The sequence below is a fragment of the Deltaproteobacteria bacterium genome (assembly GCA_018668695.1).
Taxonomy (GTDB): Bacteria; Myxococcota; XYA12-FULL-58-9; order XYA12-FULL-58-9; family JABJBS01; genus JABJBS01.
Genome location: JABJBS010000308.1, coordinates 1 through 57,671, shown reverse-complemented (window position 1 = coordinate 57,671; position 57,671 = coordinate 1). Strand labels below are relative to the sequence as shown.

The following is a 57,671-nucleotide window of genomic DNA, read 5'->3' as shown; positions in this document are numbered from 1 at the left end:
TCGGAGAGGACAAGGTCTGGTGAGCTTTTGTGAATGTACTCGAGTGCTGCTTGGTGAGAAGTTGCGCAAAATATAGTGTAGTAGGGCTCGAGTTGTTCTTTTAGATAGAGTCTGAGCTCATCATTATCTTCGACGATGAGAACACGCTCACGAGACGCGTTGGTCGGTGGGTAATATGCACCGGTGTCCTTGGCTTTGCCCGCCAAGATATTTTGAGTGGTCGTCAGTGCAGTGAAATTGTCGATGGGTGAGTGGTTTGGAGCTTCCTGAACCCTTGGAAAGCTGACGATAAACTTGGTTCCCTCTCGCTTTGAACTCTCAACTTTAATGCTGCCCTGGTGTAGCCGAACCAATTCATCCGCAAGAGACAGCCCGATACCAAAGCCCCCTCCTCGTTTGGTCGATGGGTTTTCGGATTGGACAAAACGGTTGAAAATATGGGGTAGGTCTTCTTTGGTTATTCCTGTGCCGGAATCGCGGACGACAAAAACACACTGGTCTGCTCGGACACGGATATGAACATCGATTTGGCCACCGGCATCAGAGTACTTGAAAGCATTGATGATTAAGTTGTTGAGAATGGTTTGAAGGTGCTGAGGGTCGATGTCTAGAGTTGCCGGAGAGGGGCTTCCGGAAAAGAGGAGTTCAATATTTTCTTCGTCAGCGAGGGGTTGATAACCGCTTAGAAGATAGCGGGTGAATGTCGTTGCATCCACGTGCCGGATACTCGCTGGAATCGCATCATGATCTAGCTGAGCAAGCGTTAAAATATCGTTGACTAAGGTCAGTAATTGTTGGGCTTGGCGCTTGAGGATATTGAGTTTGTCACGAGTGGCGGGTTTTAAGGACGCATTGTTTTTAAGAATCCCGTCCAGTGGTAACAAAATCATGGTGAGGGGAGTTTTGAGTTCGTGCGTGATATTGGCAAAAAAACGTGTCTTCGCGGCGTCAGTTTTCTGAAGTTTAGTCACGGTCGATTGAAGCTCTGAGGAGACGAGCTCAAGCTGCTTGGTTTTTTCGCTGAGAAGGTAACGTGAGTGAAACTCCTCTTTACGAAGTTTATATTCGTAGTGGCATGTCATTGTCGCAAGCGCACCCGCGAGAGCGATGAGGTAGGTGTGCTGAATCATCGTATCGTAGTCAATGTTTTCAAATAAGATGATACCCGGCACGCAATAAATAAACGGAGTAATGGCCCCGAGCGCAATCATGGCTTTGGGGGGCCAGCAGCTTAGGAATCCCGTGGTCAGTAAGACAATGATCGGTCCAAAATAAAGCTGATTGGAAAAAGAGCCAGTCGTGATGATGCCAACTTCGTTCATGAAGAGGATGCAGAGTGCCGCTGCCAAAATGGAATGATGGGCAAGGTGCTTTCTCGATGGCTCGAAAAAGAAGAAGAAGAGTAAGATTGCGATGAGCGTTGTGATGATACGCAAGGTCACGGTTTCGTGAATCAGATCCGGCGTATTGATCAGGTCACGCAATGAGCCCAGGGGAACCCAGATAAAAATCACCCAGTAACCGATTTTGGCGCGGCTGCTCTGGAGGTCAGACAAATACTCTTTGTATTTTTGTTCTAAGACCTCAGAGTTCGGCTCTTCAGAGCCTGCTCCCGGTTCACTATAATCCAATGTATTCACTTTTTACGTGACTCCCCGGTTCAATTATCCTCAATTCTCGGAGAAGTGGCAAGCTTTCTATCTACCTAAAATTACTAGATTAATATTCTACATAAATGTACGTAGTTGGTTTAGCCAACTCTAGACGAGCTTTTGGCCTTGAGGATTCAGTCTTGGGGCGCTCACGTCGGTAGATTGTGGTTAAACTTGAGTCGACGTTGGCGAAGCGTGCCGATCCTTCATGTGGCTGAGCAGGTCTTGAAGGCGGTGCTGGTAAGTATGCATCGACATGACCTTTTTGTGACCCGCTTCGATGATACCAAGGCGCTCGCTCTCATGTTTTAGGTAGTAGGCCGCTTTATCGCTGAGCTCGTCCGCAGAGCTGTAAGTAATGATCTCTTTTTCATTCTCAAAGTGTTCAAGTGCATCGGATTGAGCATCTGTAAGAATGAAGCCACCGGCGGCCGGAACATCAAACACTCTTTGATTGACCGCACTGCCCATTTGGAGACTCGTGGCGTTAAGGTTGATGCATGATTGCTCATAGACTTTACTTAAGGGCTCACCGTAGAGGATGTATCCCTGGAAATTCGATTTGGGCATGATGCCGGGCCAGTGTTTATCGCCGTAGATTGTGAGAGCGTTGGTGTCGAAGGGTCTTAAGAGACCGTTGCGGTATTTGGCGGTCGCCTCCCAGGTACTTGCTCCAAGAATGTCGGCCAGCTCCTGGTTGTTCAGTGATGGTGCCATTTTTTTGATAAGCTGTGTCGAGTCGAGGTGACGATTGGTGAGCAGGGCTTCGGTGAGTTCTACGACAATCTTTTGGTGCGCCGGAGCAATACGAGCATTCCACTTCTGACGGGCCGAGGTCATACTGTCACCGACAAAGCAAAAGTCGTGTTTAGTTTGGGTTTGTCGAGGTTTGAATACAGAAATATCACTGGCAAGTGGGAGGTAGTGGATATCCTCTAGCCCCATGGCTTTGAGCTTCGGAATGAGGTCTCTTTCCCACATGAATACAGTGGTCATCGACTCTGCAGGCAGTCCTTGCTTTCCCAGGACGAACTCGGGGCTATCAACGTACCAGGCGGCCACCGGAAGCTGTATCTCGTCTAAGATTTGACCAATTGTACCGGCCGCATCAAAACCGATGTGATTGATTGTAAGAAGCATATCAGGCTTGAACTGAATAAATGTTTCAATCAGTTTCCTGACGAGCTCGCCGGCGGTTTCTGGGACTTCTAAGTAAAGAACTTTATGACCCAAGGCCTCGAGTGCACGTTGGCTTTCGCGCTGTAGATGATATTTTTTACCTGGAATAAGCACACGAAGTGACTCGGTCTTGAACTTTGAATAGCTCAATTGCTCTTTGATTTTTGATCCAGGACCGAAAATAGTTTTCATCGAGACATTTCCTTAACACGCACAGATAAACCTGAAGAGACGCTTGAGCTTTAAAAGGGTACTCGCTCAAATCCAGGATGAACCGATTTCAGTGATAATCGAGAATGTCTTAAGTTTTACAAAAAGTGAAGCTTTTTGGCAGTTCGCACCTTCGATGCCTTCAGTGGCAGGAACCCCTGATGAGTTTATTTGGGCGGAGTGTGCTGTAGAAGCTTGAGCAGTTGCTTCGTAAATCGGCGGGTCGCCACCTGAAGCGTCCGTTCATACGAATCGAGTAAAGCGGTGTTGTACCATTTTGAAGTGGAACTTGTCTCAAAGGCGACAAGCTCTTTGAGCTGGGCTTCGCTGAAATCTCGATAGGCAAAACTTGCCGTGAGGAGCATGCCTTTATGCATCGCTTTTACAACCGAGCGCATCGATTTACGCAGGTCGGAGGAACTGCTCTTGTGCGGGGTTTGTCCGGCCAATTGCTTCTGGTGCTCTAGCTCTTGGAAAATAGTTTCAATCGGAGTGATGAGAGTAATGGATGCAAATTTTGTAGAGCCAGATGCCGTGAGGAGTTTAGCCATGTATGCGAGGCGTTTTTTAGTCGGCTTCGGACCTTGGACGAAGATTTTAAATTGGGGGTCCTCAGGATCGAATTGGTGCCCGGCCTCTCCATAGAGTTTACCAAGCGGGGTTTGGTAAAACTTAAGCACTTCGGTGGCCTTAGAGTTTTGAAATCTCAGAAGAAGTTGGCTCTGAAGCATCTTTTGGAGCCGTTTGGGTTGAAGATTTCTGTCGAGTAAGCGTTGAATCTTATTTTGATAGTCTAGGCCCGCATCCTTGAAACGGTCGTTAATCATCTCTTCAATAGGCATTTTTAAGGGAAGAGAGTCGAAGAGTTGGTCGGTATGGGTTGCAGCCCAAATGTCATTTAAAAGCGCTTCGTTGGGTGTTTGCGCTTGATGTCCAACTGGTACTTGAGTTGTAGATGCACAGCTGCTCAGGGAGACCAGGAGGGCCAGTAGCACTGCGGCAGGGGACCAATAAAAAGACCGCCCAAACCTTAAAAAGGGATGGACGGCCTTATTGATCTTCAAATTCGTTGAAGAAGGGCTCAATTGAGCGCCTTATCAATCATCTTAGAGATTGCAGCAACATCTGTAGGGTTGCCCACCCGTTCTCCATTCAAGAACATAGTTGGAGTACCACTGACTGATACTTTTTCACCAAGCTTCATGTCTGCATCAACAGCTGCAGCGTAAGTTTTGTTGGCCAACGCAGCATTGAATTTCTTCATGTTGAGCTTGAGGTTCTTCGCATACTTCTTGAGTGCGTCAGGACCCGTCTTGATCTCTTCTTGATTGGCAAAAAGCATATCGTGGTATTCCCAGAACTTGCCCTGAGCGTTTGCTGCCAATGAAGCTTGAGCTGCCAAGTGAGCTTCTTTGTGAAACGAGAGTGGGAAGTGGCGGAAAACAACGCGTACTTTATCGCCATACTTCTTCTTGAGTTCAGTGGTCGCCGTTGCTGTACGTGTGCAGTAGGGGCACTGAAAGTCAGAGAATTCTACGATGGTTACTTTGGCATCTTTGGCACCAAATGAAGCAACGTCACCGGCGGCCAGCTCAGCAGCGGCTTCAGGGCTAAGAGGCTTATTTTGTGCTTCCATGCGCTGGAGCTCAGCCAGTACCTGCTTGTACTGTCCAAGCATTTGTACACAGCGGTCTGGTGGGAACTGAGCGGTCTTTTCACGAACCATTGCACAAGTTTGGGTGTCCGGACCGAGGTCGGCACAAAGCTTTTCGATAAGCTCGGTGCATTTTTCGCCCATGGCGGCAATCTTCTCTTTAGTGCCGGCCATATCGTTGAAACCTGCCCAGCAAGCGGCTGCAGGCATGATGGCTGTGGTATCCTTGGCTGCTTTACAACCGGGAGATTGAGCGCCGAGCTCAGTACATAGCTTCTCGGCGTATTGCTCGCATGCATTTTCGGGAGCGGCAGGTGCTGCTGTGCCAGCAGGTTGGCAGGCCACGAGCCATGCACCGGCAAAAAGAGCCAAGTAAAGAGGGGTGCGTTTTGCGTGAGTAGTCACAATCGTTGTCCTTTCAATATCAGGCGTTGAAAATAGGCGTGCCTGATTGGGGGAGTCTTATAACCCCAGGGCCGGGCTATGGATAGGGGCTAACGCTGAACATTTACAATCCTTTCAAGGATGTCCAAAAGCTGAACGTGATTTAGGTAATGCGGAAGATTCTTAATTAAAAATAAGGGTTTAGAGGTCATGGTGGGATGCTTGCGGGAGGAGACTGCGACCGGGAGAAGACGGGCGCGCGACATGGCTCATGAAAAAAAGACACAACATGTGAAATCTCGTCCCGATAAGTAATTGGCAGGGCCAGTCATATCGCTGGGCCTGCTAATAAAAATAACAATAAGAATAAAATTTGGAGCCTCTAAGATGTCGTCTCTTTCTGCGATTTCACCTACTACTGCGTCAAGTCAGCCTGCTGTTTCAGTTCCCCCAGCAGATTCCTTTGTTTCCTCTGTTTCAGAAGTTGCGGCTCCTACCGGCGTCTCGGCCATCGCGCCCTCGGATGCGATGGTTCGGGCACCGCAAAATTCAGAATCTCTCGAGAAAGTTGAGCCAGGCTTCGTTTACCGAATGAAGCAGAAGTTCTGGGCAAACGTCGTAGCCTACGTTTTCAAGTCGGCCACGATTCAGCGTATCGAGGCGCCGGTGAATGAGAAGCTGCCTATGATTCGGTTTTCAGATAAATTTCCAGGTATCGATATCCCCAATATTTATACAACCGATGGGGTCCCGGCGGCGGAAGAATCGAAAGCCAAGCAATATCTTTTTGCTATGATTCGATGGCTCTCAAGTAGTTTCTCTCTTCATGCAGATGGATTACCGCAAGTTTCAGCAAATCACGATGCGGTCATAGAAGAAGCATTCCCTGCTGCATACCGGGAGCTGTTGCCGGTACCCGTGGTGCCACCTGAGATCAGTGCCAGGCCAGATGATGTCTTGGGGACGTTGGCGCTCTCTGGTCCCTTTGCTGGTTACATCGAAAAAAATGATTCGAAGCCGAATGAGTATTTTATCGACATGTCTTCATTGGAGGGTGTACCGGTGCGTGAAGGGTTATCGCCCTTAGGTTGTAAGGCCTACTTTAGTTATTCCCCGTCTCAAAAGCGTATGAACACAACTCATATTGAGTACCAGGGAAGGGTTGTTACACCTCAAAGTGATGACTGGGAGCAGGTTCAGAAAATCGCACTTTGTTCGCTTTCAACCGACATGACGATGATTCGTCACTTGGCCAACACGCATCTCTTGGTGAGTGGAACGTTTGCCGGCGTGACCACAAATAATCTAGATGCTGACCATCCGATCCGTCGATTGTTGCACCCTCACTATCACCTCACTTTGTCGACGAATAACTATAAGGTGCCAAACTTAATCATGAGTGATTCATCTTCGTTGCCGAATATCTTTAGCTATGAGCGCAAAGAGATCTACAAGGTGATGAATGATTATGCGGGCTCGTTCGATATCTCACGCATGGATCCCAAGGCTGATGCAGCGCGCCGAGGCATGGCCGGTGCGATTGGAGTGGATGGTAAACCTGTAGAATATCCATACCTTGACAACGTTTCTGATATGCAAAATGTGATTGAAGACTACGTCCGTTCTTATATCGAGACTTACTACGATTCTGATGAAGCCATTGCGGCCGACCCCGAGATACAAAACTGGTTTAAGGACCTTGAGAAGTATATTCCAAATGGTGTCTCGGATTATTCTGGTGGATTGACTCGTGAGGGCGTAGCCAAACTATCTATGGTTTTGATTCAGACCGCAGCTGTTGAACACGAAAATGTTGGCAACATCACTTGGAATTACACAACGCTGCCTCAGTATATCCCGAGTGTTGTTCCTACCGATGGTAGCCGGCCCAGTGTGGATGCTTATCAGCGATATATTAATACATCGGTGCTCACCTTTGTCCCCCTAAACCGCTTGGTGGATGACCACGCGAATTTGGCTTTGGACCCAAAAGGGAAAGCATGCATGGATAATTTTAGAGCCGATTTAGGCGAGTTGCAGAAGAAGATGGATGCCAAGCCATTTAGTCATGGGGCACTTTACCCCGAAGCGATGGAGTGTTCTGTGAGCACTTAAGCAAAAATCCCCCACTGAACAGGGCATTGTTCAGTGGGGGAATCTTGGGGAGGGTATGATTGGAGGGCTTAGGCCCTCCTTTCTTGTGTCAGCTCATCAGAGCGTTGATTAGATTTCTGGTGTTTCGACTTCGGCGTCTTCAACATCGTCTTCGTCGTCGCAGTCGCCTTCATCGTCCATGAAGATAGACGCGAGTTCTTCGCAAGCATCTTCGTCACCATTGTCACAAGCATCTTCAAGTTCCTCTAAAGACTCGTCCCATTCTACGTCAGCGAAGTCATCTTCATCGGCGTCCGCTTCAGAGTGCTCAGGATGGTTTTCGTCCCATTCTCCTTCTTCCTCATCTTCGAAATCACCTTCTTCTGCTTGGTCTTCGTCGCAGGTATTTTCGTCATCGCCGAAGATCTCTGCGAGTGCGTCGCACGCTTCTTCGATGCCGTAGTCGCAGGCTTCTTCAAGTGCTTCGAGGTATTCTTCTTCATCATCGAAGTCATTGTCATTTTCATCATCGCACTCACAGGTGCAGCATGACTCTTCGTCATCCCAATCACCTTCTTCATCGTTGTCGAAGTCGTTTTCTTCATCGTCGTCGCAACCTTCTTCAGCGTCTTCGAAGTCATCCCATTCGCCTTCTTCTTCGCCGTCGAAGTCATTATCTTCGTCTTCGTCATCTACTTCTGGTGGACATGGGCACGCTTCTTCTTCCTCTGCTTCTTCTTCGCCCCATTCGTCGCCATCGAGTTCACCGTCATCATCGGAATCGGTATCCAGTGGATCCCAACCCGCATCGACTTCGTCGCCGTCAGAAATTCCGTCGTCATCGCTGTCAGCGTCATTGGGATCCGTGCCGAGTGCTTCTTCTTCTGAATCCGTGAGTCCGTCTTGGTCCGTATCCAGGGTTGAGAGGGACGCGACGTCACTGACCTGGTTGCCCAGGCCGTCCATCCCACAGGCACTGAGTGCTACTGCGAGTAAGAGTGTGGCCAAAAGGGCCAGAAATTGTTTGGTGGTATTCATGTTGTCTCCATTATGTCGGCAATACGCAAGTTATTGCGTATTTTTGTCACCTGGGTCTAAATCTGTCAATATAAAAAGTGCTTTCCGATGATCGAACTATTCAAGATGTTAAATTTGCTAACTTAATGTTGATGTTTTTGAACTTGCAGATTTTTGCGTGTCATGTGATGGTGTCCATATGCCAGATGACGGAAAGAACGGTTTTCTCAATTATAAGCACCGGGTGATTTACTCGTTGTTTAGGGCGGTGGCACGCATAGGTATGCGTTTATCCGTGCCTTTGGAGCCTATGCTGCGCCTTTTTCAGATGGCCTATTTTCACGAAGCCCGCAGTGAGAGGGGTTTGGGGCTAGGTGAGGTCGCTGACCTATTTGGCAAAAGTTTGCGTACTGTAAGCAGTCTTCATAATCGTTACCGAGGTGATTTTTTCGCTCCGGAGCAAGAGCTTGAACTCAGGCGAAAATTAGCAGGGGTTGTCGCATCTGGTCCTCGGACAGAGCTGGAATTACTGGGGGAATTCAGTGGCCACAAGCCAGTTGAATTGGCTGCGGCCATTGATGATCTGGTTCGAGAACGCCGTGTACTGCGTGATGGCGAGCTGTTGCGCCGCAACCCGGAAGATCACGATTTTTTCAGTGAGAGCGATATTGTTGCCCGAGTCGACGGTCTCAACCGTCAAATGGATATCGTGGCAGAAGCGGTGTGGCAGCGGTTTTTGGAAATTGATTCCACCAAGCCATCGATGGCCAGATCTTACGTATTTGCCGGAGATAAGGCTGAGTTTGAAGCCATGATGAATAAGGTCGCCGCGTATATCCGTGATCGAGCCATTGAAGTGGACGAAGCTGCATCGCAAACCGGTGAAACGGGCAGGCGAGCGATTACTTTTGCTGCAGCATCCTTGGAGGATAAGTCATGAGAATATTAACACAAGCACTTGGACTTTTCTTGGTGCTGAACATGGTGCTGGCTGGATGCGGCAAAGACTCGCCCTTAACCGGAACCGATTCAACGAGTATTGAGGTCACGGGATACCTAACGGAATCTTTGATTCATACAACGTCCACAGAGCCTCTCAATACTACAACACCTGTTGAAATTCGCATTGTGGGTATGCCCGGCGCGGCTACGAACATTGCGGAAGTAAAAGCGACGAACATTCGAAGCGGTGAGTCCCAAACTGCAACAGTTCAAGAGGGCGGTAGTTTCGAACTTAAGTTGATGGCGCTTAAGGCTGATACTCTCTCTCTTACACCGGTTGGCGTTGATTCCCAGGAATCCATCACGCTTGCTACCGAAGATATTCAAGAGTTTCCGTCTACCGAGGATAATGGGGTGCAGCTCGTTTATGCCATGGACTACTTTGATGAGTGTGAGCCTTTTGTTGAGGAGAATGATCCGGGTGAATGGGAAGATGAGCAAGATGAGCAGGGCGATTGGTCCCATAATACCTTCGATGAAGACTTTGACCCGGCTGAAGAAGAAGATTGTGAGTTTGTCTTAATACAAGTCACTCTTGATGAGCCTCTTGGTAACGGTCGGTTAATTATCTTAAACCTCGCTTTAGATATTATAGAACCACTTGAAAGCGAAGATGGGTTGGTTTGGTATGGCTCTATCAGGGCGTATCCTGAAGAAACTCTATGGCTGGTTCATGAGCGAGATGATGGTTCTTGGAGCACCTCTTACCTGGTCGAGGTTCCTTGATTGATTCATTAGCCAGTCCACTGGCAACCCTATTGGATTTGGACGACACGGCCGCATTGGTTATGATGTAGCTTCGGTCTTAACCTTTAGGAATCTGAGGATGGCGAGTCGTAAGCGTAAGCAACTGGAAGGCGGTGCAGTTGAAACCGTTAAGTCAGTTCATGATGTCCTTGAAATTGTCCAAACAGCGATGCTCGCTCAAGTGCGCCGAGGTGGTGTACCTCTTGGCCCGAACGAAATAGCTTCAGTGATTCGAAAACTTTGGGCCGAAGCTGAGATTCAAGAGCACGGGATAGGGCCCGCTGAGACCTATCAAGAAGTTCAAACGCGCTCTATTCAAAATTCAAAGGGCGACATTCAAAACATTGTTGAAAAGCTCCGAGTCGAGGCCAAGGCACCGGTTCCAAGTCCTGCGTCTTCCCCCGCGGCACAAGAGAACAAAAGCCGGGGGCTAGAGCTTTCGGGCTTTGCGTGGATTTTGGTCGCCCCATTCGCCGATTTAATGAGTCATGATTCGGAGCTGGTCGCCGAGACTCTGCCATGGACAATGGTTCCAGCTTGGCAAGCTGTCATGATGATGCTTTGCGGAGAGGAAACCATTGAGAAATGTCGGAGTAAATCAGAGCCCTTGGTTGCGGAGTTAGAGCAGGCAAATCTTAGCGCTATGGAATTGAAATCTCGAGTAGAGTCAGATCCGCGGGCTAAAAAGATACTGGCCTATTTGCTCTCAAAGCTTGTGATGCGTTTTGAGAAGTTTGAGCGCCGTAGGGAATGGATGGTCCGGATGCTCAACGACGAACTTGAGGATATAGATATCCCAACTTTAAAAGATACGGACGAAGATTGGGAATTCTCGGAGGAGACTTTCACACTGCTCTTTCGAAGGTATGCTGTTGACGGGAAAAGCAATACACAAAGCCCGGTGATGGACCGTGCCTACGAGCTGATTTGGAAACAACATGATGCCAAGGGAATTTCTGTGGCAGCCAAGTTTCTTAAGGGACTTGGGGCTCAGCGTAAGAGCCGTTCATAAAACTGCATGTTTCTTGTGAGCTATCTCGCTTATTTTATTACACAATTTAGATGACCTTCCCGCTCTGATTGAAGCAACCATGGGGCCGTGATAATTTTGGTGCCGCGTGGTAACCCGGGTGAGTGGCGCCCGGAACACCGACTCGATAGCTAATTAAGCGGAAAGCCCTCATCCATGACAAAAGAGAAGTTGGACCCCAAAGATATCATTGAACGGGTTCGGAATTCAGGTTCAAAAAAGGTCAAGCTGGCGATTACAGACATCGATGGTGTGATGCGAGGGAAGTATATCCATACGGATAAATTTCTCTCGGCAGTGGAAGGTGGATTCGGATTTTGCAATGTCGTCTTCGGCTGGGACTGTGCCGATGTCTGTTACGATAACGTGAGTTATACCGGATGGCATACGGGATACCCAGATGCCGAAGCTCGCATCGATCTCAATACTTATCGAACGGTTCCGTGGGATGACCATGTGCCATTTTTTCTAGCTGACTTTGAAGATGCCGAAGGCAATGGGCTCGAGGTTTGCCCTCGTCAGGTATTAAAGCGCGTCCTCAAAAAAGCCGAGGGTATGGGTTATTCACCCATGTGCTCTCTGGAGTTTGAGTTTTTTAACTTCAAAGAAACTCCCGAGTCGGCTCATGAAAAAGGTTTTCGCAATTTAAAACCTTTGACCCCAGGGATGTTTGGTTATTCTCTTCTGCGTGCTTCGCAAAACTCAGATTATTTTTCAGCGCTCATGGACGAACTCTTAGCCTTTGACGTGCCGGTTGAAGGTCTTCATACCGAGACGGGGCCTGGTGTATTTGAAGCTGCGATTATGTATTCCGATGCGCTGGAGGCAGCGGATCGGGCAGTTTTGTTTAAGGCAGCTACCAAAGAAATCGCTGGCGAGTTCGGTATTATCCCAACCTTTATGGCGAAAATTAGCCCCGACCTACCTGGTTGCAGCGGGCACGTTCATCAAAGCTTGTGGGACCTTGAGCACAAGACCAACGTTTTCTACGAAGAAGGGGCGGACCGGCGCATGTCGAAGATTTTCCGCAACTACCTTGCGGGTCAGATGAAAATGGCTCCAGATATTTTGCCGTGCTTTGCACCCACCATCAACAGCTACAAACGACTCGTTGAAGGAATGTGGGCACCCACAATGGTCACATGGGGTTCCGACAACCGCACTTCTTCTTTTCGCGTGTTACCCGGAAGCTCTAAGTCCACGAGGCTTGAAACAAGAGTTCCTGGTGCCGATGTGAACCCGTATCTCGCTTTAGCAGCAGCCATTGGAAGCGGGCTGATGGGAATTGAGAAGGGTTTAGACATTGAGAGCGAGCCTGTTTCTGGAAATGCCTATGAAGTAAAGGATGCTGTAAGGCTTCCTGGTAATCTTTACGATGCGGCACAGCAGATGGCTCAGTCCGAGCTTGCGAATGAGGTTTTTGGCGAAAAGTTTGTAGCGCATTACACACAATCTCGAATCTGGGAATGGCGTCAATTTCAAACTGCCGTCACGGATTGGGAAACTAAGCGTTATTTCGAAATCATTTAAAGAGGCACACCATGAGCATGCTCGACCTTCCGGATTCCGTTACATTTAATTTTCCAACGCCTATTCTCTTTGGGCTTGGAGTAAGGCGAGAAATTGGGCCTTACCTCAAAGAGAACGGGATGAAGCGGCCCCTAATTGTTACAGATCAAGGGATTGCACCATTACCGATGCTGCACGACCTTAAGGTTCTGCTTGAGGGTGACGGCTTAGAGCCGCAAATCTTCTCCGATATGGGCGGTAACCCGGTAAAGACTCACGTGATCAAGGGAGTCGAGGCATACAAGGCCGGTGGCTGTGATTCAGTGATTGCTGTTGGCGGCGGTGCTCCGATCGATGTGGCCAAAGTTGTTGCTCTGATGGCTCACCATCCAGGAGATCTTTACGACTATGAAGATGGCAACGCGGATGCTCCGCCCGTTGATCAGCATATCCCACTTCTTGTGGCGGTACCCACAACAGCAGGCACCGGTTCTGAGGTTGGACGCAGCAGTGTGATCAGTGAAGATGGTACTGGCGTTAAACGCATTATTTTTTCACCGCGTCTCATGCCGTCCAAGGTGTTTGCAGATCCTGAACTTACCCTTGGTTTACCAGCTAAAATCACGGCAGCTACTGGGATGGATGCACTGACCCACTTGCTGGAGGCTTACTTGGCCAAGGGTTATCACCCTATGTGTGACGGGATCGCTCTTGAAGGCATCCAGATGGTTCACGATAGCCTCAAGCAATGCGTTGATTTCGCGATGCTTGATGAGGATGAACTCGATATAGAAGGCGAGATGGGGCTTGAGGCCCACGCTAAGGCACGAAGCCAAATGCTTTTGGCCGCTCTCATGGGAGCTGTTGCCTTTCAAAAAGGCCTGGGCGTGAACCATTCATGTGCGCATGCGCTCTCCACGGTTTGCGATATGCACCACGGGCTTGCCAACGCGATGATGCTTCCGTTTTGCATGGACTTTAACGAGCGTGCAGTTCCTGAAAAGTTTCGCAAGATTGAAATGATTGCCGGGATTCCCGACGGACAATTTGCTGTATGGCTTCGTCATCTAAAAGGTGATCTCGGCATGCCTGAGGGGCTGTGTGATTTGGGTGTGACTGAAGATATGGTGGAAAAGCTTGTGGCAGTGGCCATGAAGGACCCGTGTCATCAGCTTAATCCGTGTCCGGTAACGGAAGACGATTTTCGAAATATGTTCATCTTGGCTTTAGAGTAATGACTGAGCGTCGTCTGAGAATAGGCATATCTGCATGCTTTAATCATGCGGATCCTGAGCGTCCACTTTTTAAAGGCAAGACCCTGGTCTACGTTGAAGAGTCGATGAACCAATGGGTGATGCGCCTCGGTGCAATGCCGCTTATGATTCCCCGTGCTCATGGCTCCTTGGGCGTTAAAGAAATCCTCTCTTATTTTGATGGTCTTTTGTTACACGGTGGTTCCGATGTTGCGCCGCAGAGTTACGGTGAAGAACCCATCGATGAGAAATGGCCCGGTGACCCGATTCGTGACGCCTATGAGATCGAGTTGGTAAAAGAGTGCGTTGCAGCGGATATTCCTATTTTGGGAGTTTGCCGCGGCGCTCAAGTGATAAACGTTGCTTTGGGCGGTACTCTTTATCAAGACATTGCAACTCAGGTTCCCGGAGCTTTGGTCCATCGCAATTGGGATGTTTACGAGCACAATCATCATGAAGTGAAAATCGAGAAGAACTCGACCTTAGAAACGATTTATGGTGGATCGCATCCCGGACGTATCAACAGCATTCATCATCAGGCGATTAAGGACATTGCTCCAAGTCTTCGCCCAGAGGCTCATAGCCCGTTGGATGGTATTGTAGAGGCTGTTTGTTCTAAGGAGAACGCAGGTTCCTATGTGCTTGGGGTTCAGTGGCACCCTGAATTTATCGAGGCGGGTTCGAGTGAATTACTCAGCCCGGATCTTTTGATGCAACACTTTCTCGACGCCACCCGACAAAAGTTAAAGACAAGCTAAAAGGAAATACAAAGATGTTACGAATCATTAATCCAGCCACCGAGGCAGTGATTGACGAGTTGGATACAGATACGCCCGAATCGGTCGCCGAGAAGTTCAAAGTTGCGAGGCTTGCTCAAAAGCAGTGGGCCGAGCGGCCGTTGCAGGATCGCATGGCGATGATTGAGCGTTTTGGTGTCATCTTACAAGAGCGCAAAGATGGCCTCGCAAAAACGCTGAGTTCCGAAATGGGAAAGCCAGTGGGGCAGGCTATAGGGGAAATAGGCGGTGTTGCGCCGCGTGTTCAATATTTTCTCAAACAAGTGCCGCCATTTCTTGATGAAGTTCAAGTTCACTCGAATCAAAATGGTTCCATGAGAGAGCTTCTAACCTATGAGCCGCTTGGCGTGATTGGAAATATTTCAGCGTGGAACTATCCGTTTTTTGTGGGAGCGAATGTGTTTCTACCGGCGCTTCTTACGGGCAACGCTGTAATGTACAAACCTTCTGAGTTTGCGATGCTTACGGGGCTTGGAATTGCTCAAGCGCTTTATGATGCCGGCGTGCCCGAAGAGATCTTCCCAACTTTAATTGGAGGCGGAGAGATTGGCGCGGCATTGCTGGAACAGGATTTAGGCGGCGTTTATTTTACGGGTTCCCATGCGACGGGCGTCAAAGTTGCCCAGGCGGCCAGTAAAAAACTCATGCGGGTTCAGCTTGAACTGGGGGGCAAGGATCCTGCCTACGTGTGTGATGATGTCGACCCCAAATCAGCGGCACAGAATGTGGCCAGCGGTGTCTTCTACAATACGGGGCAGAGCTGTTGTTCGATTGAGCGCGTTTACGTTCACGAAAAACTTTACGACGCTTTTGTAGAGGCATTTTTGGAAGAGGTTGCTTCGTTCAAAATGGGTGACCCAATGCAAGACGGCATTTTTATTGGCCCCCTTACGCGCGATGCACAGCGTGGTGTGATTCAAAAGCAGGTCGACGACGCGCTCGCTAAAGGGGCGACGCTGAGATGCGGCGGAGCGAAAGTTGATGGGACTGGATATTACTACCAGCCTACTGTTCTTACAGAGGTAAATGGGCAGATGGATGTGATGCGTGAAGAGAGCTTCGGTCCAATCATCGGGATTGAGAAAGTAGCGGACGATGAAGCGGCACTCGCAGCAATGAACGATAGCCGGTACGGATTAACTGCGAGCGTCTTTTGTCAGTCGGAGGACCGTGCGCGGGCAATGATGGCAAAGCTAGAAGCGGGCAGTGCGTATTGGAATTGCTGTGACCGGGTAAGTTCGAACTTACCTTGGACGGGTTGGAAAGACTCGGGAATTGGGTCAACGCTTGGCCACGATGGTATCCGCGCGTTTTTGCAACCTAAGGGCTGGCACCTGCGCCGACCTTAGCCGGTTCAGTGTAATTGCTGCGTCGGTTCCTGAGCTTCTTCAAAATCCTCTGTGATTTGAAGAATAGGGCTGACGTGGTGGTGAACAAGTTTCCAACCCTGAGTAGATTCCTCAAATATATTCGTTGCAACAAGGCTTGGTTCCGCGCCTTCGACCGATTCTCCACAGACTACAAATGCATAACCGCCTTGTTGAAAAACGGTTTCACCTACGGGACGAATACCTGGGGTTGAGGGATTTTCAAAAATACCTTCCCAGCTGCTCATAACATCTTTCCAGCCCTCAAGGAGGCCCCAGCCGGGGTGGACACAAGCGATGTTTTCGTTTGGAGCCCAGAGATCTCTCATGGCATCCAAATCTTTTGAGCAGAAGACCTCATAGAAGTGGTGGTTCGCTGCGAGAATGTCTTCTTTGATTTTATTCATGGGAGCTTCTCCAGTGCGGCAAATCGGATCAGCGATTAAGCCAAAGGGTGCGACCTTTGAGCACTTGATGATTCATTCGGCTGGCTTTGTCCAGTAGCTTGAGGTGATCGGGAAGGTCTACTGGGATTTTCCAGGTTTGGCTTTTACCGCCCTGGGCTTCAAATGCTTCGGCCCAGCCTTGCCACCACGGGACGGGTGTCGTTGCAATAGGCTCGACGATGAGGATCTTTGCCCCGTTGGAGCCAGCTTTAAGGAGCTTTGTGAGCATTTCCTCACGGGCCCCATCGGAGAGTTCGTTGATAGCGTAGGCTGCCACCACTGCACCACCGGCCCCAGGTAGCTTGGCTCCCATGAGATTGCCGGTTCGGGTTTGCCCTTTGAGCCCGAATGCATGGTAAGTCATGCGGCATTCGTCCGTCGCCCATTTATTGAGGTCGATGCCCTCGACAGTGGCCTTGCCGCCTCCGAGAAGGCTCCAGGCGGCAGATCCGACACCCGTTCCGCACCCAAGATCCACAATGTTTTTAATCGAGCCTGGGTTACTGTCTAGCTCTTGGAGAACTGCCTGCATAAAAAGGTAGTGCAATGGACCGTAGAATACTGCAAATGCAGCTCTTTTTCCGGCTGTATCCAGAGCGGCGCCCTTTTTAAGCTTGTCTCTACGTTGAACGTAGACGCTTGAAAGAGCCTGAAGGGCTTTGCGAATCTCCTGAAAGGTCAGGTTTCGCTCTTGGCGCTCCACTAGTTTTTCAAACCATCGATTAAAAGTAGCGTCGTCACTCACGGTTTTCTCCTGCCCGGAGCATATACGATTGACGCCGGACTTTGCCAAGCCTCCAGACTTTCTATAGATCTATAAGGAACCATCGAGAGGGGAATTTCATGAAAATTAACGGCGAACATTACCGTGCGATTTGGCTAGGCGAAGACCAGCGTACAGTGCGTGTGATTAATCAGAAATTACTCCCACATGCTTTTGAAATTGTGGACTTAAAAAGCATTGAGGATGCCGCGCTTGCCATTGAGTCGATGTTGGTGCGGGGAGCTCCCCTGATTGGTGCCACGGGTGCATACGGAATGGCCCTGGCGATGCTTCAAGACCCATCGGACCAGATGCTCGAAAAGGCACACGCGCGGCTTATTAAAACCCGTCCAACGGCGGTGAATTTGAGATGGGCGCTGGATAAAGTGTTTGGTCACCTAAAGCCCCTCGAGCCGCAAGAGCGGGTGGCTATTGCCTACAAGCGGGCGGGCGAGATTTGTGATCAAGACGTTGCGATATGCGAATCAATTGGCCGAAATGGTTTACAAGTGATTAAAAAAATTGTCGAAAGTAAGGATGCGGGTAAGCCGATTAACATCTTAACACACTGCAATGCTGGTTGGGTGGCGACCGTTGACTGGGGAACGGCACTTGCGCCGATTTACATGGCTCATGACCTTGGGATTTCGGTTCACGTCTGGGTGGATGAAACCCGTCCTCGCAACCAGGGCGCTAATTTAACAGCATGGGAGTTGGGGCAACACGGTGTGCCACATACTGTCATCGTGGATAATGTCGGCGGCCATCTCATGCAGCACGGAATGGTGGATTTTTGTATCGTCGGTACAGACCGTACCACTGCCACGGGTGATGTGTGCAATAAGATAGGTACTTACTTAAAAGCACTGGCTGCGTTCGATAACAACGTCCCATTTTATGTGGCGTTGCCTCACACCACGATTGATTGGCGAATGCGTGATGGGTTTAAAATTCCCATTGAGGAACGCGATCCCAATGAGGTTCATGAAATCCAAGGCATTGATAAAGAAGGGAACATTACCCGGGTGAGGGTAACTCCTAAAGAAAGTGATGCCGCCAATTTTGGCTTTGATGTAACTCCTGCAAGGCTGGTGACTGGCTTGATTACAGAGCGGGGCATTTGTGAGGCAAGCGAGGAAGGACTTTTGGGTCTCTACCCGGAAGAGAAAACAAAAGCACAACATGACTTCACATGAGCCTTTAGATGGCGTGATTAAATTTGGTGCAGAGCATCAAAGACGGTCATTGGGCAGCCGTCAGTTTGCCGAGATGGTGGCAAGTCTGCAGGCGTGGCGTCACATCTTCTTTCGCTTGAATTTCATTGGGCAAGATCCTGGCCGTTATGATGGCGCGGGTTTTGGAAATGTGAGTGCTCGAATTCCTCCACATACAGCCACAAAGGGTAAGCGTAAGTTTATCGTCACAGGAACACAGACTGGAGCGAGGCCCCATCTTGGGCTCGGTGATTACTGCGTGGTGGAATCCTACGATATGCGTTTGAACCGGGTCCAGAGTTACGGCGACACGATGCCCTCATCAGAGTCGATGACCCATGGTGCGATTTACGATTTAAACCCCTCCATACGGTTTGTATTTCACGGGCATATCCCTGTGATTTGGAGACAAGCTGGGGCACTGCGGCTTCCTACTTCGCGTCCGGAAGTTGCTTATGGCACCCCGGATATGGCTTACGAAGTCTCACGGCTTTACCGAGAGTCCAGCTTATCGGACCGTAAGGTCTTAGCCATGGGAGGGCATGAGGACGGTATTATCTCGTTCGGGAAAAATGCGGATGAGGCGGGAAGTGCGCTGGTCTCGACTCTGAGCCAGGCACTTCAGCTAGAAAGCATGCCTTCGGTTTTATAGCTTAACTTGAACTTTTGCCGCGGCTTCGGTGGCCTTCTTACGAGCCTCTTCTAGGGATTCACCCAGGGCAAGAGCCACGCCAAGTCTACGTTCACCATTGACTTCGGGCTTACCAAACAAGCGAACGGCTGTATCTGGGGCGCAGAGTGCATCCGCAACGCCTTCAAAGGATGGCCCTGTGGATTCACCTTCGCCGAGAATAACGGCAGAGGCAGCTGGTCCGTATTGGCGCAGATTCGGAATTGGAAGTCCTAATATGGCACGAGCGTGAAGTGCAAATTCCGAGAGGTTTTGGCTTATCATCGTGACCATACCGGTATCGTGCGGACGAGGGGAAACTTCGCTGAACCAGACATTGTCGCCTTTAACAAAAAGTTCAACTCCGAAGAGCCCATGACCACCCAGACCATCGGTCACTGCTTTTGCCATCCGCTGTGCTTCTGCTAACGCGGCATCGCTCATGGGTTGAGGCTGCCAAGACTCATGATAATCGCCGTCGACTTGGCGGTGTCCAATAGGATCGACAAATGTTGTTCCGTCTTTGTGGCGAACGGTGAGCAGCGTAATCTCATAATCGAAATCAACAAAACCTTCAACAATCACCCGACCCGCACCTCCGCGCCCACCTTCCTGAGCCGTTTTCCAGCCTACAGGAACGTCGGAGTCTTTTCGTAATGTGCTTTGCCCGCGCCCTGAGGAACTCATGACGGGTTTGATGATACATGGGAAACCAATCTCAGAGCACGCCACCCAATATTCGGCTTCGGAGCCAGCAAATTTATAAGGTGAGGTTTGGAGCCCGAGTTCTTCTGCGGCAAAGCGCCGAATACCTTCACGGTCCATCGTAAGTTTGGCAGCACGCGCCGTTGGAATGACATTGTAGCCTTCGCTCTCAAGCTCCACGAGCGTGTCGGTGGCGATGGCCTCGATTTCAGGAACAATAAAAGTAGGCTTTTCCTGCTCGACGATGGCTCGCAAGGCATCCCCATCAAGCATGTGAATCACATGGCTGCGGTGAGCAATTTGCATAGCAGGCGCATTGGCATAGCGGTCAACAGCAACCACCTCGATTCCAAAGCGCTGAGCTTCGATGGCAACTTCTTTACCCAGCTCGCCGGAGCCTAAGAGTAGAATTTTTGTAGCGGTTTTCGTGGTGGCTGTACCGAAGGAAGACATAAATAACTCCAGATTATTAGTTGGTGAGAAGTGTGAGCACAACTTTCCCGATGTGCTGACTACTTCTGACGAGTTCGTGGGCCGCTTGGGCCTGTTGCAGTGGGAATACTTGGTGAATCACCGGACAAATGGCTCGCGTGTCCATCGCTTCCCCGAATTGTTTTCGAAAGGCAGAGATAATCGTTTGCTTACGTTGAGTGGACAAACTTCGAAGTGTTGAGCCTATGAGCTGAATGCGTTTGGCCAAAAGGTGCCCAAGGTGAATATCTGTTTTTGCTCCGCCCATGAGACCGATTAGGACCAAACGGCCGTCAGGTTTTAGGAGCTTGATATTCGACTTTAGATACGGAGCACCAACGCAATCAAGAATGAGATCAAACGAGTTTGCTTCGAGTGTCTCTCCGAAGTCTTTCGACTTGTAGTTGACGGCTTGCTTCGCACCAAGTGCTTCACAGCGCCGACATTTTTCGTCGCTACCCGCGGTGACAACAGTTTGAATGCCAGAAACTTTGCAGAGTTGAATGGCCATGGTTCCCACGCCGCTGCTGCCGCCATGAATGAGAACCTTGTTGCCTTTTTGAGCGTTTCCCAAAATGAAAATATTCAAGTATGCGGTGAGAGCCGTCTCCATCGTCGCCCCTGCTTCTTCCATGGAATATGATTCCGGAACCGGAAGAAGTGAGCCAGTATGAACGATGGCTTGGCTCGCATAGCCGCCGCCAGGCAAGAGGCACATGACTTTTTCACCGTTGTCAGCCCGGGTGCCCGCACACTCCAATCCTAAAATTGCAGATGCTCCAGGAGGAGGCGGATAGTGGCCTTGGGCTTGAAGGAGGTCGGCGCGGTTAATGGCAGTGGTTTGAATATTGACGAGGACATGCTCTGAATCCGGTTTGGGCGGATCGAGTTCTTGGAGCAAAAGCGCGTAATCAGGACCCAGATTATCTACGCTGATACCCTGCATCCGTTAGCCTCCAGCTCCAACCATTCGAGTGATTCGGTCGATGCCTTCTTCAAGAACTTCAATTGGGGCGCCGTAAGAAAAACGAGCGTGCTGGCGAAACCTTGATGCTCGCCCAGGTCTTCGCTTACCGGGGTTGACGTCAAAGAATTCACCGGGAACAACAATGAGTTTTTCATCGAGTCCTCGTTTGAAGAAATTCATACCGTCTGCAAGCTCGGATTTTAGGCCGCTGAGATTTCCCCAGATGTAGAACGTGCTCAGTGGGTCGCAGTCTGGAACAATCCCATTTTTGGCTAATCCTTCGAGCATAAACTTTCGTTTGGCTCCGAATCTATCAAAAATTGCCTGTGTTTCCTGCCGTACAAATGCTGGGTCGAGCAGTGGCAGTGCTGCACGTTGGAGCGGCCTCGAGCCGCCGCCGTCTAAAAAGCTACCGGCGCTGGATACGGCGCTGATCACACTTTCCGGGCCAACAACCCATCCAACTCGCCAACCAGGATAGCGAAAATTCTTGGTTAGGCCGTTGAGAATGACAACGGGATCTTCATTCACGTCGTCGACATATTCAGCCGCGCTGACCGTGTTAGGTTTGTTCTCATCGGTCCAGATGTAGTTGCTGTAGAACTCATCGAAGAGCATCGTGCAGTCTAGCTCACGTGACGTATCGACCCAGCCCTTGAGCTCTTCTCCATGGAGAAGCTTACCCGTGGGATTACAGGGGTTGGATACCAAAAGGCCTCCAAGGCCGCGGCCCAAGACTTCCCGCCGTAGCGCGTCGACCGAGAATTTATAGCCTTGCTCAGGATCTAGGAGAATCGGAATGGAGGTAAAGCTTCGAAAGATATCCAGAAGCTCTTCGTAGGCTGTGTAATCCGGGAGAAAGTGTCCCAAGTTGATTTGGCCCAGTGAGGCAACAACACGCGTTAGGGCGAGGCGACCACCGCCGCAAACAGCCACATTGGCTGCTGTGTACTTCGATTTTTTACCTTTACGATAAAGGGTATTGTAGAGGTGCGCGACAGCTTCTCGTACCTCTGGCAAGCCCGCAACGGGTGCATATTCGTGATCGTCTAAATCGATGGTAATCGCGCCGACTCGGTCAGGAGCGCCGGGGAGTTGCCCGGCTTCGGGCTGGCCTTGGCCAAGATTACACCAATCTGGATGATCGGCGACAAAGCCTCGCTTACGAGCTTCAGTAGTTACATAAATGACGCCAGTTCGTGGAACGGGGCGAAATGATGAATGTTGGCGCGTGGTTTCGGACATACGCAGACTCTTTCTTATGGTCTCAGACTGGTTCTGAGCACCACGGAACGACTTGTTGGGAGACGGTGACGGTGCTCGCACCGGTCTCGAATCACTTATAAAACCTCATAGCAGACCTACACCTTCGAGCAAGTCGATGCCAGTGGCTTGAGAAATTGCAGCAGGCCCCATAAAAGCGCGGTGCAAACGGCCGAGCTGTAGAGGAATGACATGAGTGTATGGAACGTTGATAAGCGGGTATTAGAAGAGCTGGGTTTTGCTCAGGTTGCGAGCGCTTGGTCTGAGGCGGCATTGACGCCTCGGGGACGTGCAATGACTCAAACCCCCACGTTTTTCGGTAAACATCAGCCGATGTTGGCGGCCCTGCACCGTGTGGAGGAAGCCAGAGCGCTTTTTCGTGAGGAACTTGAAATCCCGTTGGGTGGTACCTCCGAAATTAAAGATTTGATTGCCCGCGCCAGCAAGTCCTCTGTCCTGGATGGTTTAGAGGTGATGCAATGCGGAGTGGTTATGCGTGTGGCGTGTGACGCCCGTGCATTTTTGCTTGAACATGCAGCCATGGTACCCCGTCTCGTGGCGCTCGGTGGTCAGTTGCCGGTGCATGGTGCGTTGGCATCGAGCATAGAAGGTGCATTTGAAGCTGACGGTACATTACGAGACGACGCGAGTTACGCTTTAGAGGGCTTTAGAGAACGGCTCCGTGGATTGCATCGGCGGATGCGGACCCAAATTGAGACGTACCTTAAAGACGATGATTTCTCTGAGAACCTACAGGATGGATTTTTCTCCGTTCGCGGTGAGCGCTACGTCCTTCCGGTAAAAGCAAGCCACCGAGGCCGTGTGCCGGGTATCATTCATAATGCTTCGAATTCGGGCGAGACTGTTTTTGTTGAGCCTCAAGCTTTGGTCGGTTTGGGGAATGAGTTGACCATCGCCCAGTCCTTGGTTGAGGAAGAAGAGCGGCGGATTCTGGCCGAGTTTTCGCACGATATTGGTGAGGTTGCTCAGGAGCTTGAATCGGCGATGGATCTCTTAGCTGAGGTTGATACGGCTCAAGCTGGAGCGAAGCTTGCCAATCGCATGGATGCCACGGTGCCGAGCCTTGCAACGGACGCAAACTGGAAGCTCTCCGCTCTACGCCACCCACTGCTGGTTCTTCAAAATAAAACAGTTGTTCCCAACGATGTGATTATTTCACCAGAGCAGCAAGTACTGGTCGTTTCTGGCCCGAATGCTGGTGGCAAGACTGTCACGATCACTGCGGTGGGTCTAACTGTTTTGATGCTGCGAGCTGGCTTGCCCGTTCCTGTAGCAACGGGTTCGTCGCTGCCATTACCCAATGCGATTTTGTCTCTCATTGGAGACCATCAAAACCTTGAAGAAGACCTGTCCACATTTTCATCACACTTAAAGTGTTTGGCCGAAATGAATGAAGTGGCAGATAGAGGTGTTTTACTCTTGGTTGATGAAATTGCTTCGGGAACAGATCCAACCGAGGGAGCAGCATTGGCACAAGCTGTCCTAGAGCGTCTGGTAGAGAAGGGTGCTACCGTCATGTTGACCACGCACCTTGAAGCGGTGAAAGCCCTCGGCATCACGAACGATTCCTATATCAACGCGCGGGTTGGCTTTGATGGTCATTCCATGCTTCCAACCTATCAGTTAGAACTCGATGTGGCAGGGATGTCGAATGCTTTGGAAGTCGCGTCTCAAGTTGGGATGGAGACCACCATTGTCGAGCGTGCTCGGGAGTGCTTGGAGGGAAGCGGGGCTTTAACCATCGCTCTTCAAAAGCTCGCTGAACGCGAACTCTTACTGGAAAAACTTCAAGTTGAAGCCGAAGCGGAGAAAGCTTCGTTGGTGCGTGAACTCGAAGAGGCAAAGCTTGAGAAACAAGAGCTTGAGCGCGCTCGTTTAAATGCTGAAGAAATTGTTCGTGAAGAAATGGCCGCCGAGCTTACTCAAACTCAGCAGCAGCTAAAGGAAATGATTGCTGAGTTGCAGAATCAGCCGTCTATTCAAGCAACGCAAAAAGCTCAAAAGCAGGTTAAAGCGCACCAAGAGGCCCTTAAGAAGGAGCGAGAGAAGCTTCGAGCCAAGAAAGCTGAGAGTAATACTCCGAGTCCTCGGAAAAAATTTGAGATTAAAGTTGGGGCCAAAGTTCATGTGCCTCGATTTAATAAAGATGCTGAAATCGTTGCCATAGATGGAGAGACAATCCAAGTTGCGGTGGGACCGATGAAAATGCGAGTATCCAAAGACGAACTCGTCGGCGTACAAGGGGGCAAGTCGCAAAAAGCGAAAGAGCGCCGTAAAGATAAGGCCGAGAGATTGCCGTCGAGTGATGAGGAAGCCCAGCGTCGTCTCGACCTACGAGGAGTCCGCGCCGATGAAGTAGAAGCAGCCGTGGTAGCCTTATTGGATCAGGCTTATTACAAAGGGCCTCCACAGATTACGATTGTTCATGGTCATGGCAGCGGTGCGGTAAGAAAAGCTGTTCATGATGTATTGAACGCTTCACCTTACGTGAGGGATTTCCGTTATGGTGACCGACATGAGGGCGGCGAAGGTGCCACCATTGTAACGTTGGATGCGTAAGACCGGAAATTTAGTGCTCGGCGGGACCACGCACAGGTAAGTGCACTGAAAAAGTTGTTCCAACACCTGTTTGCGTTTTGAAATCCAACTTGCCTTGATGCTTATCCACAACAATGGAGTGTGCAATCGCAAGGCCTTGTCCAGTACCCTTGCCAACTTCCTTGGTGGTGTAGAAGGGTTCAAAGATTCGGTCGCGAACTTCTTCGGGAATCCCTGTTCCAGAATCAGCGATATCAATCCGTACCCAATCTTCACCGAGTTTGTGAGTGGTGATTCGAATGATCCCACGTTTGCCGGTGCCTTCGTTCGCATCGGTGATGGCATGGCTGGCGTTGACCAGTAAATTTAAAAATACCTGGTTGAGGTCGCCGAGGTTACATTGCACCTGAGGGAGCTCGTTAAATTGGCGTTCGACATCTGCAACATAGCGATATTCGTTTTGGGCGACGACCAATGTACTCTCAAGAGCGCGGTTTAAGTCTGCAGGCTCAACACCGAGTGTTGCATCTTTTCTCGAGAATTCTTTCATGGCCCGGACGATTCGCGCCACACGCGCCAGACCTTCTTGAGTTCGGCTGAAGGCCTTTGGCATTTGCTCCTGCTGGTACTCAAGATCGGCATCTTCTTTGGCATCTTCGAGGTCGTCTTCTTGCTCTTCAGATAGAGTGCCCGCAGGCAGTGACCCAACAATGGAGTCATAGGTTCCAAGAAGATTGTTGAAGTCTTGGAAGGATTGCTCGAGGTAGGTGATGCTGTCACCTACAAACTGCACTGGCGTATTGATTTCGTGGGCGATGCCCGCTGCGAGTTGTCCAACGGCCTCAAGCTTGCGAGCGTGCTGGAGTTCGATTTCGAGTCGCTTTTGCTCAGAGACATCGGTCATAAAAATACTGATGGCGTCCGGCTGGCTGTGACGAAAGTTTGCCGCCAAGCTTACGGTTGCAGTCTCCCGCATGGCGCGTTTGATGTTGAGCTGAATCCTTTGGGACCGGGCAATGGGCCCTGGCTGTGCTTCAAGGTTACGCAACATGTTGGTAACGGAAGTTTTCTCTTCGTTCGTTGGCAAAAAGTCATAGAGGCTAGCTCCGATAAGTTCTTGCTCAGGTTTGCCCAAGAGTAAGCTTGAGCGCGGGTTTGCATAGCCGATGCCACCGGTACGGTCGACGACGAGCACTGCATCACCTGCTGAATCAAGAATGGCGCGGGTTTGTGCCTCAGAGCGGGCGATGGCCTCCCAGGCTTTGAGAAGTCTCTCGGCTGCACGGAGTCTTACTCGAAGCTCGCCGCCATGAACCGGTTTGGTAATGTAGTCATCAGCTCCCGACTGAAGTCCCTCAACAATATCTTCTTTACTACCGAGTGATGTGACGAGAATGCAGTAGACGTAATCGTTCTTCATCTTCTTACGGATGAACTTCACCACTTCAGGCCCTGTTAGTCCGGGCATGACCCAATCGAGGATTGCTAACCTTGGGTGCCCAGGCATGAGCATATGTTTGAGAGCTTCTTCGCCAGAGCTGGCGAGCACGAAGTCATATCCCCATTTGCGTAACTGAGCGCTTAAGATCAGTCGCTCGGTTCTGGAGTCATCGGCTACGAGAATTTTCATAGGCTGTTTGGGTGCCGACTCGCTCGGATCTTCAGGCCGGTTCATAGATGCTCCGAATATTCAGGTCTGACGACCGCTAGATGACGCAGAGAAACGATAACCGCTACCCGTGATCACTGCAATACTACTGGAAAGCTTAGGAAATGATGAGGTGAGGGGCCATGACGTGGCCCTCGGTGCTCGGGCAATGCCCGAGGCTTCGATCGACTGAGCACATGCTCAAGGAAATGGTCTAATCTACGAAAGCAGACAGAGTTTTCGCTCGAGACGGATGACGCAACTTTCGGAGTGCTTTAGCCTCAATTTGTCGGATACGCTCACGCGTAACGTTGAAGTCTTGTCCAACTTCCTCGAGTGTGTGGTCACTCTTTTCACCTACACCAAAACGCATACGAAGAATCTTCTCTTCTCGCGGGGTGAGCGTGGAAAGTGCCGCCCGAACTTGATCGGAAAGCTCGTTGTTTACCGTAAGGTCAGCTGGATTGGCCGCATGACGGTTCTCAATCAGGTCACCCATTGATGAGTCTTCGTCTTCACCGATAGGTGCATCGAGTGAAACAGGCTCTTTGGTGATTTTGAGTACCTTCTGAACTTTTTCCAGTGGTAGGTCCATCTTCGCTGCAATTTCTTCAGGATCGGGCTCGCGACCCATTTCTTGAAGTAAGTAGCGGCTCGTACGAACAACCTTATTGATGCTTTCGATCATGTGAACCGGGATACGAATGGTCCGTGCCTGATCCGCAATGGCGCGTGTAATAGCTTGACGAATCCACCATGTTGCATACGTGGAGAACTTGTATCCGCGCTGGTATTCGAATTTCTCAACACCCTTCATCAAGCCAATGTTACCTTCCTGGATAAGGTCCAAGAAAAGTAGGCCGCGATTGGTGTATTTCTTTGCGATCGAAACAACGAGTCGAAGGTTGGCTTCTACAAGCTCTTTCTTGGCCAACTCAGTACGCCACTCTGCACGAAGTAACTGATCGTGAGTTTCACGCAAAACGTGGAGAGGAACCTGAGCTTGCTCTTCAATGCGGTTAAGCTTTCGGCTGCAGCTTTTGGCGATGGTCAGAAGCGACCGAAGCTCTTCGGTACCAAGATCAAATTTCTCAGTGAGCTTCTTGTCTTCAGCCGGGGTGCCTTCATACTCACCAATGGTGATGAGTAATTCTTCACCATTGATGTGGGCCCGAGCCGCTTCGTAAAGAAGCTCTTTTTTAGCCTTATCAGCTTGATTGATCATGGACTTCAAGATGGCCATGATGCGTTCGATATTACGCTTGTTGAGACGAAGGCCTGCGAGTTCGTTTTGGATTTCCGCACGAATCTCAACGATGTTCTCTTCCCACTTCTTAATGGTCCGTGGTGTGGCGTCGCCACCGGCAAGCTTCACATCGAGCTTCTCTACCTTGTCATGCAAAGTTCCGAGGTTGTCGATGTGCTTGAGAACACGTTCGATATCTTCTTCGCTGTCTTCTCCGATATGACCTTCAAAGTCTTCAAGGATATCAGTGAGTTGCAGCATTCCTTCTCGAAGCTTGTCACCAAGTTCAAGGATGGTTTGAAGGGCAATCGGTGAACCACTGACGATGGCCAGCATTTCCTTTTGTCCCGACTCAATCCGCTTCGCGATTTCTACTTCGCCTTCGCGGTCGAGGAGTGGAGCTGAGCCCATTTTACGCAGATACATACGGACAGGGTCGGTGGAGAGCTCACGTTCGGAGCGCTTCATCGGTACCTTTTTAGGTCCTTTAGCATCGGCTGCGCTTCGCTGGATCACTTCGATTTGAAGTGCTTCGCAATAATCGAGAGTTTGTTCTAATTGAGTCTCGAGCGCTTCGTTTTTGACGAGAATGTCAACGATATCATCAAGATCAACGGTTCCACGTGAGGCATACTTCTTAATTAAGCGACGCAGTTCCGGGATGGTTGGTTCTTCGATATCGGACGGCAGACGACCGCCTAGCTGGATTGGCAGCTTGGCTTCAATCGGAGCAGGTTTCTCAACCTTTTTCCGAGTGACCTTACGAGTCGGTTGCAAAAGGTCTGAAAAGTCACCAAACGAATCTCCCATTACGGAGTCGAGATTGAAATCATCTGATGAGGTCGAGTTCTTTCGCTGAGTCGTTGTCATTACTTCTCCACTTGCAGAAAACTGAATTTTGTCATCCAACTTGGCGCGCGTACCATGCGTGCTTTCACTTGGCTACACTAAAAATAGCGTTACGGTGCCGATTTATTCCTGCGAAATGGATCGGTCGACTTTGCGTTGCCAGTTCTGCACTCATTTTTCCCTCGAAACAGCTTGTGTGAACCGAGTGGACTAATTTGCGCGGTGTGTCACGGCCTTGAGCACATACGATGGCCAATTGAACGCGAAATGACAACCCGCAAATTGTCAGGGCAAGTCTACATTTGTACAAACGTGATCACGTAGGTCATCAATAACTGGGCTGAAGGGTGCCATTGGGTAGGCCTTGGCCGGTGAAACCGGTTTGCCTGGGTGGCTAATAGCTGCTTCCAACGGGTACCGGAGATGTATCAGGGATGGCTTGGCGGTGAGGGGACGCGGCGCGAATTTAATACAGTATTGATATTGTTGGTTTTTCTATGTTGATAGCTGCCCGCCTTGAGAGTTGGGCGAGCTATAGGAGGCAAATTGTACTGAAAACTCGTAGAGACTTACGCTGCTACTAGACGATGGCTTTGCCTAATGCTTTCGCAAGTTCTAGGGGAACTGAGGTTAGGTCGAATGCGACGCCCATCCCCGGTAACTCTGGCCCATCATCCCAGGCGCGAATCCAGACGACGTGCCCTTGAACGCTCATGACGTCATCGGCAAGGTCCCAGATTTCCAGTTCCATTTCACTATCAATAGGAAGTGGGTCGTAGGTAATCAAAAAGCAGCCGCCGGTACTGAGCTCCATGATGGTACCTTGGTGCCAGTGATCGGATTCCTTGAGAACGCGAGACCTTGAGCGGCATTGAACAGTTTGCCGGATAAACCGTCTCGGTGTTTGAGGACGAAGCCAAGTAGGGTCATCCGTGGCGATAGCTGAGAGTGCCTCGGCAAAAGGCTCAGTGTTTTGAGGTGACGTGGATACAATCATCACTGGTTCGTTGCGCTTGGCGGTACTTCTAAGAACAGGCCAAGTGAGCTCCAGATTATAAAGTACCAGTAAACTGGTGTTGGTCGACCCAGCTCGCATCCCTGTAATCATGTCTACGATGACTGCATAGGGAGGTTGGCGAACGCATGCTTTGAGACATTCGTCCGGGGTATTCACCAGCTCAACCGGGTATTCGGCATTGGCAATCACTTCATCGTAAGTGCCTTGCCGTTTTGCAGAGCAAAGTAGAATGAAATATTTAGATTCTTCTTCCATACTTTTAGACAACGAGCCGTTCAGTTTGAATATTGGGGACACATCAGCATCTCCGTCAATCATCGCGCGGGCAGTGGTACATAATCAATTTTTTTCTTTTTTTTTCGAGATTTAAGAGACCCCGGGTCCCATTAAATCTACTCATTGCTTGACATGTATCTCTACCCCTAAGTAGCTTTTAGTATGGGACGACCAAGAAGATCTGACTCGCAGGTGGCAACCACTGAGCGATTGTTGACTGCTGCTGAGAAACACTTCGGCGGGCAGGGTTTTGATGCCGCGAGATTAAGCGACATTGCAAAAGATGCTGGGATTACTCGGCCGTCTTTGCTTTATCATTTCGAGAGCAAAGAAAAGCTCTACGACGCGGTCGTCGCACGGGCTTTTGATAAGCTACTGGGCGTTTTTCAAGGATCCGCGGTCGAAACAGACAGCTTCGAGGCAATCGTGCTTGGACTTACCCAGGCTTATATTGATTTCGCAAAGGAACACCCAGCGGTTTCAGTATTGGTTCTTAAGGAACTCACGGGGCCAAGCACCCAGGGTGAACATATCATTCGAACGAAATTTGTTCCGGTGCTTGATTGGGTTGAGAACTTTTTTCTCAACGCAGGCAAAGACACGATGCGACCCGGGGTTCCGGTTCGATTTGTGCTGATGCAGGTTGCGGTTCAAGTGATGATTCGCTCTGCGATGGGTGACCTAGCTGTACCGATGTGGGGTAAGGGCGACCCAACTCTCGAACTCTCTAGAATTTTGTTTCTTAAAGAACCCTAAATTTCCTAGAGTTTAGGTTGCTGCAGACTGACTCTGCAGCTTGGATCGCCAACGGCTGATGGTTGGTTCGGTGACTCCCATAAGTGCAGCCGACATACTTACCTTGTCTCCAAAACGATGAAGAACATGAGTTAGTAAAATATCTCGGCTTCTGACCAGGTAATCTTCTCCGTCGGTGTTTTTCTGCCGAACGATACCATTGAAGACATCATTAAGCTCACGCCACTCTGGCGTGCGGGGCATGGGGCCAATCAACGAGCGTGCTTTGATTTGTTTCATCTTACGACGAAAAGTCGTTTCTGGAATGCCGAGCACTGCGGCGCCGCGTCTGTGGATACCACCGATGCGATCAAAGGCCGCCTGAATAAGATCTTCCTCTAACCACTTGCCAAAGGGTGGAGGTTGATGACCGCTGTTGATGTCTACTTGCTGAATGATGCTCGATAGAATGCCGCTTAGATTTTCCCAAGGATTGGACGGAGCCACTTCGGCTGCGGGCTGTGCGATACTGGGTTCTCCGGCTCGAATCGGGGGAGCATTGGTCCCGGCTTGTGCGTTGTCATCAAATCCAAGCTCATGAGGCCCAAGTAGCTCAACTTGGCTTAGAATAACTGCACGCATGACACGGTTTTGCAGTTCACGAATGTTACCGGGCCAGTTGTAACTCAAAAGAGCATGCTCAGCCGCGGCGGATAGTCCTCGCGCGGCTTTTTGGTATTGAACATTAAATCGTTCGATGAAGTGCCGGGCCAAAAGAAGAATATCATCAGGCCGTGTTCGAAGAGGTGGAAGGTCAACGCTGACGACATTGAGACGGTAGTAAAGGTCTCGGCGAAATCGTCCGGCATCCACTTCGACGGCTAAGTCTCGGTTGGTGGCCGCGATGATCCGTGCATCGACTGTTCGAGTTTTTGTCGAACCGACAGCCATCAGCTGTTTGTCCTGTACAAAAGTGAGGAGCTTAGACTGCACCTCGAGGGGGAGTTCTCCGATTTCATCGAGAAATACTGTTCCGCCGTTGGCTTCAGCGAGTCGCCCGACGGTCTTGCGGTCGGCGCCAGTAAACGCCCCACGCTCATGTCCGAAGAGTTCGCTCTCAATAAGATTGGGCGTAATGGCACTGCAGTCGACCAAAACCAGTGGCTTATCGGCGCGCTGACTTAACTTATGAAAAGTTCGGGCGAGCACACCTTTACCGGTACCGCTTTCACCTGTGACCAAAACCGTGGCGTCAGTTGGAGCAACTTGGCGAACAATGCCGAGAACCTGTTCCATCTGCGGTGAGGTGTGAACCAGCTTGGCATGACCCAGCGCTTGTCGAAGTTCATGAACCTCACCCAATAACCTGAGCCGCTTACGTTCTTGTCGGGCTGCTTCTTCTCGAGCCAGAATACCGCGGTCGATGGCTACTGCGATGTGATTACCAAACACTTTCAAGAAGTGGACATCGGAAACATCAAGTTCAAGCTTTGCACTTTCTCGGTCTAAGTAAAGACAGCCAAGGCAGTTCTCGCGTGTAACCAGAGGAATGACCAATGCCGCATGAGTGAGGTTAGGAGCACTGTCTTCTAGTCCTGGAATCGAAGAGCATAATACTTTGCCACTCTGGTGAGCTTTATCGAGCAGTGCGCGTTCGGAGGCCTCAAGTGAGAAGAGTGAACTCGAGGTGGTATGCTTTTGCACGGAGCCGCCTTGCTCTGTTTTAATCAGAACAAAACCACTGTGGAGCGCGAGCGGGTCATCTGGTTTTTCGGGGAGAAAGAGTCCGACTCTATCTGGGCGAAAGGCATTGCTGATACAGCCAAGCACTTTAGAAGAAAGCTCGTCGATATCTGAGCTTTCGGCCATCAAGCCAATGGTTTCCCAAAGCAGGACCATGTTTCGATAATCTTTACCCATGGTGCCGGTAAAGATTCCGGTGAGTTCATCGCCTTCGGTGGATGTTCCGGTGGAAGGGTCTGCTTTCCATTCAGTGATGCGACCACCGCCAGCACGTTTTGCGGCGTTTAGAGCGTGGTTGGCGCGTTGAATAAAAGCAAGTGATGCATTTTGGTGTCTGGCTTCCTCGCTGGTTGTGGCGACGACACCGCCACTGAAGCGCAATCGCACCGTCGAATCGAGGTATTCATTTTTTTCGAGCTCTGCAAGGATTGCGCTTCCGAGAGCGAAAGCGCTCTCCAGCGTGGTCTTGGGCAACAATATAGCGAAGACAACACCGCCATAGCGAACCAAGTAATCATCTTCACGCAGCTGTTTTTGGAGGACGTCAGCAACTTCTCGGATTACCTTGTCGCCGAGCTTTAAGCCCCATAATTCGTTAATCGTTGCAAAGTTATCAGGGCTCAGAATCAACATAGCCGTCGATGGTCCCTGATTGGTCTCAAGAGCTTTGTCTACGGTTTGAAAAAATTCGGCACGTCCTGGTAAACCACTGACAGGATCATTGAGAACACCGGATACCCGCATAATATCACGAGTGATTGCTTCACCCAGTTCTAAGACCCATTGCCACCAGCTTTTCATAGCGTCGGGGCCAGTGAGTGATTCTGGAGCTTGCGCGGTTTGTGGGTTGCGTAAACCAAGCCAAGCGGTTTGCTCGTCTTTACCTTGATTCAATGCGCGTAAAGGGATCAAAAGACCATCTTGCGTGCTGCTTTGAATCGTCTCGGGAATTAGCTTGGCGAGTGGCCCTTGGGCGTTTGCGTCTGGCTGAGTTCGGGCAAACTGGGTGGCACTGTCAATGCTTTGAAGTTCCGCAATGGGTTCATCACCAGCACTGAGTAAGAGTGCTCGACCTCCGTCACCGAGTGGATCGGGAACGTAAAGAGAGACTGCACTGGCCCCGCTTAAATGTTCGATGGCTTGAATGTAGTATTTGAGTATTTCTGATGGTGTTCGCATAGGTCCCCGTCAACAAAGCCTGCTGCCGCCGAAATGTGTTACGATGGCTACGACTGCATTCAGATTGATCCGTATGTCTTAGCGAGACATACTTTGCCTGTTCCACCTCTATTGGTGATCAAAATAGTGACGGATACAAGCCATTTTTTTGAATTATTTAGAATTATGAAGGTGTGAATCGTCATAATTTTCGATTTTGTATTACGGGCTGCGTCATAATCGGCCATTTTTTAAGCTAGAAAAGGACATAGGTAAGTCGGTGAAATCGATCTCTTGGAGCTGGAAATTCAAAGAATGGTCCTGCCAAACACACGTCTCGTCCGCTGGAACAAGCGCGGAGACATTGCTGATTGGACTTCACGGTTTTACGGGGTCAGGGGCTGATTTTGCGCCGTTGCTGGGTCAATTACCCGCAGGAACTCGATTGGAAGCTCCTGATTTGCCGGGCCATGGTTTATCGGCAACCTGGGCATCGGCTGAATGCGTTTCGATGGATGCCTGCGACGCGATGCTTTTAGAGCGGATTCAAAGAGCCAACAATCAGCGGGTGATTCTAGTGGGATATTCGATGGGAGGCCGCGTTGCATTGAATTTCGCCTCGAGATTTAGCCATTTGCTGGATTCAATTGTTGTGATCGGAGCCAACCCGGGCATCGTGAACAAAACGGAGCGAGAGCAGCGTTTAAGTTGGGAGCAAGAGCTTTGCGAGCGATTGTTGGATGGGGGTGTGCCTGGCTTTATGGATTACTGGCAAGAGCTGGAGATCATCCGCAGTCAACGCTTACTGCCACCGGCGCTACTTGAACCCATGCAAGCACGCCGCGCGAAGGCTTCTGTGGATGGCTTGATAGAGAGTATCCGAGGAATGGGAACGGGAAGAATGCAGCCTCTATGGAGTTTGCTGCCCAAGATTCATTGCCCACTCCTATATTGTGCCGGAGAGGACGACCGAAAGTATTGTGAATTGGGGAAAGAGGCAGTGAACCTTATTCCCAACGCACAACTCAGCATCATTCCTGGGAAAGTTGGCCATGCCGCACACCTTGAGGGCCTTGAACTGTTTGGAGAGGTTTTCAGATCTTGGCTGAATGAGCGCACGCTCTCAGCTTGAACTTCATTTTTTGATTTGGCTGAGATGGCGGCTGAGTATGTATTCGTCATTTTGAGACCAACCACTTTGAAGCTCGTCAATCATCAAGGTACGCGCTCGAGTCGTCAAAAGTGATAAACCTGGATGAAAGGCCGTGGAGTAACCCTCACCGGCGAGGCGTGCTCTAAAGTCGTCTGACATTGACGCCATATCGCGGATGAGGTCATCTCTTTGATAAAAGTTGATATCAGCGATAACTTGTTCAAAGAGGTAACTTCCCAGTTTGGGATTTCGAGCAACAAGGCTGATTAGAAATTTACCTGCCTTTTCATGTTGGTCGCCATTAACTTCTCCCACAATTAATCGGGTGAGATATTCAAGGGCGATAGCATCAACACTATTTTTCGACTTCGGAACTTGCGCTCGACTGATAATGGCGGTGGAGTCACGTATGTCCATGCGAAAATACATGTACCAGCATTCGGATTTATCCGTAAGCAGTGCCCGAATCGGACGTTTGAGCATGGACAGGACTTGTGCGGCTCTGCGATCACCAAACATGCGACTTTTAGCTTTGGTGTCTATCATTTGCTCTGGTTTGAGATCTGGTGATTCAGCTGAGTTCATTTCCTCGGCTTGGGCATCTATGCTTGCACGTTGTGTTTGTTGAACGATGTAGAGCCCAGCTATCGTGATGATACTCACAATCAAACCAGCCGATGCGAAAATTAGAAGACGATTTTTGGGTTTCGCTTTCGGTACCGTGCTCTTGTTGGGATCGAAGTCAGCCCCGGCATAAGAGCCCACGCCACCGTTTTGCGCAGAGGCCCTGCCGTATCCATAGCTTTCGAAATCTTCATTCTCGTCAAACTCTTGTGCTTGGCCGCGGCGGCCTCCCAGGGGCATACCCACGGGTGTGCGTGCACTTGGTTCAACACCTGGCTGAGGCGTAAGAATACTGGTGAGTGCCTGCGTAGCGGCCAAACGCACCATGCCTTCACGAGCAGTGGAAAGAGCAACGAGGGCTTCGGGCGATGAGTGGTCGTCAATCCCAAACAACACAAATGAAACGAGTCTTCTTACCTCGCCATGAGGGTGGTTCTTGAGTTTGTGAATCGTTGATTCAACGGTTTCTGTGTTTGCATTACCCAAGCTACGGACTGCTTCGGAAATAATCGTTTCGCTTTTATCTTCTAGAAGGGTGATCAATGCGGGAGCAGCCTGACTTCTAAAGCGGCCATTGGGGCCTCCAAGTCTACCTAGGATGCGTGCACCAAGATGGCGTTCTTCAGTGGTGTCACATTGAGTCAGAGTGATTGCTTGGTTAAACACTTGCTCGTCGTCACGCCGTTGTAAAAGCGCGATGGATTGTTCGGCCGCAATGAAGTTCTTTGAATTGAGGGCTTGGTCAACGAGTTCATCTGTCGAGCGAGAATCATCCCAGTGGCAGACGGCCAAGGCTTGGGCCATAAGCTCGGGTTGACCATCCCATCGCCAATTCGCATCCCAGAGGTATTCGTAAAGCGCGGGATCTTTGAGTTCAAGAGCAGCTTCGACAGTTTCCTCGAGGATAACCTCGTTTTTGAGTAATTCACGTAATGTATCCCGAACGTCTTTGTCTTGCTTACGGGCCAGTAAAACGATCGGCGGAGTTGTGGTGGTGCTGGGATCTTGTTGCGCTAGGCGTTTGGCAGCCAACGCTTGGACTTCCATATTCTGGCTAAATGCGAGTTGGCGAAGGTGATGAAGTCCCCAGAGTCTCGCATCACCATGATCTTCGCGGCTCAGTCCAATCAGAGCCCGGGTGGCGGGAATTGAATCCAGGCTGGCTAAGCGCTTGGCGACGGCTTGTCGAACACGGGCAGACTCGTGGCTGGCGAGGGCAATAAAGTGCTTCTCCATCCCTTGCGGTTCTTGACGTGTTAGAATCTCGAGCGCTTTGAGAACTAGATTTTCTTTGCCTTGCTCCAGCGTTTCGATGAGGCAGACAAGGCCCGCACGGGCATCGGGATGTTCTGGAGGAATGTAAGCCAACGCCTCAATGGCGAGCTCTTGAATCTCGCTGTTTTCCTCACTAAGATAATCCTCAACTATTTCAGTTACATGTAGGGGTTCGCAAGAGCTAAGCCCTCGTAGAACCTCACCACGAGAGATGGCGTGTTTGGACAAACGGGCTCGTTGAAGAATCTGAGCTACTCTTTCAAGCGAGCTCTCTGTCTCTTCGGTCGGTTCATCATTTTGAGGTTCTTCTGTCATGAGCCGTCTCTTCGTAAAGCAGCATCGACGATATTACGTAAGACTTGACCCAGTGGTTAACGCATTGTCCAGACAGGCCAAGGTTGGAATCAGCGCCTGTTTCTAGAGGCTTTTTTCTTACCCTTACGCTTTTTATTACGACTGCGCCCTTCGTTGACACTATCGAGCATGTTCTCGATTTGTTCGACTGCTCCCTCAATACGTTCTTGGCGCTTCTGTGCTTGCTTGATTTCGCGCTTCATGAGGTCAAGTTGCCCGAAAATCGCTCTAAGGCCGTCATCTGACAGATTGGAAATGGCGCTTTTCTCAAACATTTCCTCTTCTTGTTGGCTAGGCGGAACCAGAGGATCACGAACTTCCTCTTCTTCAGGTGTTTTACCCTGAAAGTGATCTGTCAGACCTTTCGGGACCCTCAGTTTACTCTTCTTGGAGTCTTCGACGGCCACTTCTTCGGGACTTTCTGCCGTTCCAAAGCGTTTGTCATAAATATCATAGGTCACCAAGACCAACATGGCCAAGATCCCCACTCCGAGGACAGAGACTCCAAAACCAATCAAAAATGTCTTGGCAGTCATGGGTCCGCGGTTGCGGCCATTTTTTCCATTCTGCCAATCTTGTTGATTGATGTAGTCACGTTTGGGTTTGGGACCGGGTGGCGCCGCCTCTCGCGCTGGAGCTTGTGCTTGTCGTCTCTCGGGCTTTTGGCGCCTTTGCCTGCTTCTGGGCTCTTTGGGTGCACCCATTTCTTGCATGGCAAGCTTTTTAAGCCGGTTGCGTTCAGCGCGTGCCCTGGCTCGGGCTCGGGCGTCTTCTTCTTCGTTTGAGCGTTGTCGTGGCTCGGGTGCGGCTCGGCTTTCTTCTTCGTCGTACTCATCGTCGCCGCCGATATGAACCTCGGGGCCTTTGAGTAGAATCCCAGACTCTTCTGGGTCCTCATCTTCGATATCCTCGATGTCGTCCGCTGATTGTCCGGGAGGAGAGAGGTCCTCAAGACTATCTAGGTCGTCCAGATCATCAAGGTCATCGAGATCGTCGAGATCGTCTAAATCATCAACGGGATCAAGGTTATCCATTGATTCGTCGATTCCGTAATCGTCATCTTGCAGTTCTTCGCCCGCCATACTTAAAGGGTCGTAGATCAGAGGGGGTCTGTAAAGTTTTTTCCATAATTTTCAGTAGCTTTGAAAGTTCTACTGGTTTTTGGGACAGAACTTCGCGTGGATCCGTATTTCGAAACCCAGTGATTTGGGAATGAAATCCTCCCGTGCTATGACGGAGCGTGTCATTTTCTTGAGAAATGATAAAAACATCAATTGTTTTCAAGGTTTTGGAAATATGGAGTTATTTGTTGAGGAAAGCCGGCGCGAGACGAGTTCTTTGGCTTTGGTAAGACCAAATACAATAGGCTCTTCTTGAATCGGGTGTTTCATTGAGGATAAAACCTGGGTTCCAAGACGTTTTTAATTAAGTGAGGTTACTGCTGATATGCCTGTAGATACAATTCCCGCACGATTCATGGAGCAGGGTCGAATTCGCCCTGACTCTCCTGCTTATTACATTCGCCAAAGTGGGAGTTGGCGCCCAACAACCTGGCGCGATTATGTTGGTGAGGTACGAACCGCGACACGAGCGCTTCTATCGCTTGGAATAGGTGACGGAGAGACCGTTTGCATTTTGGGATTCAACCGTCCTGAGTGGGTCATCATGGATATCGCAAACATGGCGGTGGGCGGTGCTCCAGCGGGTATTTATACCACCTGCTCTGCAGAGGAAGTTCAGTATATCCTCCATCATGCCGAAGCGCCGGTTGTTCTGCTTGAAGACGAAGGTCAGTGGGAAAAGGTTAAGTCGGAACGTGCGAATTTACCTAAGTTAAAGCACGTGGTGATGATGAAGGACGCGCCAGCAATCGACGATGAGTTGGTGATGAGCTGGGACGAGTTCATGGCACGTGCAGAAGGCACGAAAGACGAAGAAGTCGATCTTCATATTGCGAAACTTGAAGAAGACAAAACGGCTACGCTTATTTACACGTCCGGCACGACGGGTCCGCCAAAAGGCGTGATGCTGACGCATAAAAACCTAGCGTGGACGTCTCAAATCGCTCAAGGGCTTGTTTCCCTGCGCGCGCACGACTGTAGCCTCAGTTATCTGCCGCTCTCACATATTGCAGAGCAGATGTTCTCGATTCACGGACCGATTACGGCGGGTGCCTCAGTTTATTTTGCTGAGTCGATCGAGGCCGTTCCCGAAAACGTAAAAGAAGTTCAGCCTACCGTGTTTTTCGGTGTACCGAGAATCTGGGAGAAGTTTCACGCAGGTGTAACTGGTAAGCTTGAATTGGCAACAGGAACAAAAGCAAAGCTTGTAACTTGGGCACGTGGTGTGGCCACGCGCGCTAATACCGAACGCAACGCAGGACGAACGCCCAGTGGTGTTTTAGGCCTCCAGTACGCTCTTGCTCAGAAAATTATTTTTTCGAAGCTTAAGCCTGCTTTGGGACTTGGAAGAGCCCGCGTTTGTGTCAGCGGTGCTGCTCCAATTTCACAGGAAATTTTAGAGTTTTTCGCGAGTCTCGACATTATTGTGCATGAGGTCTACGGACAGTCAGAAGGTACCGGACCCACGAGCTTTAATGTTCCAGGACGGACACGTTATGGCACAGTTGGCCCAGTTTTACCGGGCGCTGAAGTACGCATCGCTGAAGATGGAGAAATCTGTTTGAAGGGCCCCAATGTTTTTGCGGGCTACTACAAGGACGATGATAATACAGCGGCTACGCTCATTGATGGCTGGTTGCACTCGGGTGACCTCGGTGCTTTCGATGCCGACGGCTACCTCAACATTACCGGTCGTAAGAAAGACATCATTATCACTGCCGGTGGTAAGAACATTACGCCTAAGAACATTGAGTCTTCGTTGAAGAATATTGATGTTGTTGGCGAAGCCGTTCTAATTGGCGATCGCCGGAAGTTTATCAGTGCTCTTCTGAGCATCGATCCCGATGCGCTTGATAAATGGTGTGCAGACAACGGTGTGCCGGTAGATGGTGCCCTCGAGAACTCTCAGTTGCGCAGTCACCTGCAGGCAGGTGTCGACAAGACCAATGAGAAGTTCGCCAGGGTTGAGCATGTGCGTAAGTTCACGGTTCTTAAGCGACCTTTGAGTATCGAAGAGGGTGAACTCACCCCAACTCTCAAAGTAAAGCGCAACGCCGTAAATGAGAGCTTTGCCAGTGAAATTGAGGCAATGTACGTGGACTGATTGTCTCGTAGAAACAGAATGATAGCCGGCCCGAGACCTTAATCGTCTTGGGCCGGCTTTTTTTTGGCCTTAGTAGCCACCTGCTAAACCAAAGTGGCTTTGAGCCCCGGTGAGGGATCACGTGTCAGAGAAATCTAGGAAGAAGTCGGTACACCGCTCAAAAAATCTATGATTTCTCGCTATTTCCGGGTGCGAGCACCGCCATGGAGCGATAGAGTATTTACCTGCGTACTCGAATTGGAGATTGTTCGATGTTTTTACGATTCTCGCTCGTCGTAACGATTGTTGTCTCATTGGTCGGCTGTGGAACGAATCGGGTAACCCCTGGTTCCGACACGACTGGTGATGAACCCACCGGCACCGAGGTGGTGAACCTTGAAGGTGTTGTGGTGGAGACCTTCCTCGCTGATGCAACCATTCACGCGGGCGAACCAGCTCAGGTGACTTGTATCGTCAGCCGTGATCGTGAGCAGCTTACAGACATCCCAATTGCGGTGGTCGTTTCACCCATGGTGGAAAGTATAACGGTAAGCGGCGTGTCGGCTTCGTTTACCCCAACTCAAGCGGGTGAGTTTTCGGTTCAATGTATGACCGCGGGGCGTGAAGTCGCCGATAGCCAGGGGGCAACACTCACGGTAACACCAGCGGACATCGTTCGTATCGAGACCAGTGTTTCGGATAACACTCTGGTGTCCGGTGTACCTGGGGCAGTGGGCTGTGTTGCTCATGATGAGTACGATAATGAGATTATTGATATTGCTGCTCTTGAAAACGGGAATTTACTTAACCTCGACCACGCAGTTGAGTTGATTATTGAGCCTCCATTGGGCCTTGATTTCGTCGTGCGAGGTACGCTGGTCGGGGAATACGACATTGCTTGCCGATTTGGCGAGGTCGTTGACCCAACTCCTGAGACCATTGTCGTCCGAGCAGGCTTGCCTGCGTTCTCTCACACGACGCTTTCTACAGGCGAGGCCTTGCCTACAGATCCGGTTGCTGTGAGCTGCGAGGTCACAGACACCTACGGAAACCTTTTGGAAGGTTATGACACAGTCGTTTCTGTGCTCGCGGCCGATGGAACCACGGCTTCTCAAAATGGAGCTTTGGTAACGGATCATAATGTGAGCGCGGTTATTACGGGCGACTACTATGTCTTTTGTTCTGTGCCCGGTTATTTCGCTGGTGATGAGAGTCCGTCCATCGTGAAAATCAAAGGGGGCTTACCCTTTAGCTGGAACGTCGATTTACTTGATTACGACTGTTTCATGCAGGGGCTTGAGTTACCGATTGAGGTCACTGTGTTGGATCGCTGGGGTAACCTGATTGCCGAGCCTATTTTGGATGTCTCCGTTACACCTTCTTCAGGTGTGGTTGGAACCTTGGATGGCGGACTTATTTTTAACGAAGAAGGTGATTACGACATCACTGTGGGCTTACAGGGAGATCTCGACCCGTTCGCTTTGATCTCGCCATTTTACGCGAATATCAGAGTCGACTCGACCCCGCCGGAAGTTGCGATAACTTCTCCTGTTCGGGGAGCTATGCTTGTTGAAGGCAGTGAAGAAGATACATTGGTCACGATTACTGGCACGGTCACGGATAGCCTAAGTAAGCTGGAGGAAGTGCGAATTGATGGCCGTAAGCTCGATGTTTCGGGCACGTCATTAACTGAAGCTTTCGAAGCTGAACACTCCAGTCGGTGGGGCTTGAGCGTGTTTGAAACATCGGCAACCGATGCCTGCGGTAACAAGAAGGTTGCTCAGCAGTCTTTTCTACGAAGTCCAAATTACGCAGCGGCCTCCACAGAAGCTGACTCAGAAGCCATCGTGCTCGATGGTATGATTGTTCGCTTGAATCAAATGGCCATCGACGATGAGTATCGCCAGGACGTGGATGATTTAGCGACTTTAGTGCAGACGATATTTGGTGATTTTACTCTGGATTCAGCACTGCCCGGCACCTTGGTTTTTTCGCCTGAAAATGCGAATGACGGCAGCGACCAATTACAAACAGCCACTTATACCTGCTCTGGGGAGACGGTGACACAAGAGGTGACCGGTTTCTGGGTTAAGAAAATTGGTGCCCTCCAGCATGGTGATCCCACATTAGAACACTTGACGGCTGTTGAAGATGCCCTGGGTTTTGGCTTCTCAATGGAGAGCTTGGTTTTGCCGCTTGAAATCCATGCGTCGCTGGATATGGGATGTGGTGGCCAAATCGTCGAGACGATTACCGGTGAAGTAAGAATCGGTTTCATTGGTGCTGATGGTGAGGGCTCGATTGGTTTTGACGGAGCGGCTCCTACAGTGTCGGTTTGTGAAACGTGCTTGGCTATCGATTTCAACAATGTCGTTTTTGATTTCAATTGGGGCTCACTGAGTTTCATGGATGAGATGATTAACGAGCTACTCACTAATTTGGCGACAGCAGTGGAAGATCCGGTCGAAGCGCTTCTCGGGGCTCAAATACGGGCTCTCGTACCGGACTTGCTTGGGAGTGTGCTCGGTGGCCTAAGCTTGGGAACCGGATTTGATATTCCCGAACCGATTGGGATGACACTCAACATCTATAGCGGGATGAGTGGTGCAGATTTTTCTGGCCCGGCCGGTGCAGGATACGGGACCCTTGGGCTTTACACCCAGGTTTATCCATCGGAAAGAGGCGATGGGATTCCGGCAACTTCATTGGGTGCCATTGTCCGTTCGAATGAGGCGCCTGCTTTTGGTCCGAATTATCCGGTTGGCGTGGGTTTATCTGACAATACGTTGAATCAAATCATGTGGTCTATTTGGTACGGAGGCGCTTTTGAGATTCCTGATATTGTAGGCCTGGTCCCGACTGCAAACATCAATGGAGTTGAACTCGGAATGTCGGCAGGGTTGCCGCCCGTTGTGATGCCTGGGCGAAACGGCAACGATATTGAAATCGGCATAGGGGATATGGAGCTTACGGCCAGCCTTAATCTAGCCGATGCACTTGGAGTGGAAACACCAGCGGCCCAGGAAATCGATGTACGCCTTTATCTATCGGCGGTCATGGGTGCTTCATTTGATTATGATCCGGTCAACCATGCCATTCAGATTAGCATCGACGGTGATCCCACCATTGCGGTTGAGGTGGTTGAGATTTCTCAGTCTGCTTACCAAGCAGAGATCAGTCAGTTGATGTCCAGTATTATGGCACTGGTGATACCTGAATTACTGGAGAGCGTTCTCTCGTCCTTTCCGATTCCTGAGTTTGACTTAGGAGGATTGGCAGGACTCGATAGCAACGCCAGCTGGACAATTGGTGATGTGACCATCGCCCGTAAAAACGATTACATTCGGATGACAGGGAGCCTGCAATGAGAGTATCCAAATTGTATCACTGGGTAGGGTTGCTGGTCCTCTTGGCGCTGAGTGCTTGTGGAAGTGAGACCACACCGGGGCAAATTGCGACAAACTGTGAAGATGCCAGTGAATGCGCGGAGGGGGAAAACTGTGTCGAAGGCGATTGCGTCTCTCCCGAGCCGGAGCCCGAACCAGACCCCGAGCCGGACCCTGAACCAGACCCTGAACCAGACCCCGAGCCAGACCCCGAGCCAGAGCCAGAGCCTGACATCGAGCCCGAACCAGTGAACCCGGGACCGACGATTACGTTCTTAGCACCTGAGGCTTATGCTCAGGTGGACGGTGACGTCTCTGTCTCGGTGACCATCGAGGATGCAGACGGTGTTGATCCTGCAAGCGTAACTTTAGAAGCTGAAAATATTGCCGCCGGAACGATTACCAGCAATGAGGATGGGACATGGAGCGGTACCGTAAGCGTGGCTTCCGTGGGGGCAGGCATGACCTTCCCGATGATACGCGTCGTCGCCACAGATCTTGCCGGTAACACATCCCAAGGCGGGGTGCGTGTTGCGGTGGACAAGCGCTATACCATTAGCACTGCTTTAACCTCGTCTAACTTGGTGGCTGGCGGCTCTTTGAATGTTGTTTGCTCGGTTGCACTCTCGGGCCAAACCGTCTCCGATGTGCCGGTCATGGTGGAAGTCTTTCCCGCCGTCGTCGATATGACCGTAAATGATAACGGGGCAACCTTAACGCCAACTTCCGCTGGTTACTACCAGGCTCGATGTGCAACGGCCGACGGTGTGGTTCTCGATGGCGATGGTGCTTGGTTTACTGTTGCCCCCTCAGGTGCAGCCCAAGTTGAAACTGTTCCTGAGGTGACGCAAACCTCTGCTGGTGAGAGAGCGTATGTTGCTTGTGATGCTTTCGATTCTTACGGTAACCCTGTTTTACAACCCGATGGTCTGGGCCTAAACGTTAGCGAGGGTGTGGAAATCACAGATGTGGGAGGCGGGCGTTTCAGCCTCATCGCTACTTTCGTGGGGTCATACACCGTTGCGTGCACGCTGGATGCCTTGGTTGATGCAACCGCTGAAACGATAACTGTAGGGGCGGGTCCACCGGCCTACACCGAAACAACACTATCAAGCAGCGATACAACTCCGACGTCAGTTGTCGATGTTGGCTGTAGTATGACAGACGCTTTCGGCAACCCCGTTACGGGTTTCGATACTTATTTTGAAGTAACGCCTGCCAATGGATCTTTGCCTGCGAGCTATGGTGTTTCTCAAAATACTACAGGGTTCTCTGCCACGGGTGCGGGCTACCTATATGTTGTTTGCGGTGTGATTGGTTACGATGCCGAAGATGAAAATCCGCCCTTGGTAACAGTCCATCCAGGTTTACCTTATGTGTGGGCGTCCAGCCTTCTTGAGCAGGATTGTTATTGGCAGGGGAGAAGCTTCCCGTTCACCGCTTCTGTTTATGACTTTTGGGGCAATGAAGTTGTCGATGCCGATATCCAGGTAACGTCTACGCCTGCGGGTGCTGTGACTGAAACGTCACCTGGGGTGTTCGAAGTGGCAAGCGAGGGCGATTTTGACACGGTTGTTTCAGTAGCAGGTCCATTGCACCCGGATTCAACAATTCAACCAAGTTACTCATCCATTCGCGTAGATTCCACTCCGCCAACCGTCGTGTTCAGTAGCCCAACGCGCGCTGAGATGCTCATGATTGGCTCAACGTCCGATCTCAATGTGAACGTGACCGGAACGATTGTAGATTCAGTGAGCGAGCTCACGGTGGCCACAGTGAATGGAACATCGCTTGCGCCAGATGGTACACAGACTAACCTGGCTATCGATGTGAGTCAGTCCTCGCGCTGGGGGCTGAACGTGGTCACAGCCACAGCTGAGGATAGCTGCGGTAACTATGCGGTCGTAGCTCAATCTTTTACAAGAAGCGGTCAATATTTCCCGGCTGTTACAGGCGCTGTTTCTTCGGCTCGAGTAAGCCAGGGGATGGTCGCAAGGCTAAATCAAGCCGTGATGGATGATGGTAACCGCAGCGATATCGATGACGTAGCATCTCTAGCTCAGGCGGTGGTTCAAAATATTGATTTGAATGCCGCTATTCCAGGAACGCTTGCGGTCGACCCAGATAGCAATGGCGACGGGAATATTGATTCGACGAGCTATAACTGCGTTTTTTGGACAGAGACGAATCAAAGAACCGGCTATAAGATTACCAAGAACGGTATATTTAGTTATACCTCGCCTGTTATCGATTATATTGTGGCTGAAGACGGTGGAGTCGCCCTGAGCATGGGGATGAATAATCTTAACCTCCCGCTTAAGGTTCATGGGCATTTGGATACTGGATGCTTGGGTGAGACGGGGCTCAATATCTATGGTGATGTTGAAGCAAGCTCTGTGAGTATAGCGGGCTCCATTGATATTTCTCTTTCAGGAACCTCTCCAAACGTATCGATTTGCAACAGCTGCTTAGCCGTAGATATCAGCGGCCTCTATATCGACATGGATTTTGGAGCGCTGGATTTCATCGATTTTCTGGTGAACCCCATTGTGAATGCCATTGTGGGTATCTTTGAGAGTCAAATTGAAGATGAGCTTTCCAGTGCGGTGCGCGAGCAAGTGGCACCGCTTTTACAAGACTTCTTATCGGGTTTTGAAGTGGCTACGGCAATCGATATACCGGCGCCGGTCAACATCTCACTGAACCTTTCTTCTGCGTTGGATATGCTCGGTTTCAGCGGGCCAGCTGGCTCTGGCTACGGTGATTTGGGGCTTTATACTCAGGTTTATCCATCATCGCGGGGCGCGACCATTCCTTGGGATAGCAGAGGCTCGGTTCGTAAGAACGGTAGCACCCCAGCATTTAGCAGCTCGTCGTACGCATTTGGAGTGGGCTTAAAAGATGATCTCATCAACCAAGTGCTTTGGGGAATGTGGTATGGCGGCGGTTTGAATATTTCGGATTTGAGCTCACTCCTGGACGATGGCAGTGAAGCGACTTGCGCCGATACTGACAATGGAGCCACTGACCCTTACGGTGATGGCTGTGCGGAGTATGCGGCTTCCCCTTCTTGGTGTGGAAATTATGACGATGGTGATTTTACCTCAGGCACAATGTGTTGTGTCTGCGGCGGAGGTCAAACAAGTGGTGGGGGAGCTTTTGACAATATATCCCTGTCATTCGACGCACTCTCGCCTCCGGTACTGATGCCGGGCGAAGGTGCTAATGAAATTCAAATCGGTCTCGGCGATGTGCTGATTGATGCCGCGGTGAATATCGAGGGCTTCGGAAACATAAATGTCTCACTTTATCTGTCAACCATCATTGGTGGTTTCTTAGATATTGACCCTACGACCAACTCCTTGATCGTCTCTTTAGACGACGACCCTGATATCTGGGTGCAAGTGGTCGATATCGATGAGCCATCCTTCCAAGGACCGATGAGTGACCTCTTTACCGAGGTTCTCAGGCTGGTTGTTCCTCAGCTTTTAAGCGCTGCAGTAGGTTCGATTCCGTTGCCGGAATTTGATGTTGGCGGTTTGGCTGGTTTGCCACAAAGCGAGGTATGGGGCTTAACGAATGGGTCTCTCGACCGTACTGGGAGTTATTACCGAATGACTGGCTCGTTGCAGTAAAATGGCCGGGCACGCAGAGTACACCCGAAGGAATCAGCTTTGAGTTTAAGCTGATTTGAGACCGGCAAATGACTCAACATCGATCTCTGCGGAACAAGCTGCACAACGGGTATCGATTCTGTCTTCGTCTAAATACTCACCGATGGATACCGAGCTTCTCTCGTACCAGCAGCTGGCGCAGATTTTTCGTTGTTGAAAAACAAAGCGGTTTGAACACTGGTGAGCTTGGCAATTGGCAAGTTTCACCTCGGCAGCGCATGAAGGGCAATCAACCTTTTGAATCTCAAGGCCAACGTATTCTTTTTTAATCTGACTGTAATCAGGCTGTGAGGTCTCGGCCGGCTTGATGCTGGCAACTTTATCAAGAACCGCCTGGCGTGGCTCAGAATCAGCTTCCTTCTTAGGGGCTTCTATGGGTGCCTTATTGATGAGCGGTTGTTTTTTCTTCTTAACGGTAACGGGTGCTTTTTCAGCCTTTGGCTCCGCTGCCGCTTTTTCTTCAACCGGCGCTTTTTCGGCCTTTGGTTTTGCTACTGCTTTTTTCTTCGCCGGCGCTTTTTCCGCCTTTGGCTTCGCTACTGCTTTTTTCTTCGCCGGTACTTTTTCAGTTTTTGGCTTGGCTACTGCCTTTTTCTTCGCCGGTGCTTTTTCAGCCTTCGGCTTCGCTGCTGCTTTTTTCTTCGCCGGTGCTTTTTCAGCCTTCGGCTTGGCTGCCGCTTTTTTCTTCGCCGGTGCTTTTTCAGCTTTTGGCTTGGCCGCTGCTTTTTTCTTCGCCGGTGCTTTTTCAGCCTTTGGCTTTGTCGCTGCTTTTTTCTTCGCAGGCGCTTTTTCAGCCTTTGGCTTTGCCGCTGCTTTTTTCTTTGCAGGACCTGTTAACGCTTCAACAAAACCAGCTTTGCTGCGCCCTTTGGCTTCAATGTCCAGGCTGGCGCAAGAAGCTTTGAGAGTGGCAAGCGGCAACGCCTGCAGCAGCTCACCAATAGCAACTTTGCGAGTCTTGGCGATAGACGCAACTACGTCGTCTTTTTTGCGTCGGTTCTCCAGCTGAATTTCAAACTTATCAGCAACGAAGATCAGATCTTTAACTTTCAGCGTCTCTAGGACTGCGCGCTTACTTGCCATGTTTTGGTAACTCCAGGTGGCCGGATGGCGGGGACATCTTAATGTCGTACTAACGCTCGATTCAGCGTAAATCAAGCGACCATCGATTAAAATTCAATAACTTAGGCTTCTGGATCGCCACCAAAAGAACCTAAATCCTTTCTTGGGGCTTGTTTTTGTATCGGACCCATGTGTTACACCCTCATTCTAGATGTTGTGCTTGAGAGGACTGAGATGGCTAAAAAAGCTGTAGCGTACGATGAAAAGGCAATCCAAACCCTTGATGCTTTGCAGCATATCCGCCTGCGAACGGGTATGTACATCGGTCGAATCGGCGATGGTAGCCACCCGTTAGATGGCGTTTACGTTATGCTGAAGGAAGTTGTCGATAACTCCATCGATGAATTCATTATGGGCGAGGGTAAGACCGTCGAGATTTCTTTAGATGAGGAAACCGTCTCCGTTCGTGATTACGGCCGAGGTATTCCTTTGGGCAAGGTTGTCGATTGCGTAAGCCAGATCAACACCGGCGGTAAGTACAACGATGACGTTTTTCAGTTCTCCGTAGGCCTTAATGGCGTGGGTACCAAAGCGGTTAACGCACTTTCAAGTCTGTTTGAAGTCGTGAGCTACCGTGACGGCCAATACATGCGGGCCGAGTTTTCCCAAGGAAAGCTTAAGTCGAAGAAAAAAGGGAAGCAGAGCACCGAAGACAACGGGACATTCATTCGATTTACCCCAGACCGAGAGATCTTCAAAAAATACAATTGGAATACAGATTTCATTGAGCGCCGACTGCAATATTACGCATTCTTAAATGCAGGCCTTGCGCTGAAGTACAATGGCAAGACGTTCAAGAGTCGAGCTGGTTTACAAGATTTACTGGGCTACGAGCTCGGTGAAACGGTTCCACTTTACGATATCGTTCGGCATAAGGGCGAGCGCATTGAGTTCGCATTCACACATACCGGTAATTACGGTGAAAACTATTTTAGTTTCGTCAATGGCCAGTACACCAACGACGGTGGCACACACCAGAGCGCCTTTCGCGAGGGCGTGCTTAAGGGCGTGAATGAGTTTGCGGGCAAGAGTTTCTCAGGCGAAGATGTTCGTGAGGGTATGCTGGGAGCCGTGGCGATTAAGCTTCAAGATCCCGTTTTCGAAAGCCAGACTAAGAACAAACTTGGTTCTACTGATGTGCGCTCTTGGGTGGTCCCACTGGTGAAGGAAGAAGTTGTTCGTTGGCTTCACCAGAACGAAGAGATTGCCAATCAGCTTGTTGAAAAGATTAAGCAGAACGAAAAGCTACGAAAAGAGTTGGCGTCGGTAAAGAAGCAGGCCAAAGAGCGGGCTAAGAAAGTCGCGATTCGAATCCCGAAATTGACCGATTGCAAGCAGCACTACAACGTCACAAAAGACAAGCGGCGCAGTGAAACCATGATCTTCCTTACAGAGGGTGACTCTGCAGGTGGTGCAATGGTGCAGTCGCGTGACGTATACACGCAGGCTATTTTTGCGCTCAAGGGTAAGCCCTTGAACTGTTATGGACTCAAGCGTGATGCCATCTACAAGAACGCAGAGCTTTATAATATTATGCGTGCACTTGGAGTTGAAGACGGCCTGGACGGGCTGCGATACAACAAGGTTGTTATTGCAACCGATGCCGATGTTGATGGGATGCACATTCGCAATCTACTCCTCACTTATTTTCTTCGCTATTTTGAAGAGTTGGTGACTCACGGTCATGTCTATATTCTTGAAACGCCTCTCTTTCGAGTGCGTAACAAGAAAGAGACCAACTACTGTTACAGCGAAGCAGAGCGCGATGAAGTGATTGAGCGGATCTCCTCTCCTGAAATCACACGGTTTAAGGGACTTGGTGAGATTAGCCCTGGAGAATTCAAGCAATTCATCTCTGGTGATATGCGATTGGTTCCAGTTGCCGTCCATAACTTGAGCGAAATCAATCAAACACTTGATTTCTATATGGGCAAGAACACTCCGGCGCGCCGTGACTTTATTGTAGAAAACCTCATTACGGATTTGGTGTAGTCATGAGTTATCTCGAACCCATCATGCAACAGAATTTCTTGGAGTACGCGAGCTACGTTGTTGTAGACCGTGCAATTCCCGATGTTCGTGACGGCTGTAAACCCGTCCAGCGACGTATTTTGCACACGTTATTCACGATGGATGACGGAAAGTTTCATAAGGTAGCCAATGTTATTGGTGAATCCATGAAGCTTCACCCACACGGGGATGCATCGATTGCGAATGCCCTGGTTGTGCTGGCAAACAAAGATTATTTCATCGAAAAGCAGGGTAACTTTGGTAACGTCATTACAGGGCACTCGGCGGCCGCCTCTCGATATATCGAATGCCGGCTAACACCTCTGGCACGTGAAACAGTCTTCAATAAAGCACTCACGACCTGGGAAAAAAGCTACGACGGTCGTCGGCAAGAGCCAATATTCTTACCCGCTAAGCTTCCGATTGTTTTGATGCTGGGTATTGAAGGTATCGCCGTTGGTATGGCGACCAAGGTCTTGCCACACAACTTTTGTGAACTACTTCGTGGTCAAATTAAGATTCTTCAAGGTAAGCCATTTCGCATTCTGCCCGATTTTCAACACGGCGGAATTGTGGATGTTAGTGAATACGACTTAGGCCGCGGCAAAGTACGGGTTCGAGCAAAGCTTGAATCTGATGGTGAGAAGCGAATTTTCATTCGAGAAATTCCTTATTCGACCACCACCGAGAGTTTGATTGCGTCAATCGAATCGGCTGCGCAGAAAAACAAAGTTAAAATCTCGAGCATCAACGATTTCACTACGGATAAGGTAGAGATTGAGCTTATTTTATCTCGCGGTGTTTATGCTGACGATGTGATTCAGCAGCTCTACGCCTACACCGATTGTGAAGTTTCCATCACATCGAATATCATTGCCATTGAGGACCGCCGCCCTGTTGTTTGGAGCGTGAACGACCTCTTGCGATACCTCACGGCACAGCTTCGAGAGCAAATTAAGGCTGAGCTGAATTACGAACTCAGTAAATTAGCAGACAAGCATCACTGGATGACGCTTGAGCAGATCTTCATTGAGAACAAGGTTTATAAGGCCTTAGAGCGAGTGAAGTCTGAAAAGGGTTTAAAGGATGCCGTTTATAAAGGCATGGCTCCTTTTGCGAAGAAATTTGTTCGTCCTATTGACGACGATGATGTGAAGCGCTTACTCGCGTTGCCAATCCGCAGAATCTCTGCATTTGATATTGAGAAGCATCGCAAAGATGTTGGTGATGTTTTAGCTGCCATCAAAGCTTTGAAAACAAAACTGCGCAACCTAACCAAAACCACGATTACCTACCTCGAAGATATCCTGGCTCGTTATGGTAAGCAGTATAAGCGCCGCACCAAAGTCGAAGGTTTTGAGACGGTCGATAAGCGCGCGGTTGCAAGCCAAAACATTAAGCTGAATTACGATAAGAAATCGGGATTCTTTGGTTCAAGTGTTAAGGGCAAAGACCTTCAGCTTACCGTGAGCGAGTACGATGTGGTTCTTGTTATATGCGCGGACGGCACTTACAGCATTATGACTCCGCAAGAGAAAGTCCTGCTTTCTGCGAAGATTCTATATTGTGAAGTTTTCGACCCAGAAGAGGGTGTTCATTTCACGGTGGTATACCGCGATGCGAAGAAGATAGCTTACGCGAAGCGCATTCATATCCACAAGTTCATCCGCAATAAGCAATACAGACTGGTTAAAGATGCCAAGGGCCGCTTAGATGTTCTCTTGGAGGGTGACCGAAAAGAAACAGTAGACCTCACATTCACTCCAGCAGCGCGTCAGCGCGTGAAGGGTGCGAAGTTTAAGCTGAGCGAGCTTGAAATGACTGCGGTCACAGCGCGCGGTATACGGTTGGCTCCGAAGCCAGTTTCCAAGATTTCTGTTGTTAAAAGAAAGTCAGCGAAGAGCTAGCCAGCTCCGCCCATTAATTCATAATTGGCGTCATAGGTCTCTTTGAGTTTTTCTGAGAGAGTCTCAATTTGCTCCTGGTTCAGTCCAAGAATTTTACAACCAACATGTGTATCGGCTTCAAGGGGGCGAACCGTTTCGCCAATGGATAAACCTAATTTATAGGCCAGAGAATCGGCGACCGCGATGACGCAGATAAGAGCTCGCGCGCTTTGAGGGGCTTCTTCCAGCTCGTCAAGGCGATGATGGTAGCGAACGGATTCTACGAGTGTGTCGGCAAGCTGCCACTTACCCATGAGAACCCCGCCAACATCAGCATGGTCAAAACCGTATGCTTCACGCTCGACTTCATGGTGAGGGCGGTTGTTAGCATTCGCTTCAAGTAAGAGATCCGAGTAGTCGGGATTGTGATTCACGAGAATCGTTTTTCCGACGTCGTGAAGGAGACCAGCCACAAATGCTTCATCCGGGTTTGCGACATGAGCTTCCGCGGCGACGAGTTGCGCCCCAAACGCTGCCGCCAAACTGTGATTCCACATCTGTTGTTCAAAGCTATCGAACTCTTTGAAGAGCGATTGTGTCGAAAGAGATATGACAAGGTCACGCACCAGTGCGGGCCCTAAGCGAACAATAGCTGCTTGAAGGGTACTCGTGGGGATTCGACCTCTATAAAACGGACTGTTGGCGATTCGAAGGATTCGTCCGAGTAGGGCCTGATCTTGCCCGATAATCTTTGAGAGACTGTCTGCCGTACTTTTGTGATTGGCGACTTCGTCGATTACCCGGCTTGCGACCATAGGAACCACCGGGAGATCAACGGTGTTTTCGACGAGGTTCTGAAGTTCTGAACTGCGTTTTGTTTGTGCTGCCATAGTAGGTACGAGTGTAGAGGGAGCGGCCCTTATGGTCCAGAATCTTTGCTCATCAAATGTGCCCGATCGGCAGGGTTGAACCACTCGGATTAATCCTATGTGTATGATTTTTATAATGATTCCTCGAATTTGCGAGGAATGGGAGACGAACATTGCGATTGGGTGAGAGTAATAAGACGCGTGGCTTTGAATTGACCTTAGTTTTGAGACTATGCTTGACGTGGGCGCTGCGCTTGCAGGGCTTAAGGGCTTCGTTCAGGCACTTGCTTGGTACGATTTCGTGTAATGGGGACAGAAGGGCCGTTATGGCGCGGATAATGACAGTGGATGACAGCCGATTGGTTCGGTCAATCATCACGGCGTCTCTCGGAGAAGCAGGCTACGAGACTGTGGAAGCCGAGAATGGCAAGCAGGCGATGGAGCTTCTCGCTGAGGCTCCTGTCGATCTCATTTTGCTGGATGTCATGATGCCTGTGATGGACGGGCCTACGATGTTGGCCACCCTACGTGCGGCTGAAAATGAAGTCCCCGTTATTTTACTTACCTCGAAAACCGAAACCTCTGTGATCGCCCGGTGTATGCAGCATAATCTCACCGATTATATCGTAAAGCCCGTAAAGACAGACGAGCTGACGATGAAGGTTGGTAAGGTCTTGGGCGATAATTTCACGCCTGGTGAGAAGGCCGAGGAAGAAGAGACTGCGGTCGTCGACGTCTTATTGGTGGATGACAGCCAAAAGGTCGCCGATAAGTTTGCCAAATTTATGCCTGAACGCATGGAATATAAGAGCTGTGTGAGTTCAGAAGAGGCTATTCAGCTTTGTAACGATTTTAAATTTAAGACAGTTATCATCGATATGATAATTCCCGACGAGGATAGTCTTGAGCTTGCCGGACGTATCAAAACGCTACTGCCCAATGCGCGCTATTTAGCCATGTATCTGCGTAACGTTGCAGATCCTATGAATGAAGCGTTTACCGCTGGTTTTGACGGCTATATTACGAAGCCGTTCCAGGCGTCTCAAATTGAAGACCTCGTTTTGATCAACAGCGATAATCCGGAATCTTTTGACGAGATTCTCATGATTGACGAGAACTTACTTCAAGCCAAACCGGGCCGCGGTAAGGGTGAGTACGAAGAGTACTATTCTCGAATGGCCGAGCTTATTGGTGGAGCGATCGAGCAGCTGGCGTCTGATTGTTTTGACGATGTCACTTTGGATTATACAAATCTCCCTGCCTCGAGCCTGATGACGATGCTGGTTTCGGTTTCCTTGCAATGCTGCTCCGAGCTTGGGTTAGAGGCCCGAATCGTTGGCGGTGATGATGTTAAGGCTGCTATCGAAGCAGAAGATGACGCCGAGGGTGTGCAGGTCTTCGATACGTTGGCCGAGGCTATGGCCAGTGCGGGCTAATCTACCGCGCCGCTCGTTTATAGCGAAAAGAAAGAACTAAAATGTCCGATGAAACTTTAGATATGTCCATCGTCGCTGTTTTGCAGCGCATTAAAAAAGTTGGATTTTTTCCGAATCTGGTGGATGTTTTTGAGGAAGACTCTAAGCGGCTGCTGGGTGTGATCAAGGAAAATATAGAGGCCGGGGAAACGAAGGCTCTTGAGGAGTCCGCCCATTCACTCAAAAGTGCCAGCAGTTCGATCGGTGCAGCTAGAGTTGCAGAAATCGCATCAGACTTAGAGCAGCTTGGTGAGTCTGGGACCGTAGATGGAGGGGCTGAAAAATGGGACGAGCTCAACCAGCGCTTAACGGTTGCTCATAAAGCTTTTCGTGATTTACTCGTCCCGGGTTGATGGCTTAGTGAGCGCTGACGGTTTGGCAATGCTCGGTGAGCTCGCCGCACGTCTCTTTTAAATCATCAATTACCGATTGAACCACATCTAATTTCGTCGATGCAGCTACCAATTGTAGGTCTCGAGCCAGGTTGATAATCTTGGGTGAGCCAATTTCTGCTCCACTGCGCTCCAATGCTTTCCCTTCGGAACTTAGCCCTTTTGCATTACCCGCTTCATAGGCGGCCCCAATGATCTCAATGAAAATTTCAAGTTGCGCAATGAAGATCTCAAGTTGAATCTTTCCCCGTTTTTTGGATGAGTCAAGCAGAGCAGGTTCAAAGCTGGCCTTATCATCGGAGCCCGGTGCTGATGTCCACTTGTGAAGCATTGTTTTGAGAGTATCGGGTCGAACTGGCTTGGACAGGTAATCATCCATGCCCGCTTCCATCGCTTTTTGTTTATCTTCAGCCATAGCCGCTGCGGTGAGCGCGATGATAGGAATCCGGTTATGAGAACCTGCTCGTTCACGTATGGCTTGAGTTGCTTCAAAACCATTCATCTCCGGCATATGACAGTCCATGAGGATAGCACAGTAGAGTCCGGTGAGTTCTTGTTCTAACGCTTCCTGTCCGTTTTCGACGACCACAGACTCGTAGCCGAGTTCTTCTACCATTTCACGGGTGACTTCTTGATTCACAATATTGTCTTCAGCAATTAAAATGCGTTCGATACTTTTTTGAGCCACTTTATTTTCGGCGATGCTATGACGGGTGATCAGCGGGAAATCATTTCCATGCTGCGCACGTAAGGAGTCGAGTTCGTAGAGTGCTTCATGTAGCTCAAAAGCACGGACCGGCTTGGGTAAGTAGCCAACGATGCCTGCTTCATAGACCTGATTACCGTGACCCCGCTGCGTAACGGAGGTGAGCGTGATGAGATTGGTGCCTTGAAGATTTTCGGATGATTTCACGCGCCGGGCAATTTCAAGACCGTCGATGCCTGGAAGCTGCAGATCAAGCAACACAGTATCAAATGGTGCACCTTCTTGGTGAGCCCGTTCTAAGGTCTGGAGACCTTCTTTACCACTGGCCGCGCTGCCTGTGGAAATACCCCAACTTTGTAGAAGCTCAGTAAGTAGGCTTCGAGTATTTTCGTCGCCGTCTATAATGAGAATCCTATGACGGTCGAGCTTTAACTCGGCTGATGATAGACCTTGTCCAGAGCCGATTTGTTTTTGAAGCCGGGTGGTAAACCAGAAGGTACTTCCGGTTCCTATTTCGCTTTTCACCCCGATGGTACCACCCATCAGTTCTGAGAGTTGGCGGCTGATGGCCAGCCCCAATCCAGTTCCGCCATGCTGCCGGGTGTAGCTACCGTCCACTTGAACAAATGATTGGAAGAGCTTGTCTTGGTTTTCCTGGCTAATACCCACGCCGCTATCAACAACACCAAAATACACCAACGCATCGTTGTCGGACTCTTCCCGGATACTAACCTCAATGCGAACGGATCCTTCATCGGTAAATTTAATCGCGTTACCTAAGAGGTTCGTGAGAATCTGACGGAGTCTACCGGGATCTCCATTGAGGGCAGTCGGAACAGTTGGAGCAATATCGACTTCTAAGAGTAAGCCTTTTGGGCGTGCTTGATTGCTTAGCAGTTCAGTTACGTCATCAACGGTTCGCTTAAGGTCAAAGTCGATGGATTGTAGGTTAAGTTTACCGGCTTCAATTTTTGACCAATCTAAGATGTCATCAATGATGGTCAGCAGTGCGTCTCCGGAGCGACGTATGGTTTCGATGAAGCGACGTTGCCTTTCCGATAACTCTGTTCGCAATAAGAGGTCGGTCATGCCAATCACGCCGTTCATGGGCGTTCTAATTTCGTGACTCATACTTGCGAGGAAGAGGCTCTTGGCTTCTACGGCCAACTCAGCTTTTTCTCTCGCTTGAACGAGTTGCGCTTCTACAGCCCTGCGCTCTTCAATCTGACCTTTAAGCTCAACGACTTGTTCATCAATCTGTTGACGTAGGCTTAGTTTTTCGAGAGCACGGTTGACGGCAGCTCGGACGAGGGCCAAGTCGTTGAATGGCTTTGAGATGTAGTCGAATGCTCCAAGGTGAAGTGCGCGGGCAACAACTTCCATGGTTGCGTGACCGGTGACGACGATGACTTCTGTATCAGGGTATGCCTGCTTGATGGAGCGAGTTAACTCAAGCCCGTTTTGATCCGGGAGTTCAACGTCTGTGAGAACGACATCCACGGGATTGCTTGCGAGCATATCCATTGCGCTCTCAGCATCAGCGGCTACGAGCACTTGGTGACCGTCTCTCCGGATTGTTCGTTCCAGAAGAATACGTATGTCGAGATAGTCATCTACAACGAGGATTCTGCTTCCTAAAGCACTCCCCGGTTGCGAAATTCCTGCCATCCTAACGCCCCATTCACGTGAAGTTTTATGCTATCGGATTCCCTAGATGGGTGCACGAGACGGGAGTATTTTTGCACGGGGCCCTAGATGGCTGATGTGGGTATATGTATGCCGCTTAGATAAGTTTTAATCTTCCAGGTAGGTATAACCGTTGAGCCCCTGATTGTAGCGGTGCATGATTTCCGCAGACTCTTGGATGCTGAGCTTATTCTCTCGAACAGCTTTTTCAGCCGCTTTACGTGTGGTT

General features: G+C 50.0%; 39 protein-coding genes and 1 pseudogene (1 of these 40 running past the window's edge). 20 read left to right on the top strand and 20 right to left on the bottom strand.

Annotated elements, in window-relative coordinates:
• The 4 genes from HOK28_16795 to HOK28_16780 all read right to left on the bottom strand — a co-directional run.
• On the bottom strand, nucleotides 1–1,640 hold the 5' portion of the coding sequence (locus HOK28_16795) for a response regulator (protein ID MBT6434756.1). The gene continues 946 nt to the left of window position 1, outside the view; only the first 1,640 of its 2,586 coding nucleotides appear in the window; the start codon lies at nucleotides 1,638–1,640; its stop codon lies beyond the left edge, outside the window.
• 180 nt (nucleotides 1,641–1,820) lie between these two features.
• Entirely contained in the window at nucleotides 1,821–3,023 is a 1,203-nt protein-coding gene (locus HOK28_16790; protein ID MBT6434755.1) for a glycosyltransferase, read from the bottom strand.
• Between the two features lie 185 nt (nucleotides 3,024–3,208).
• Nucleotides 3,209–4,036 carry a hypothetical protein gene (locus HOK28_16785; GenBank protein ID MBT6434754.1) on the bottom strand — a complete coding sequence of 276 codons (828 nt, stop codon included), beginning with the start codon at nucleotides 4,034–4,036 and terminating at the stop codon, nucleotides 3,209–3,211.
• Between the two features lie 86 nt (nucleotides 4,037–4,122).
• Nucleotides 4,123–4,905 (bottom strand): thioredoxin domain-containing protein, encoded by a 783-nt coding sequence (locus tag HOK28_16780; protein MBT6434753.1) that lies wholly within the window; start codon nucleotides 4,903–4,905, stop codon nucleotides 4,123–4,125.
• A gap of 561 nt (nucleotides 4,906–5,466) precedes the next feature.
• Between HOK28_16780 and HOK28_16775 the strand changes: the two genes are divergently transcribed.
• Nucleotides 5,467–7,194, top strand: a complete 1,728-nt coding sequence (locus HOK28_16775; GenBank protein MBT6434752.1) for a hypothetical protein — start codon at nucleotides 5,467–5,469, stop codon at nucleotides 7,192–7,194.
• 108 nt (nucleotides 7,195–7,302) lie between these two features.
• Here the strand turns inward: HOK28_16775 and HOK28_16770 are convergent, their stop codons facing one another.
• On the bottom strand, nucleotides 7,303–8,211 hold the full coding sequence (locus HOK28_16770) for a hypothetical protein (GenBank protein MBT6434751.1): 909 nt from the start codon (nucleotides 8,209–8,211) through the stop codon (nucleotides 7,303–7,305).
• 178 nt (nucleotides 8,212–8,389) lie between these two features.
• On the opposite strand from HOK28_16770, the gene HOK28_16765 reads away from it, so the two are divergent.
• The 7 genes from HOK28_16765 to HOK28_16735 all read left to right on the top strand — a co-directional run bounded on the left by HOK28_16765 (nucleotide 8,390) and on the right by HOK28_16735 (nucleotide 15,877).
• Nucleotides 8,390–9,130, top strand: coding sequence for a hypothetical protein (locus tag HOK28_16765; protein ID MBT6434750.1), 741 nt, complete (start codon nucleotides 8,390–8,392; stop codon nucleotides 9,128–9,130).
• Nucleotides 9,127–9,918 (top strand): hypothetical protein, encoded by a 792-nt coding sequence (locus HOK28_16760; GenBank protein ID MBT6434749.1) that lies wholly within the window; start codon nucleotides 9,127–9,129, stop codon nucleotides 9,916–9,918. The genes HOK28_16765 and HOK28_16760 overlap by 4 nt, the downstream gene beginning before the upstream one ends.
• A 100-nt stretch (nucleotides 9,919–10,018) precedes the next feature.
• Complete coding sequence (locus HOK28_16755) at nucleotides 10,019–10,951, top strand: hypothetical protein (GenBank protein MBT6434748.1); 933 nt, start codon at nucleotides 10,019–10,021, stop codon at nucleotides 10,949–10,951.
• A 174-nt stretch (nucleotides 10,952–11,125) separates the two neighbouring features.
• Nucleotides 11,126–12,499: a glutamine synthetase gene (locus HOK28_16750; protein MBT6434747.1), complete on the top strand. Its 1,374-nt coding sequence runs from the start codon at nucleotides 11,126–11,128 to the stop codon at nucleotides 12,497–12,499.
• A gap of 17 nt (nucleotides 12,500–12,516) precedes the next feature.
• Nucleotides 12,517–13,713 carry an iron-containing alcohol dehydrogenase gene (locus tag HOK28_16745; protein ID MBT6434746.1) on the top strand — a complete coding sequence of 399 codons (1,197 nt, stop codon included), beginning with the start codon at nucleotides 12,517–12,519 and terminating at the stop codon, nucleotides 13,711–13,713.
• Nucleotides 13,713–14,489, top strand: a complete 777-nt coding sequence (locus HOK28_16740; GenBank protein ID MBT6434745.1) for a gamma-glutamyl-gamma-aminobutyrate hydrolase family protein — start codon at nucleotides 13,713–13,715, stop codon at nucleotides 14,487–14,489. Before HOK28_16745 ends, HOK28_16740 begins: the two co-directional genes overlap by 1 nt.
• A 14-nt stretch (nucleotides 14,490–14,503) precedes the next feature.
• Nucleotides 14,504–15,877 carry an aldehyde dehydrogenase family protein gene (locus HOK28_16735; protein ID MBT6434744.1) on the top strand — a complete coding sequence of 458 codons (1,374 nt, stop codon included), beginning with the start codon at nucleotides 14,504–14,506 and terminating at the stop codon, nucleotides 15,875–15,877.
• A gap of 5 nt (nucleotides 15,878–15,882) precedes the next feature.
• Here HOK28_16735 and HOK28_16730 read toward each other — a convergent pair whose 3' ends face one another.
• Both HOK28_16730 and HOK28_16725 read right to left on the bottom strand, forming a co-directional pair.
• Nucleotides 15,883–16,302, bottom strand: a complete 420-nt coding sequence (locus HOK28_16730; GenBank protein ID MBT6434743.1) for a nuclear transport factor 2 family protein — start codon at nucleotides 16,300–16,302, stop codon at nucleotides 15,883–15,885.
• A 28-nt stretch (nucleotides 16,303–16,330) separates the two neighbouring features.
• Nucleotides 16,331–17,086: a methyltransferase domain-containing protein gene (locus HOK28_16725; protein ID MBT6434742.1), complete on the bottom strand. Its 756-nt coding sequence runs from the start codon at nucleotides 17,084–17,086 to the stop codon at nucleotides 16,331–16,333.
• 98 nt (nucleotides 17,087–17,184) lie between these two features.
• Between HOK28_16725 and mtnA the strand changes: the two genes are divergently transcribed.
• Nucleotides 17,185–18,300: an S-methyl-5-thioribose-1-phosphate isomerase gene (mtnA, locus tag HOK28_16720; GenBank protein MBT6434741.1), complete on the top strand. Its 1,116-nt coding sequence runs from the start codon at nucleotides 17,185–17,187 to the stop codon at nucleotides 18,298–18,300.
• Nucleotides 18,287–18,970, top strand: coding sequence for a class II aldolase/adducin family protein (locus HOK28_16715; protein MBT6434740.1), 684 nt, complete (start codon nucleotides 18,287–18,289; stop codon nucleotides 18,968–18,970). The genes mtnA and HOK28_16715 overlap by 14 nt, the downstream gene beginning before the upstream one ends.
• On the opposite strand, the gene purT is transcribed toward HOK28_16715, so the two are convergent.
• The 3 genes from purT to HOK28_16700 are packed head-to-tail and all read right to left on the bottom strand — an operon-like array spanning nucleotide 18,965 to nucleotide 22,376.
• Nucleotides 18,965–20,146 (bottom strand): formate-dependent phosphoribosylglycinamide formyltransferase, encoded by a 1,182-nt coding sequence (purT, locus tag HOK28_16710; protein MBT6434739.1) that lies wholly within the window; start codon nucleotides 20,144–20,146, stop codon nucleotides 18,965–18,967. The genes HOK28_16715 and purT overlap by 6 nt on opposite strands.
• 16 nt (nucleotides 20,147–20,162) lie before the next feature.
• Nucleotides 20,163–21,110: an NAD(P)H-quinone oxidoreductase gene (locus tag HOK28_16705; GenBank protein MBT6434738.1), complete on the bottom strand. Its 948-nt coding sequence runs from the start codon at nucleotides 21,108–21,110 to the stop codon at nucleotides 20,163–20,165.
• Between the two features lie 3 nt (nucleotides 21,111–21,113).
• Nucleotides 21,114–22,376, bottom strand: a complete 1,263-nt coding sequence (locus tag HOK28_16700) for a pyridoxal phosphate-dependent aminotransferase (GenBank protein ID MBT6434737.1) — start codon at nucleotides 22,374–22,376, stop codon at nucleotides 21,114–21,116.
• A gap of 210 nt (nucleotides 22,377–22,586) precedes the next feature.
• On the opposite strand from HOK28_16700, the gene HOK28_16695 reads away from it, so the two are divergent.
• Complete coding sequence (locus HOK28_16695) at nucleotides 22,587–24,974, top strand: endonuclease MutS2 (protein MBT6434736.1); 2,388 nt, start codon at nucleotides 22,587–22,589, stop codon at nucleotides 24,972–24,974.
• A gap of 10 nt (nucleotides 24,975–24,984) precedes the next feature.
• Here the strand turns inward: HOK28_16695 and HOK28_16690 are convergent, their stop codons facing one another.
• From HOK28_16690 to HOK28_16680, 3 genes are all read right to left on the bottom strand, one after another.
• Nucleotides 24,985–26,628: a response regulator gene (locus HOK28_16690; protein MBT6434735.1), complete on the bottom strand. Its 1,644-nt coding sequence runs from the start codon at nucleotides 26,626–26,628 to the stop codon at nucleotides 24,985–24,987.
• A 187-nt stretch (nucleotides 26,629–26,815) separates the two neighbouring features.
• Nucleotides 26,816–28,717, bottom strand: coding sequence for an RNA polymerase sigma factor RpoD (gene rpoD, locus HOK28_16685; protein ID MBT6434734.1), 1,902 nt, complete (start codon nucleotides 28,715–28,717; stop codon nucleotides 26,816–26,818).
• A 559-nt stretch (nucleotides 28,718–29,276) separates the two neighbouring features.
• Nucleotides 29,277–30,011, bottom strand: a complete 735-nt coding sequence (locus HOK28_16680) for a PilZ domain-containing protein (GenBank protein MBT6434733.1) — start codon at nucleotides 30,009–30,011, stop codon at nucleotides 29,277–29,279.
• Nucleotides 30,012–30,152: 141 nt separating this feature from the next.
• Between HOK28_16680 and HOK28_16675 the strand changes: the two genes are divergently transcribed.
• Nucleotides 30,153–30,746 (top strand): TetR/AcrR family transcriptional regulator, encoded by a 594-nt coding sequence (locus HOK28_16675; protein ID MBT6434732.1) that lies wholly within the window; start codon nucleotides 30,153–30,155, stop codon nucleotides 30,744–30,746.
• A gap of 12 nt (nucleotides 30,747–30,758) precedes the next feature.
• Here the strand turns inward: HOK28_16675 and HOK28_16670 are convergent, their stop codons facing one another.
• The gene (locus tag HOK28_16670; GenBank protein MBT6434731.1) at nucleotides 30,759–33,647 is read right to left on the bottom strand and encodes a sigma 54-interacting transcriptional regulator; all 2,889 of its coding nucleotides are present in this window, start codon (nucleotides 33,645–33,647) and stop codon (nucleotides 30,759–30,761) included.
• A gap of 259 nt (nucleotides 33,648–33,906) precedes the next feature.
• On the opposite strand from HOK28_16670, the gene HOK28_16665 reads away from it, so the two are divergent.
• A complete protein-coding gene (locus tag HOK28_16665; protein ID MBT6434730.1) occupies nucleotides 33,907–34,758 on the top strand; it encodes an alpha/beta fold hydrolase in 852 nt (283 codons plus the stop codon).
• Nucleotides 34,759–34,761: 3 nt separating this feature from the next.
• Here HOK28_16665 and HOK28_16660 read toward each other — a convergent pair whose 3' ends face one another.
• The gene (locus tag HOK28_16660) at nucleotides 34,762–36,993 is read right to left on the bottom strand and encodes a hypothetical protein (GenBank protein MBT6434729.1); all 2,232 of its coding nucleotides are present in this window, start codon (nucleotides 36,991–36,993) and stop codon (nucleotides 34,762–34,764) included.
• 89 nt (nucleotides 36,994–37,082) lie between these two features.
• Nucleotides 37,083–38,114 (bottom strand): hypothetical protein, encoded by a 1,032-nt coding sequence (locus HOK28_16655; protein ID MBT6434728.1) that lies wholly within the window; start codon nucleotides 38,112–38,114, stop codon nucleotides 37,083–37,085.
• 364 nt (nucleotides 38,115–38,478) lie between these two features.
• Here HOK28_16655 and HOK28_16650 point away from each other — a divergent pair, with 364 nt between their 5' ends.
• A complete protein-coding gene (locus tag HOK28_16650) occupies nucleotides 38,479–40,257 on the top strand; it encodes a long-chain fatty acid--CoA ligase (GenBank protein ID MBT6434727.1) in 1,779 nt (592 codons plus the stop codon).
• A 251-nt stretch (nucleotides 40,258–40,508) separates the two neighbouring features.
• Nucleotides 40,509–43,604 carry a hypothetical protein gene (locus HOK28_16645; protein ID MBT6434726.1) on the top strand — a complete coding sequence of 1,032 codons (3,096 nt, stop codon included), beginning with the start codon at nucleotides 40,509–40,511 and terminating at the stop codon, nucleotides 43,602–43,604.
• Between the two features lie 172 nt (nucleotides 43,605–43,776).
• Here the strand turns inward: HOK28_16645 and HOK28_16640 are convergent.
• A pseudogene (locus tag HOK28_16640) lies at nucleotides 43,777–43,857 on the bottom strand (endoglucanase).
• A gap of 13 nt (nucleotides 43,858–43,870) precedes the next feature.
• On the opposite strand from HOK28_16640, the gene HOK28_16635 reads away from it, so the two are divergent.
• Nucleotides 43,871–47,257, top strand: a complete 3,387-nt coding sequence (locus tag HOK28_16635; GenBank protein ID MBT6434725.1) for a hypothetical protein — start codon at nucleotides 43,871–43,873, stop codon at nucleotides 47,255–47,257.
• A 45-nt stretch (nucleotides 47,258–47,302) separates the two neighbouring features.
• On the opposite strand, the gene HOK28_16630 is transcribed toward HOK28_16635, so the two are convergent.
• Complete coding sequence (locus tag HOK28_16630; GenBank protein ID MBT6434724.1) at nucleotides 47,303–48,379, bottom strand: hypothetical protein; 1,077 nt, start codon at nucleotides 48,377–48,379, stop codon at nucleotides 47,303–47,305.
• Between the two features lie 213 nt (nucleotides 48,380–48,592).
• Here HOK28_16630 and HOK28_16625 point away from each other — a divergent pair, with 213 nt between their 5' ends.
• Nucleotides 48,593–50,410, top strand: a complete 1,818-nt coding sequence (locus tag HOK28_16625; protein ID MBT6434723.1) for a type IIA DNA topoisomerase subunit B — start codon at nucleotides 48,593–48,595, stop codon at nucleotides 50,408–50,410.
• A 2-nt stretch (nucleotides 50,411–50,412) separates the two neighbouring features.
• A complete protein-coding gene (locus HOK28_16620; protein MBT6434722.1) occupies nucleotides 50,413–52,335 on the top strand; it encodes a DNA topoisomerase IV subunit A in 1,923 nt (640 codons plus the stop codon).
• On the opposite strand, the gene HOK28_16615 is transcribed toward HOK28_16620, so the two are convergent.
• Nucleotides 52,332–53,204, bottom strand: a complete 873-nt coding sequence (locus HOK28_16615; GenBank protein ID MBT6434721.1) for an HDOD domain-containing protein — start codon at nucleotides 53,202–53,204, stop codon at nucleotides 52,332–52,334. The two genes, HOK28_16620 and HOK28_16615, sit on opposite strands and share 4 nt — an antisense overlap.
• Nucleotides 53,205–53,509: 305 nt before the next feature.
• Here HOK28_16615 and HOK28_16610 point away from each other — a divergent pair, with 305 nt between their 5' ends.
• Both HOK28_16610 and HOK28_16605 read left to right on the top strand, forming a co-directional pair.
• Nucleotides 53,510–54,619 carry a response regulator gene (locus tag HOK28_16610; GenBank protein MBT6434720.1) on the top strand — a complete coding sequence of 370 codons (1,110 nt, stop codon included), beginning with the start codon at nucleotides 53,510–53,512 and terminating at the stop codon, nucleotides 54,617–54,619.
• A gap of 41 nt (nucleotides 54,620–54,660) precedes the next feature.
• A complete protein-coding gene (locus HOK28_16605; protein ID MBT6434719.1) occupies nucleotides 54,661–55,011 on the top strand; it encodes an Hpt domain-containing protein in 351 nt (116 codons plus the stop codon).
• A gap of 4 nt (nucleotides 55,012–55,015) precedes the next feature.
• Here HOK28_16605 and HOK28_16600 read toward each other — a convergent pair whose 3' ends face one another.
• Complete coding sequence (locus tag HOK28_16600; protein ID MBT6434718.1) at nucleotides 55,016–57,424, bottom strand: response regulator; 2,409 nt, start codon at nucleotides 57,422–57,424, stop codon at nucleotides 55,016–55,018.
• Between the last annotated feature and the right edge of the window lie 247 nt (nucleotides 57,425–57,671).

Coding starts and splice junctions, on each gene's coding strand:
- HOK28_16755 (MBT6434748.1), top strand. CDS start 10,019: ATGGCGAGTCGTAAGCGTAAGCAACTGGAAGGCGGTGCAGTTGAAACC.
- HOK28_16775 (MBT6434752.1), top strand. CDS start 5,467: ATGTCGTCTCTTTCTGCGATTTCACCTACTACTGCGTCAAGTCAGCCT.
- HOK28_16650 (MBT6434727.1), top strand. CDS start 38,479: ATGCCTGTAGATACAATTCCCGCACGATTCATGGAGCAGGGTCGAATT.
- HOK28_16675 (MBT6434732.1), top strand. CDS start 30,153: ATGGGACGACCAAGAAGATCTGACTCGCAGGTGGCAACCACTGAGCGA.
- HOK28_16690 (MBT6434735.1), bottom strand. CDS start 26,628: ATGAACCGGCCTGAAGATCCGAGCGAGTCGGCACCCAAACAGCCTATG.
- HOK28_16760 (MBT6434749.1), top strand. CDS start 9,127: ATGAGAATATTAACACAAGCACTTGGACTTTTCTTGGTGCTGAACATG.
- HOK28_16705 (MBT6434738.1), bottom strand. CDS start 21,110: ATGCAGGGTATCAGCGTAGATAATCTGGGTCCTGATTACGCGCTTTTG.
- purT (MBT6434739.1), bottom strand. CDS start 20,146: ATGTCTTCCTTCGGTACAGCCACCACGAAAACCGCTACAAAAATTCTA.
- HOK28_16735 (MBT6434744.1), top strand. CDS start 14,504: ATGTTACGAATCATTAATCCAGCCACCGAGGCAGTGATTGACGAGTTG.
- HOK28_16625 (MBT6434723.1), top strand. CDS start 48,593: ATGGCTAAAAAAGCTGTAGCGTACGATGAAAAGGCAATCCAAACCCTT.
- HOK28_16605 (MBT6434719.1), top strand. CDS start 54,661: ATGTCCGATGAAACTTTAGATATGTCCATCGTCGCTGTTTTGCAGCGC.
- HOK28_16670 (MBT6434731.1), bottom strand. CDS start 33,647: ATGCGAACACCATCAGAAATACTCAAATACTACATTCAAGCCATCGAA.
- HOK28_16610 (MBT6434720.1), top strand. CDS start 53,510: ATGGCGCGGATAATGACAGTGGATGACAGCCGATTGGTTCGGTCAATC.
- HOK28_16740 (MBT6434745.1), top strand. CDS start 13,713: ATGACTGAGCGTCGTCTGAGAATAGGCATATCTGCATGCTTTAATCAT.
- HOK28_16730 (MBT6434743.1), bottom strand. CDS start 16,302: ATGAATAAAATCAAAGAAGACATTCTCGCAGCGAACCACCACTTCTAT.
- HOK28_16655 (MBT6434728.1), bottom strand. CDS start 38,114: ATGGCGGGCGAAGAACTGCAAGATGACGATTACGGAATCGACGAATCA.
- HOK28_16660 (MBT6434729.1), bottom strand. CDS start 36,993: ATGACAGAAGAACCTCAAAATGATGAACCGACCGAAGAGACAGAGAGC.
- HOK28_16600 (MBT6434718.1), bottom strand. CDS start 57,424: ATGGCAGGAATTTCGCAACCGGGGAGTGCTTTAGGAAGCAGAATCCTC.
- HOK28_16780 (MBT6434753.1), bottom strand. CDS start 4,905: ATGCCTGCAGCCGCTTGCTGGGCAGGTTTCAACGATATGGCCGGCACT.
- HOK28_16750 (MBT6434747.1), top strand. CDS start 11,126: ATGACAAAAGAGAAGTTGGACCCCAAAGATATCATTGAACGGGTTCGG.
- HOK28_16765 (MBT6434750.1), top strand. CDS start 8,390: ATGCCAGATGACGGAAAGAACGGTTTTCTCAATTATAAGCACCGGGTG.
- HOK28_16770 (MBT6434751.1), bottom strand. CDS start 8,211: ATGAATACCACCAAACAATTTCTGGCCCTTTTGGCCACACTCTTACTC.
- HOK28_16615 (MBT6434721.1), bottom strand. CDS start 53,204: ATGGCAGCACAAACAAAACGCAGTTCAGAACTTCAGAACCTCGTCGAA.
- HOK28_16745 (MBT6434746.1), top strand. CDS start 12,517: ATGCTCGACCTTCCGGATTCCGTTACATTTAATTTTCCAACGCCTATT.
- mtnA (MBT6434741.1), top strand. CDS start 17,185: ATGAAAATTAACGGCGAACATTACCGTGCGATTTGGCTAGGCGAAGAC.
- HOK28_16715 (MBT6434740.1), top strand. CDS start 18,287: ATGACTTCACATGAGCCTTTAGATGGCGTGATTAAATTTGGTGCAGAG.
- HOK28_16700 (MBT6434737.1), bottom strand. CDS start 22,376: ATGTCCGAAACCACGCGCCAACATTCATCATTTCGCCCCGTTCCACGA.
- rpoD (MBT6434734.1), bottom strand. CDS start 28,717: ATGACAACGACTCAGCGAAAGAACTCGACCTCATCAGATGATTTCAAT.
- HOK28_16790 (MBT6434755.1), bottom strand. CDS start 3,023: ATGAAAACTATTTTCGGTCCTGGATCAAAAATCAAAGAGCAATTGAGC.
- HOK28_16695 (MBT6434736.1), top strand. CDS start 22,587: ATGAGTGTATGGAACGTTGATAAGCGGGTATTAGAAGAGCTGGGTTTT.
- HOK28_16630 (MBT6434724.1), bottom strand. CDS start 48,379: ATGGCAAGTAAGCGCGCAGTCCTAGAGACGCTGAAAGTTAAAGATCTG.
- HOK28_16620 (MBT6434722.1), top strand. CDS start 50,413: ATGAGTTATCTCGAACCCATCATGCAACAGAATTTCTTGGAGTACGCG.
- HOK28_16645 (MBT6434726.1), top strand. CDS start 40,509: ATGTTTTTACGATTCTCGCTCGTCGTAACGATTGTTGTCTCATTGGTC.